Origin of the sequence: Mycobacterium scrofulaceum, assembly GCF_001667885.1 — a bacterium.
Taxonomy (GTDB): Bacteria; Actinomycetota; Actinomycetes; order Mycobacteriales; family Mycobacteriaceae; genus Mycobacterium; species Mycobacterium scrofulaceum_C.
Map to the genome: position 1 here is coordinate 1 of NZ_LZJW01000126.1, position 41104 is coordinate 41104.

At 65.6% G+C, this 41104-nt stretch carries 19 protein-coding genes; 11 read left to right on the forward strand and 8 right to left on the reverse strand.

The genetic code is table 11. The features are described 5' to 3' along the window. The 4 genes from A5681_RS18320 to A5681_RS18335 all read right to left on the reverse strand — a co-directional run. Nucleotides 1-1684: condensation domain-containing protein (locus A5681_RS18320; RefSeq protein WP_156738046.1), on the reverse strand; the 1684-nt coding region annotated here is incomplete at its 3' end. A gap of 410 nt (nt 1685-2094) precedes the next feature. Beyond that, entirely contained in the window at nt 2095-9741 is a 7647-nt protein-coding gene (locus A5681_RS18325) for an amino acid adenylation domain-containing protein (protein ID WP_067278040.1), read from the reverse strand. Next, nucleotides 9738-19982, reverse strand: coding sequence for a non-ribosomal peptide synthetase (locus A5681_RS18330; protein WP_067278044.1), 10245 nt, complete (start codon nt 19980-19982; stop codon nt 9738-9740). The genes A5681_RS18325 and A5681_RS18330 overlap by 4 nt, the downstream gene beginning before the upstream one ends. A gap of 40 nt (nt 19983-20022) precedes the next feature. Continuing rightward, the gene (locus A5681_RS18335; protein ID WP_067278047.1) at nt 20023-20253 is read right to left on the reverse strand and encodes an MbtH family protein; all 231 of its coding nucleotides are present in this window, start codon (nt 20251-20253) and stop codon (nt 20023-20025) included. A 1001-nt stretch (nt 20254-21254) separates the two neighbouring features. Between A5681_RS18335 and A5681_RS18340 the strand changes: the two genes are divergently transcribed. The 8 genes from A5681_RS18340 (at nt 21255) to A5681_RS18375 (ending at nt 33785) form a co-directional block, all read left to right on the forward strand. Next, entirely contained in the window at nt 21255-21674 is a 420-nt protein-coding gene (locus A5681_RS18340) for an MmpS family protein (RefSeq protein ID WP_067278050.1), read from the forward strand. Then, nucleotides 21671-24562 carry an RND family transporter gene (locus A5681_RS18345; protein WP_067278053.1) on the forward strand — a complete coding sequence of 964 codons (2892 nt, stop codon included), beginning with the start codon at nt 21671-21673 and terminating at the stop codon, nt 24560-24562. The genes A5681_RS18340 and A5681_RS18345 overlap by 4 nt, the downstream gene beginning before the upstream one ends. 131 nt (nt 24563-24693) lie before the next feature. Then, a complete protein-coding gene (locus A5681_RS18350; RefSeq protein ID WP_067278056.1) occupies nt 24694-27606 on the forward strand; it encodes an RND family transporter in 2913 nt (970 codons plus the stop codon). Nucleotides 27607-27816: 210 nt separating this feature from the next. Then, on the forward strand, nt 27817-28764 hold the full coding sequence (locus A5681_RS18355; protein WP_067278060.1) for a daunorubicin/doxorubicin resistance ABC transporter ATP-binding protein DrrA: 948 nt from the start codon (nt 27817-27819) through the stop codon (nt 28762-28764). Continuing rightward, nucleotides 28761-29501 carry an ABC transporter permease gene (locus A5681_RS18360; protein WP_067278064.1) on the forward strand — a complete coding sequence of 247 codons (741 nt, stop codon included), beginning with the start codon at nt 28761-28763 and terminating at the stop codon, nt 29499-29501. Before A5681_RS18355 ends, A5681_RS18360 begins: the two co-directional genes overlap by 4 nt. Beyond that, the gene (locus tag A5681_RS18365; RefSeq protein WP_197498643.1) at nt 29501-30292 is read left to right on the forward strand and encodes an ABC transporter permease; all 792 of its coding nucleotides are present in this window, start codon (nt 29501-29503) and stop codon (nt 30290-30292) included. The genes A5681_RS18360 and A5681_RS18365 overlap by 1 nt, the downstream gene beginning before the upstream one ends. Then, nucleotides 30289-31278: a glycosyltransferase family 2 protein gene (locus tag A5681_RS18370; RefSeq protein WP_067278067.1), complete on the forward strand. Its 990-nt coding sequence runs from the start codon at nt 30289-30291 to the stop codon at nt 31276-31278. Before A5681_RS18365 ends, A5681_RS18370 begins: the two co-directional genes overlap by 4 nt. A gap of 245 nt (nt 31279-31523) precedes the next feature. After that, the gene (locus tag A5681_RS18375; protein WP_082968420.1) at nt 31524-33785 is read left to right on the forward strand and encodes an acyltransferase family protein; all 2262 of its coding nucleotides are present in this window, start codon (nt 31524-31526) and stop codon (nt 33783-33785) included. A gap of 164 nt (nt 33786-33949) precedes the next feature. Here the strand turns inward: A5681_RS18375 and A5681_RS18380 are convergent, their stop codons facing one another. The 3 genes from A5681_RS18380 to A5681_RS18390 are packed head-to-tail and all read right to left on the reverse strand — an operon-like array spanning nt 33950 to nt 36533. Then, nucleotides 33950-34597, reverse strand: a complete 648-nt coding sequence (locus A5681_RS18380) for a metallophosphoesterase family protein (protein ID WP_067278074.1) — start codon at nt 34595-34597, stop codon at nt 33950-33952. Then, the gene (locus A5681_RS26675; RefSeq protein ID WP_082968421.1) at nt 34594-35547 is read right to left on the reverse strand and encodes an NAD-dependent epimerase/dehydratase family protein; all 954 of its coding nucleotides are present in this window, start codon (nt 35545-35547) and stop codon (nt 34594-34596) included. The genes A5681_RS18380 and A5681_RS26675 overlap by 4 nt, the downstream gene beginning before the upstream one ends. Beyond that, on the reverse strand, nt 35544-36533 hold the full coding sequence (locus tag A5681_RS18390; RefSeq protein ID WP_067278081.1) for an ATP-grasp domain-containing protein: 990 nt from the start codon (nt 36531-36533) through the stop codon (nt 35544-35546). Before A5681_RS18390 ends, A5681_RS26675 begins: the two co-directional genes overlap by 4 nt. 333 nt (nt 36534-36866) lie before the next feature. Here A5681_RS18390 and A5681_RS18395 point away from each other — a divergent pair, with 333 nt between their 5' ends. Together A5681_RS18395 and A5681_RS18400 are read left to right on the forward strand one after the other, a co-directional pair. After that, nucleotides 36867-38018 carry a DegT/DnrJ/EryC1/StrS family aminotransferase gene (locus A5681_RS18395; RefSeq protein ID WP_067278084.1) on the forward strand — a complete coding sequence of 384 codons (1152 nt, stop codon included), beginning with the start codon at nt 36867-36869 and terminating at the stop codon, nt 38016-38018. A 29-nt stretch (nt 38019-38047) separates the two neighbouring features. Beyond that, nucleotides 38048-38980: a glycosyltransferase gene (locus tag A5681_RS18400; RefSeq protein WP_067278088.1), complete on the forward strand. Its 933-nt coding sequence runs from the start codon at nt 38048-38050 to the stop codon at nt 38978-38980. 57 nt (nt 38981-39037) lie between these two features. On the opposite strand, the gene A5681_RS18405 is transcribed toward A5681_RS18400, so the two are convergent. Further along, nucleotides 39038-39838: a class I SAM-dependent methyltransferase gene (locus tag A5681_RS18405; RefSeq protein ID WP_197498644.1), complete on the reverse strand. Its 801-nt coding sequence runs from the start codon at nt 39836-39838 to the stop codon at nt 39038-39040. 232 nt (nt 39839-40070) lie between these two features. Between A5681_RS18405 and A5681_RS18410 the strand changes: the two genes are divergently transcribed. Continuing rightward, a partial coding sequence (locus A5681_RS18410) for a glycosyltransferase (RefSeq protein ID WP_156738047.1) occupies nt 40071-41104 on the forward strand: 1034 nt, incomplete at its 3' end.

The window sequence follows — 41104 nt, forward strand, 5'->3', positions numbered from 1 at the left end:
GTCCCTCGCCCACGACCACCACCGCCGCCCCCGAATCGGCGAGCGTGAACTCGACCCGGGCCGTCGGCACCGCCGGATCGATCGGCACATACGCCGCCCCCGCCTTCAGCACCCCCAGGAGCGCAATCACCGCCTCCGCCGAGCGCTGCATCAGCAACGCCACGCAGTCCCCCGGACCCACACCACGCCCAACAAGCCAGCGCGCCAACCGGTTTGACGCCTCGTCCAACTCCCGGTACGACCACGAGCGGCCCGCGCAGGAGATCGCGAGCGCATCGGGAGCCCGTTGCGCCCACGACCCGAACAACTCCGGAATCGACCGGCCCGGCGCGGGCCCTTTTGCGGCCGCCCAGTTGCCCCACCCGGCCAGGCACGCGCGCTCCGGGTCTTCGAGCACATCGAGCGACAACAGCCGCCGCGTGGTGTCCGCGGTCAGCGCCACCAACATCCGCTCCAAGAGGCGCGCCAACTGCGCAGCCTCGAAGCTGGAAAAGGGCTCCAACGCCCCCGCCGTGCTGAGGAAAAACTGGTCCCCGTCACCGGAGAAGATCAGCCCGAAGCCACCCACCTGGCCGCTGTTGGTGTACGACGCCGAGGCCGTGACGCCGCCGAAGGGCAACGTGAAGGCGGACGGAATGAAATTGACGCTTACCCGCTCGGGCAGTCCGGCCGGCCCGCGCGCCTTGCGCTCCAACGCTTGCACGGGAAACCGTTGGTGCTCAATGGCTTCGCGAACCCGGGTGTCGACGTGCCGGCAGAAATCGGCGACCGTGAGTTCCGGCGCGACTCGCAACACCAGCGGCACCACCCCGGCGACCATGCCGGGGAGCGTTTTCGATTCCGGCCGCACCCGCCGGTTGACCGGGAAGTCGAGGACCACCTCCTGGCCACCGCCGGTCCACCCCCGCACTAACAGCGCGCACGCCGCGGTGATGACCGACGTCGGCGACACGCCCCACACCTGCGACAGCTTGTGGACTCGGCGGAGGACGCCGGAGTCCAAGGCGAGCGGCGGGGACGGCCAGGGATCGCGCTCACCCTTGGCGCGCGGAGCCCGGCGCGGGCCCGCGTCGATCGCCGGAAGGTTCTGGACCCAATACGCCTCGTCCCTCCGGTAATCGCCGGACGTTTCGTACTGTGACTCGCAGTCGAGAAGATCCTGCAGGGAACCGAACACGGCCGGCGGGACGGGAGCGGCGGACACGATGGCGGAGTAGATGGCGGCGATGCGGTGGCCGACGAGCGCGACGCCGGTTCCGTCGACAATGATGTGGTGGCAGCACGCGAACAGGTGATACTGGTCCGCACGGGTTTGGAACAGGGCGAACCTGAACAACGGGCCGGTCAAGGGCATGGGCGTTCGTTGGATCGACAACGCCATGCGCCGGGCCTCGTCGATGGCGTCGCTCGAACCGCTCAGGTCGTGAAACGCCAGATCGATGTCGGGGTAGGCCGCCGGCCGCTGGAACACCTGACCGTCAGCCTCGGCGAAACAGACCCTGGTCGGTTCGGCTTCTTCCACCGCTTGGCGGATCGCCCACTTCAGGGCCTCGCGTTGGACCCTGCCGTCGATCCTGACGAAGAGACCGATCTGCCACTCCGTGCCGGAGTGGCCCGTCTCCTGCGCGAGCCAGATGTCTAGTTGGCCGCGCGTGAGCGGAAGGGCTTGCTCACCAAGCTGCATCCAACTTCCCAACCATGAGGTTCACTGTTCAAACCCCCGGTTGACTGCAGCCGCTCGACCGAACCCTCCGCAATGCCCGTTCGGTTCCGCGGGATAGCGCGCACGCACGCGGCACGGTCCGCGTGCGAATGCTCGTTGCCGACCGTCGCCGACTAAGACGGAGCCGCGGATGTCCTCATCGAACGGTCCGACGCACACAGTTTCTCCACCAACTTAGTCAACATAAGTGCAACAGTCCGAAAGATTAATCGAGGGCGCGAATGTGCGCTAGAGGTTTCGAAAAAGTCTCAGCCGCCTTACAGCACTCCTCTAACCGCACACAAAAGATACGCAAAGGATGTTTTCGACCGCAAAAACGGATACCCGGTTCGGGACGGCCCGCGTGGGACCGTCCCGAACCGAGTATCGAGCTAGAGCAGTCCGAGCAACTGCAGGTCGGTGACGTACTTGACGATCACCGCCGGCGAGATGTGCGGGATGTCGTTGTCCGCACCGATCTTGGCTTCCTGCACCGCGGCGCGGAAGCGGTCGGTCGGGGCGAACGACCCGCTGGCCGGTTCGGGCGCCTGCAACTGGTTGTAGCCCGGGACTTGCAGCATCTGCAGGACCGAGTGCTTGCGCTGCCGCTCGGGCAACTCGCGCAGCGCGGCCTCGAACCGCTGCAGCCACTCGCCGAAGTCGTCGATGCGCTCGATCGGGTAGCCGGCCTCGATCAGCCAGTCGACGTACTCGTCGATCCCGATCCCGTCGTCGTGGGGGTTCATCACGTGATACGTCTCGAACCCTTCGACCACCTGCGTGCCGAGGGTGGTGACCGCCTCGGCGACGAACTCGACGGGCAGCGCATCGAAGTGCGACCGCTGCCGGTTGCCCTCGGCGTCCAGCTGGTAGAACGACCGCGGAGCGATGCCGGTCGCCACCAGGCTCAGGACCATCCGGGTGAACATGTCCGACAGGTTGAACTGCCCGGCGTAGCTGGTGTCGGACAGGATCATGTCGGAACGGAACACCGAAACGGGCAGCCCGCACAGGTCGTTGGCCTCACGCAGCAGCACCTCGCCGGCCCACTTGCTGTTTCCGTAGCCGTTGGCGTAGCTGCCGTCGATCTTGCGGATCGGGCTGATGACCCGGATGTCGGCGTCTTCGGTGAACGCCGCCGGATCGATCTGGCGGCCCACATCCGAGGTCGACACGTAGGCGTACGGCTTCAGCCTGCTGGTCAGCGCCACCCGGATCAGCTCGGCGGTGCCCGCGACGTTCGGGCCGAACAGTTCGCTGTAAGGCAGGACGCCGTTGACCAGCGCGGCCGAGTCAACGATCAGGTCGACGCTGTCGGCCAGCCGCTGCCACGTCTGCTCATCGAGCCCAAGGTTCGCGGCGCCCTTGTCACCGGCGATCACCTCGAGGTGGTCGGCCGCGAGCTCCTGGAAGTACCGCAGCAGCTTCGGGTCACCGCTGTCGAACGTCTTCTCCAGCCGCTGGCGCGCCTCCTCGTCGGAGCCGGCACGGACCAAGCAGATCAGCTTGCCGTCCACCAGCTCGAGCTGCTCGAGCCACTGCAGCGCCAGGTAGCGGCCCAGGAAGCCGGTCGCCCCGGTGAGCAGGACCGTCCGCACCTCCGAGCTCGGGCCCGGCAGCGCGGGCGCGGCGCTCAGCGTCGCGGCGTCGATGAACTTGTCCAGGGTGAGATCGCTGGCGTAGACCTGGGTGGCGTCGCGACCGTGGACGGACGCAAAGCTGGGGCCGCCGGCCTCGGCGTGGCCCGCATCGCCGGCATCGTGTTCGGCCCGGTGGGCGAGGCCTCGCACCGACGGTGCCTCGAACAAGGTGCGCACCGAGAGGCTGGCGTCGAGCGCGGTGTTGATCTCGGCGATCACCCGCATCGCGGAAAGCGAGTCGCCGCCGAGGTCGAAGAACGAGTCTTCGACCGACACCCGCTCCAACCCGAGCACCCGGCCGTAGATGTCGGCCAGGGTCTCCTCCACCGGCGTGGCCGGAGCCCGGTACTCCCCGCCGGTCTTCTGGTACTCGGGGGCGGGCAGGGCGCGCTTGTCGAGCTTGCCGTTGACGGTCAGCGGCAGCGCGTCCAGCACCACCACCGCGACCGGCACCATGTAGGCGGGCAGCCGCTCGCCCAGCTGCGCCCGCACCTGGGCGGGGTCGGCAGTGCCGGTGATGTAACCGACCAGCCGCTTGTCGCCGGGGCGGTCCTCGCGGGCGATCACCGCGGCCTGCTCAACCCCGTCGAGACCGGCCAGGGCGGCCTGGATTTCGCCGAGCTCGATGCGGTAGCCGCGAACCTTGACCTGCTCGTCGACCCGGCCCAGGTACTGCAGCTGCCCGTCGGCGCCCCACCGCACCAGGTCACCGGTGCGATACATCCGGGCGCCGGGCGCCCCGAACGGGCAGGCCACGAAGCGCGAGGCCGTCAGGCCCGAGCGCCGCGCATAGCCCGACGCCACGCCGCGACCGGCGATGTAGAGCTCACCGACGACGCCTTGCGGCGCCGGCCGCAGCCATTTGTCGAGGACGAACAGCGCGGCCCCGGGAACCGGCGCGCCGATCGGCGCTCCCCCGTCCGCGCTCAGCGGCGCGCTCATCGCCGCGTACACCGTGCCCTCGGTCGGGCCGTAGGCGTTGATCATCACCCGCCCGGTGGCCCACCGCTCGACCACCTCGGGCGGGCATGCCTCGCCGGCGACCACCAGGGCCATCGAGTCCAGCCCCTCCGGCGAGAGCATTCCCACCGCCGACGGGGTCTGGCTGAGCACGGTCACCTGCTCCGCGACCAGCAGCGAGTGCAGGTCCTTCGGAGAACCGGCCACCGCCTCGGGCACCACTACCAGCCGGCCGCCGTGCAACAGGGCACCGAAGATCTCGTGGACCGAGACGTCGAACACCAGCGAATGCCACTGCGCCCAGACTCCCGGGTCCGGCAGATCGGCGTGCAGCCTCTCGAGCAACTGGGTGGCGTTGTGGTGCGTGACCGCGACGCCCTTCGGCACGCCCGTGGTGCCGGACGTGTAGATCAGGTACGCGATGTCCTCGGGCGCCGGCCCCGGCAACGCCGTGGCGGGCTGGTCGTCCACCGACGGGTCGTCGACATCGATCACCAGCAGGTCGGAGCCCTCCAGTCGCGACCGCAACTCGGCGGTCGTGACGACGGCGACCGGCGTGGCGTCGTCGAGGACGAACTCGATCCGCGCCGCCGGGACCGCCGGGTCGATCGGCAGATACGCCGCGCCGGTCTTGAGTACCGCCATGATCGACACGATCGCCTGGGCCGACCGCGGAAGCAGCAGAGCCACGCTTTCGCCCGGCCGCGCGCCGTGCTCCTCCAGCAGGCGGGCCATCCGGTTCGTGGCCTCGTCGAGCTCGCGATAGGTCATCGAGTGGCCGTCGAACGTCAGCGCCACCGCGTCCGGCGTCCGGGCCACCTGCTTGGCGAACAGCGACGGAATCGACGCCTTCAACCCGACTGGCGCGGTCAGCACCGCACGGTTGCCCCACTCGTCGAGGCGCGCGCGCTCGCCGCCGTCCAGGACGTCCATCGAGGACAGCCGCTGGCTGGAGTCGGCGGTCATGCCCGCCAGCACCCGCTGGAACCGCTCGATCAGCGACTCGATCCCGGCGGTGTCGAAGACGCTGGTGTCGAACTCGACGCGCAGGCCCAGTTCGCGGCCCGGGAGCGCCATGACCGACAGCGGGTAGTGGTTGTACTCGCGGTTGGTGACGTCGGTGATCGCCAGCTCGTGGAAGCCCAACGGCACGCTGGTGTCGATCGGGTAGTTCTCGTACAGGAACAGCGTGTCGAAGAGCTGGTCGTGACCGGTGACGCGGTGGATCTCGTTCAGCGCCAGGTGCTCGTGCTCGATCGTGTTGTTGTGGGCGGTCTGCAGTTGCTGCAGCAGCTCGACCACGGTGGTCGCCGCGGTGATGTTGGCGCGCACCGGCACGGTGTTGATCAACAAGCCCACCATCGACTCGGCGCCGGGCAAGTCGGCCGGGCGGCCGGACACCGCGGTGCCGAAGGCGACGTCGTGCTGACCGGTCAGCCACATCAGCAGCTGCGCCCAGGCACCCTGCAGCACGGTGTTGATCGTGGTGTGGCAGGACCGGGCAAGCTCGCCCAGCGCCCGCGTGGTCTCGGCGGGCAGCCGGTAGGACTCGACGCCCCGCCGGCCGAGGCCGAGCCGGGCCGGCGGGCCGACCAGGGTGGGGGCGTCGAATCCGGCCATCACCTCGGCCCAGGCCGCGCGGGCGGCCGTGCGGTCCTGGGCCGCGAGCCACGTCAGGTAGCTGCGGTAGGACGCGGGCGCGGGCAACCGCTCGCCGTAGTAGCTGGTCAGGATCTCCCGCAGCATGATCGGCAGCGACCAGCCATCCATCACGATGTGGTGGTTGGTCAGCACGAACCGGTGCCGGTTGTCGGCGGTGCGGATCAGCGCGGCGCGGAAGGCCGGCCGGTTGGCGAGGTCGCTGACCGCCGCACGCTCGGCGGCGCAGAGCTGTTCGATCTTCTCGTCGGGATCCAGGTCGTCCGCGCCGAGCTGAATGTAGCGCCACGCCATCACCGGGTCGGCCGGGAGGACCTGCACCGGCTCACCGAACTGCGGGCAGAACCGCGCCGCCAGGTTGGGGTGCCGGTCGACGACGGCGTGCACGGCCTCGCGCAGCCGGTGCGCGTCGAGGGCGCCGGTGACGGTGATACCGAGCTGCACGGCGTATACGTCGTCGCCGATGTCGTTCGCGAAGCTGGCGTGGAAGAGCAGCCCCTGCTGCAACGGGGTCAACGGCAACACGTCGGCGACCGCGTGCTGCTGGCACAGGTCGTCGAGTTGCTGCTGGGTCAACCGAGCGGGCGCGATGTCCGACGGGGTGAGCCCGCCCCCGCCGCTGCGCACGTGCGCGCAGATGCCGGCCAGCGCCTCGAACCACAACTGGCTCAACCGGCTGACCTGCTCGTGGTCCAGCGCCGAGGGCGCCCACGTCCAGTTCGCCTGCAGGTGCGGGCCGGCCTCGGTGTCCATGGTCCCGGCGTTGAGGTCGACGGTGTGCATCAACGGCATGGGCAGCGCCGCGCTGGCGGCGCCGGTGAACGACAGGCTGTCCTGGCTGATCCGCCACATCTCGCCGGGAAGGTCGGCCGCCGCGCCGAGTCGGCCCAGGTAGTTGAACCCGATGACCGGGTCCGACCCGTCCAGGTCGACGTCGGTGTTCACGTAGCGCAGCAGCCCGTAGGTCAGCGGGTCGGGCAGGGCGCGCAGTTGTTCCTTGGCCTTCTTGACCAGCGCCCCCAGGGCCCGGTCGCCGGCCATCACCTGCTGCCAGTCCAGTTCGCCGACGGTCAGCGCGACGGGGTACTTGGTGGTGAACCATCCGACGGTGCGGGACAGGTCGACGTGCGGGCCGAGCTCCTCGTGGCGGCCGTGGCCCTCGACGTCGATGCCGATCGGGGCGCCAGTGCCGACGAACCGCGCCCACGCCAGCCCGAACGCGATCAGCAGGATGTCCTGCACCCCGGCGTGGAACGCCGCGGGCACCTCGCCGAGCAGCGACCGGGTGGTCTCGACGTCCAGCGACACCGAGAGCTGCTTGGCGGTCTCGTAGGTGTCGACGTCGGGGCGCACCGCCGGCAGCAAGGCCGGGGTCGCCGCGACCTGTCGCCACGCCTCGGCCGTCTCGACGACCTCGGGCCGCTGGGCGTGCTCCTCGAGCATTGCCGACCAGCGGGCGAATGAGGTTCCGCCCGTCGGCAACGCCACGGGCTGCCCGCTGTGGTGCTGAGCCCAGGCAATGTTCAAGTCTTCCAACAGGATTCGCCACGACACGCCATCGACGGCCAGGTGGTGAATCATCAACGCCAACTGGGCCGTGGATTCCGCCCACACGGCGCGGAACATGATGCCCGCGGCCGGGTTCAGCTGCGAGCGCGCCGCCACCAGCGCCGCGTCGGACAGCGCGTCGACGGTGTGCAGGCAGGTGCCGGCCTCGACGGAGCCGACCTCGGGCACGTGCATCGACCAGCCGCCGGCGCCGTCGTCGTCGACCCGCAGCCGCAGCGTGGCGTGCCGGTCCAGCAGCGACTGCAGCACCACCTGCACGTCGTCGCGGGTGACACCCGCGGGGGCCTGCACCACCATGGTCTGGTTGAACTGGTCGGTCGGACCCTCGACCTGCTGCAGCCAGCGCATGATCGGGGTGGCGGCCACCGGGCCGATGCCTTCGTCGACTTCCTCGTCGCCGGAGGCCACGCGGGCCACGCGGGCCAGCTTGGCCACCGTCTGCTCGACGAAGACGTCGCGCGGCCGGCACACCACACCGGCGGCCCGGGCGCGGGCCACCACCTGCATGGACAGGATGCTGTCGCCGCCGAGGTCGAAGAACGAGTCGTCCACGCCCACCCGCTCGAGCCCAAGCACCTGGGCGTAGATGGCGGTCAGCGTCTCTTCGACGGCCGTGGTCGGCGCGCGGTATTCGCCGCTGGTCTTCTGGTACTCGGGGGCGGGCAGGGCGCGCTTGTCGAGCTTGCCGTTGACGGTCAAGGGCAACGCGTCCAGCACCACGACGGCCGCGGGCACCATGTAGCTGGGCAGCCGCTCGCCGAGCTGGGTCCGGATCACGGCCGGGTCGGCCGTCCCCGTCACGTAGCCCACCAGCCGCTTGTCGCCGGGCCGGTCCTCGCGGGCGATCACCGCCGCCTGCTCCACACCTTCCAGCGCGGCCAGGGCCGACTGGATTTCGCCGAGCTCGATGCGGTAACCGCGGATCTTGACCTGTTCGTCGGCGCGGCCCAGGTACTGCAGCTGGCCGTCGACGCCCCAGCGCACCAGGTCGCCGGTGCGGTACATGCGCGTCCCCGGCGCCCCGAACGGGCAGGCGATAAATCGCGAGGCCGTCAGGCCCGGCCGGCGCACATATCCCGAAGCCACGCCGCGACCGGCGATGTACAGCTCGCCGACGACGCCTTCCGGCGCGGGGCGCAACCACTTGTCGAGCACGAACAGGGCCGCCCCGGGCACGGGCGAGCCGATCGGCGGCGCCCCGGACTCCGCCTTCAGCGGGGCGCTCATCGACGCGTACACCGTGCCTTCGGTCGGGCCGTAGGCGTTGATCATCACCCGGCGCGGCGCCCAGCGATCCACCACCTCGGACGGGCAGGCCTCGCCGGCGACGATCAGCGCGGTCGAATCCAGCCCGTCGGGCGAGAGCATGCCCACCGCCGACGGGGTCTGGCACAACACGGTGACCTTCTCCGCCACCAGCAGCGCGTGCAGGTCGTCCGGCGATCCGGCCACCGACTCGGGCACCACGACCAGCCGGCCGCCGTGCAGCAGCGGGCCCCAGATCTCCCACACCGAGACGTCGAAGACCAGCGAATGCCACTGCGACCACACACCGGCCTTGGGCAGGTCGGCGGGCAGCTTGTTGAGCAACTGGGTCACGTTCTGGTGCGTGACCGCCACACCCTTCGGGGTGCCGGTCGTGCCCGACGTGTAGATCATGTACGCGATGTCCTCGGGAGCCGGCCCGGGCAACCCGGAGCTCGGCTGGTCTTCCACCGCCGGGTCCGCGACGTCGACCACCAGCAGGTCGAATCCGTCCAGCCGTGCGCGCAGTTCGCTCGTCGTGACCGCGGCGACCGGTGCAGCGTCGCCGAGCATGAACTCCATCCGGGCCGCGGGGACCGCCGGGTCGATCGGCAGGTACGCCGCCCCGGTCTTGAGGACCGCCAGGATGGACACGATCGCCTCGGCCGATCGCGACAGCAGCAGCGCCACGCACGCGCCCGGGCGGGCGCCGTGGTCGGCCAGCAGATGCGCGAGCCGGTTCGCGGCCTCGTCGAGTTCCTGGTACGTCAGTGTGCGGCCGTCGAACGTCAGCGCCGGAGCCTCGGGCACACGCGCGACCTGCTTGGCGAACAACGCCGGAATCGACACCGCCCCCGTGACCGGCGCGGTCAAGACCTCCCGGTTGCCCCACTCGTCGAGGCGGTCGTGCTCGCCGCCATCAAGCAAGTCGATCGACAACAATCGCCGCCCCGCACCGACGGTCATGACTGCTCCTCCACATCTGCGGTCATGGCTTCCAGCACGCGCCTGAACCGCTCAACCAACCTCTCGATTCTGCCCGTGTCGAAGACTTCTGTATCGAATTCGACGCGAAGACCCAATTCGTGACCTGGCACGGCCTGCACCGACAACGGGTAGTGGTTGTATTCCCGATTTGTGAAACCGCTAATAGCCAGCTCATCGACGGCAGATAACGCTGCGGTGTCGATTGGATAGTTCTCGTACACGAACATGGTGTCGAACAATTGGTCGTGTCCCGTTACACGGTGGATCTCATTGAGCGCCAGATGCTGGTGCTCGAGCGTGTCGTTGTAGGCGCCTTGTAGCTGGTTGAGCAGGTCGGCGATGGTGGTTTCGGCGCCGATGGTCGCCCGCACCGGAACCGTGTTGATCAGCAGCCCGACCATCTGGTCGGCGCCGGCCAGATCGGTCGGCCGGCCCGACACCGCTGTGCCAAATGTCACATCGTGCTGCCCGGTCAGCCACATCAGCAGCTGCGCCCACGCGGCCTGCAGCACGGTGCTCACGGTGGTGTGGCACGAACGGGCCAGTTCGCCCAGCGCCCGCGTGGTCTCCGCCGACACCTGGAAGGAGGACACGCCCCGCGGCCCGAGGCTGACCCGGCCGGGTGGACCCACCAAGGTCGGGGTGTCGAACCCGGACAGCACCCGCCGCCACGCCGCCTGGGCCGCCTCGCGGTCCTGCGCGGCCAGCCAGGCGACGAACTTGCGGTACGGCACCGGGGCGGGCAGCTGCACGCCGTAGTAGGCGGCGAAGATCTCCTGCAGCAGGATCGGCTTCGACCAGCCATCGAGCACGATGTGGTGGTTGGTCAGCACGAACCGGTGCCGGTTGTCGGCGGTGCGAATCAGCGCGGCCCGGAACGGCGGGCGCTCCGCCAGGTCGCAGACCGCGGCGCGTTCGGCGGCGCAGAGCTGCTGGATCTGCTCTTCCGGTTCGACGTCCTCGGCGTCGAGTTCGACGTAATGCCACGACAACGCGGGCTCGGCCGAGAGGACCTGCACGGGCTCACCGAAGTCCTCGATGAAGTGGGCCACCACGTTGGGATGCCGCTTGATCATCGTCTGCACGGCGTCGCGCAACCGGTGCGGGTCGAGGGCGCCGCTCACGCTGATGTCGAGCTGCACCGCGTACAGGTCGTCGCTGCCGTGCTCGCTGCCGGTGTGGAACAGCAGGCCCTGCTGCAGCGGGGTCAACGGGAGCACGTCGGCGATCGGGTAGCGCTGGCACAGTTCGTCGATGTCCCGCTGGGTCAACCGCGCGGGCGCCAGGTCCGACGGCGTCAGGCCGCCGCCACCGTTACGGACGTGGCTGCAGATGCCGCTCAGGGCGTCGAACCACAATTCGCTGAGCCGGGCCACCTGGCCCTCGTCGAGCGCCGAGCGCGCCCAGGTCCAGTTGGCCTGCAGGAGCGGACCGCCGGCGGTGTCCAGGGTGCCGGCGTTGAGCTCGACGGTGTGCGGCAACGGCATCGGCACCGCGGTCGCCGCGCCGGCCGACGCCAGGCTGTCCTGGTCGAGCCGCCACAGTTCGCTGGACAGGTCGCCGGCACCGCCGAGGCGCCCGAGGTAGTTGAACCCGATCACCGGGTCAGACACGTCTAGGTCGACATCGGGGTTCAGGTAGCGCAGCAAGCCGTAGGTCAGGCCGTCGGGCAGGGCGCGCAACTGTTCCTTGGCATCCTTGACCAGCGCCCCCAGCTCCGCCTCGCCGGCGACGACCTGTCCCCAGGACAGCCCGCCGACCTGCAACGCGACCGGGTACTTGGTGGTGAACCAGCCCACCGTGCGGGACAGGTCCACCTGCGGGCCCAGCTCCTCTTGCCGCCCGTGGCCCTCGACGTCGATCTCGATCGGGGCGCCGGTGCCCACGAATTGCGCCCACGCCAACCCGTACGCGATCAACAGGATGTCCTGCACGCCGGCGTGGAACGCCGCGGGCACCTCCCCCAGCAACAACCGAGTGGTGTCGGCGTCCAGCGAAACCGACAGCTGTCCCGCACTGACATAGGTGTCGATGTCGGGCCGCACCGACGGCAACGGGGCCGGGGTCGACGAGATCTGCCGCCACGCCTCGGCGGTGTCGGCGACCTCCGGTCGGCGCGCGTGCTCCGCCAGCAGCGAGGACCACCGCGCGAACGACATGCCGCCCACCGGCAGCGCGACCGACTGCCCGCTGTGGTGCTGGGCCCAGGCAATGTTCAAGTCTTCCAACAGGATTCGCCACGACACGCCATCGACGGCCAGGTGGTGAATGATCAGCGCCAGCTGGCCCGTGCCGGGCACCCACACCGCACGCAGCATCGCGCCGCTGGCCGGGTTCAGCTGCGAGACGGCCGTCGACAGTGCCGCGTCGGACAACGTCTCCACGGTGTGCACGCACCCGGCGGCATCCACCTCGCCAACCTCGGGGACCCGCAGCGACCACCCGCCCGCACCGTCGTCGTCGACGCGCAGCCGCAGCATCGCGTGCCGATCCAGCAAAGCCTGCAGGACCAGCACGACGTCGGCTTCGGTCACCCCCGCGGGGGCCTGCACCACCATGGTCTGGTTGAACTGCTCGACGGGGCCGTCGACGCTGTGCAGCCAGCGCATGATCGGCGTCGCGACCACCGGCCCGACGCCCTCGTCGACCACGTCGTCGTCGGTGGCCAGCGTGGCCACCCGGGCCAGCCGGGCCACCGTCTGCTCGACGAAGATGTCGCGCGGGCGGCAGACGACGCCGGCCGCCCGGGCCCGGGCGACGACCTGCATCGACAGGATGCTGTCACCGCCAAGGTCGAAGAACGAGTCGTCGACGCCGACGCGTTCCACGCCCAAAACCTGGGCGTAGATGCCGGCCAGGATCTCCTCGATGGCCGTGCCGGGGGCGCGGTAGTGATCTGCGTCGGAGTATTCCGGCGCCGGCAGCGCGCGGGTGTCGAGCTTGCCGTTGACGGTCAGCGGCAGCGCATCGAGCACCACCACCGCGGTGGGCACCATATAGGTCGGCAGCCGCTCACCCAGCTGGTTGCGGATCTCGGCCGGGTCTGCGGTTCCGGTCACGTACCCGACCAGCCGCTTGTCGCCGGGGCGGTCCTCGCGGGCGATCACCGCCGCTTCGTTGACACCGTCCAGCGCGGCCAGGGCGGCGTGCACCTCGCCGAGCTCGATGCGGTAGCCGCGGATCTTGACCTGCTCGTCGGCGCGGCCCATGTACTGCAGCTGACCGTCGGCGCCCCAGCGCACCAGGTCGCCGGTGCGGTACATGCGCGCACCGGACCCGCCGAACGGGCACGCCACGAATCGCGTGGCGGACAGCCCCGACCGGCCCACATACCCGTACGCCAGGCCCCGGCCGGCGACATACAACTCGCCGACGACGCCTTCGGGCACCGGCCGCAGCCAGCCGTCCAGCACGACGAAGGCCAGGTGCGCCAGCGGCACGCCGATCGGGCTGGCGTTGCTGTCGCCGTCCCCGTCGACGATCTCCCGGAACGAGGCGTGCACCGTGGTCTCGGTGATGCCATACATATTGATCAGGCGTGGCAACCCGGGGTGGTTGTGCAGCCACTTGCCCAACCGCTGTGGTTCGAGCGCCTCGCCCCCGAACACCACGGTCTGCAACTTCAGTTGCTGCCCCAGCTCGGGCGCCAGCGAATCCGCGGTCTGCAGTGCGTAGAACGCCGACGGCGTCTGGCTCAGCACGCTGACCTGTTCCCGAACCAGCATGGCGTGCAGCTCTTCGGGCGAGCGGACCACCGCGTCCGGCACGATCACCAGGCGGCCGCCGTACAGCAGCGACCCGTAGATCTCCCACACCGAGAAGTCGAAGGCCAGCGAGTGGGCCTGCGTCCACACCTGCCCCAGCGCCAGTTGCGCGTCCAGGGACTCGAGCAGCTGGGTGACGTTGCGGTGCGGCACGGCCACGCCCTTGGGCGTACCGGTGGTTCCGGACGTGTAGATAATGTAGGCGACGTTGTCCGGCGACGGCGGGGGCAGCCCGTCGCTGGATTGTTCGGCGACGGCGGGGTCGTCGAAGTCGATGATGTCCAGGCTCGAGCCGTCGAGCCGCGAGCGCACCTCCGCGGTGGTGACCGCGGCGATGGGCGCGGAGTCGCCGAGCACGAACTGCATGCGCGTGTCCGGCACCGTCGGGTCGACCGGCACGTAGGCCGCGCCGGTCTTGAGCACCGCCAGAATCGCGACGACGGCCTCGGCCGTGCGCGGGAACAGGACCGCGACGCGCTCCCCCGGGCCGGCGCCCCGGCTCACCAGCAGGTGGGCCAAGCGGTTCGCGGACTCCTCGACCTCGCCGTACGTCCAGGACCGGTCGCCGTCGGTGATGGCCATCGCCTCGGGCGCGCGGGCCGCCTGCGCGGCGAACAGCTCCGGGATCGACGCCAGCTCGGGCGCCGGCTCGGCCAGCACCGGCCGGTTGCCCCAGTCGTCGAGCCGGCTGTGCTCGGCGGCGTCGAGCAGGTCGATCGAGGACAGCCGCCGGGTGGGATCGGCCGTCATGGCGACCATCACCTGCTGCAGCCGATCGATGAGCGTGGCGATGGCCGCGGCGGTGAACACCTCGGTGTCGAACTCGACGCGCAGGCTCAGCTCGTGACCCGGCGAGGCCACCACGGACAGCGGGTAGTGGTTGTATTCGCGGCTGCTGAAGTCGGTGATGGCCAGCTCGTGGACGCCCAACAGGGCACCCGCGTCGATCGGGTAGTTCTCGTAGAGGAACAAGGTGTCGAACAGCTGATCGTGACCGGTGACGCGATGGATCTCGGGCAGCGCCAGGTGCTCGTAGTCGACGGTGTCGTTGTGGAGACGCTGCAGCTGGTCGAGCAGGTCGGCGACGGTGGTGGTCGCGGTGATGGTCGCCCGCACGGGCACCGTGTTGATCAGCAGGCCGACCATCGCGTCCGCGCCGGGCAGTTCGGTGGGCCGTCCCGAGACGGCGGTGCCGAACGCGATGTCGTGCTGGCCGGTCAGCCAGGTGAGCAGCTGCGTCCACGCGCCCTGCAGCACGGTGCTGATCGTGGTGCGGCAGGTGCGCGCCAGCTCGCCCAGCGCGTGCGTGGTTTCGGCGGGCACATGGAAGGCGGCGACGCCGCGCTTCCCGATCTGCCCGAGCGGGCCGACCAGGGTCGGGGTCTCGAACCCGGCCAGCGCCTGCGCCCACGCCGCCTGCGCGGCGGCGCGGTCCTGGTTGGTCAGCCAGGTGACGAAGCTGCGGTACGACGGCGGGGCGGGCAACCGCTCCCCGTAGTAGCTGGCGAACACTTCCTGCAGCAGGACGGGTAGCGACCAGCCGTCGACGACGATGTGGTGGATGGTCAGCACGAATCGATGCCGGTCGGCCGCCGTGCGGATCAACGCGGCCCGGAACGACGGCTTGTCGGCGAGGTCGCACACCGCGGCGCGCTCGTCGGCGGCCAGCTGCTCGACCTGCTCGTCGATGTTGTCGCCGTCCAGCTCGAGATACCGCCACGCCATCTGCGGGTCGGCCGGGATGACCTGGACGGGCTCGCCGAAGTCTTCGGAGAACCGGGCGACCAGGTTGGGGTGTCGCTTGACGGCGGTGTGGACCGCCTCGCGCAGGCGCGCCGCGTCGAGCGCACCGCTGACGGTAATTCCGAGCTGCACCGCGTACAGGTCGTCCATGTCCTGCGCGAAGGCGGTGTGGAACAGCAGTCCCTGCTGCACCGGGGTCAGCGGGAGCACGTCGGCGACGCCGCCCTGCCGGCACAGCGCGTCGATTTGCTGCTGGCTGAGCTGAGCGGGGGCGATGTCCGAGGGGGTCAGCCCGCCACCGCCGGCCTGAACGTGCGCGCAGATCCCGGCCAGAGCCTCAAACCACAACTGGCTCAACCGGTTTACCCGCTCCTCGTCCAGCGCCGACGGGGCCCACGTCCAGTTGGCCTGCAGGTGCGGGCCCGCCTCGGTATCCATGGTGCCGGCGTTGAGCTCGACCGTGTGCGCCAGCGGCATGGGCACCGCCGTGGCCACCGCCGCCACCGCCAGGCTGTCGTGGCTGACCCGCCACAACTCATCGGAGAGATCGGCACCCGCGCCGAGCCGTCCCAGATAGTTGAACCCGATCACCGGGTCCGCCCCGTCGAGGTCCACGTCGTCGTTCAGGTAGCGCAGCAGGCCGTAGGTCAGGCCGTCGGGCAGCGCGCGCAGCTGTTCCTTTGCGGCCTTGATCACCGGGCCCAGCGCGGAATCGCCGCCGGCCACCTGCGACCAGTTGAGTCGGCCGCCCTTCAACGCCACCGGGTATTTGGTGGTGAACCAGCCGACGGTGCGGGACAAGTCCACCCGGGGGAACAGTTCTTCCTGGCGCCCGTGGCCCTCCACGTCGATGCCGATGGGCGCCGCGCCGGTGCCAAGGAACTCCGCGAAGGCCAGCCCGAAGGCGATCAGCAAGATGTCACCCACGCCGGCGTGGAAGGCCGCCGGCACCTCACCGAGCAGGAGCCGCGTCGTGTCGACGTCCAGCGAGACCGACAGCTGACCGGCGTTCACGTAGGTGTCTGCGTCGGGTTGCACCGCCGGCAACGCGGCCGGGGTGGCGGCGACCTGCCGCCACTCGTCGGCGCGGGCCACCACGTCGGGCCGGTGCGCGTACTCCTGAAGCAGCGACGACCACCGGGCGAATGACGTCCCGGGCGCCATCAGGGCGATGGGCTGCCCGTTGTGATGTTGCGCCCACGCGATGTTGAAGTCTTCCAACAGGATTCGCCATGACACGCCGTCGACGGCCAGGTGGTGGATGATCAGCGCCAGCTGACCCGTGGACTGCGCCCACGCCGCACTGACCATGACCCCGGCGGCCGGGTTCAGCCGCGACCGGGCCTCCGCCAACGCCTCTTCGGACAGCGACTCGACGGCGTGCACGCAGCCGCGCGCGTCAACGGCGCCGACCTCGGGCACCTGCAGCGACCAGCCGCCCGCGCCGTCGTCGTCGGCGCGCAGCCGCAGCGCGGCATGGCGGTCAAGCAGCGCCTGCAGCACTGCCACCACGTCGTCCTCGTCGGCCCCGGCCGGGGCCTGCACCACCACGGTCTGGTTGAACTGCTCGATCGGCCCGTCGATGCTTTGCAGCCACCGCATGATCGGGGTGGCCACCACGGGCCCGACACCGTCGTCGCCCGCCCCGGCCGCACCGTCGGCCGCGACCTCGGCCACCCGCGCGAGCCGGGACACCGACTGCTCGACGAACACGTCCCGCGGCCGGAACAGGATGCCGGCCGCCCGGGCGCGCGCGACGACCTGCATCGACAGAATGCTGTCGCCGCCCAGGTCGAAGAACGAGGCGTCGACGCCGACGCGTTCCAGACCCAAGACCTGGGCGTAGATGTCGGCCAGGATCTCCTCGACCGGATCGCCCGGGGCGCGGTATTCGGCGGTGGCGTATTCGGGTGCGGGCAGCGCTCGCTTGTCGAGCTTGCCGTTGCCGGTCAGCGGCAGCGCCTCGAGCACCACCACCGCGGCCGGGACCATGTACGGCGGGAGGCGATCGGCCAGCGCCGCGCGGATCGCGGCCGGATCGGCGGTCCCGGTGATGTAACCCACCAGGCGCTTGTCTCCCGGGCGGTCCTCGCGGGCGATCACCGCCGCCTGGTCGACCCCGTCGAGGCCCTTGAGCACCGACTGGATCTCGCCGAGCTCGATGCGGTAGCCGCGGATCTTGACCTGCTCGTCGGAGCGGCCGAAGTACTGCAGCTGCCCGTCCGCGCCCCAGCAGACCAGGTCGCCGGTGCGGTACATCCGTGCTCCGGGACCGCCGAAGGGATTGGCCACGAACCGGGAAGCCGTCAGACCCGAGCGCCGCACGTATCCGATTCCGACGCCGCGGCCCGCCAGGTACAGCTCACCGACCACACCGGCCGGCACCGGCTGCAACCACTTGTCGAGGACGAACATCGCCGCGCCGGAAATCGGCGAACCGATCGGCACCACACCGGTTCCGGCGGTCAGCGGCTTGCTGATCGAGGCGCACACCGTGGTTTCGGTGGGCCCGTAGGCGTCGAGCATCACCCGTCCGGGCGCCGCCCAGCGATCCACCACGTCGGCCGGGCAGGCTTCGCCGGCCACCACCAATGCGGTGGACTCGAGACCCGCCTCCGGCAGCATCGCCACCGAGGACGGGGTCTGGGTGAGCACGCTGACCTTCTCCGCGACCAGCAGGTCGTGAAGCTCGTCCGGGGAGCTCGCGACGGACTCGGGCACCACCAGCAGCCGGCGGCCGCGCAGCAGCGCACCAAAGATCTCCCACACGGAGAAGTCGAAGGCCGCGGAATGGCTTTGGGTCCACACCTGCCCCTTGGGCAATCCCTCGTCGAGCGACTCGATCAGCCACGTGACGTTGAGATGAGGAATGGCAACGCCTTTGGGGGTTCCGGTGGTCCCGGAGGTGTAGATGATGTAGGCGACGTTCTCCGCGGCCGGGGCGGGCAGCGCCGTGCTGGGCTGGGTCTCGACGGCCGGGTCGTGGACGTCCACGACCAACAGGTCGTGCCCGTCCAGCCGCGAACGCAGGTCCGCCGTGGTGATCACCGCGCTCGGCGCGGCGTCGGAGAGCACGAACTCCATGCGGGCCGCGGAGTGCGCCGGGTCGATCGGCACGTACGCCGCGCCCGTCTTGAGGACGGCGAGCATCGCCACGATCGCGTCGGCGCAGCGCGGGAACATCACCGCCACGCAGTCGCCCGGGCCCACCCCGCGGTCGGCCAGCAGGTGCGCCAGCCGGTTGGAGGCCTCGTCGAGCTCGGCGTACGTCAACGACTTGGCGGCGCAGGTCACCGCCAGGGCCTCCGGCGTGCGCTGCACGTGTTCGGCAAACGCCACCGGGATCGACACGGGCTCGGGCGCCGGTTGGGTCAGGGCCGCCCGATTGCTCCACTCGTCGAGCTGGGCCGGCTCGTCGGCGGCCAGCAGGTCGATCGAGGACAGCCACCGCTCCGGGTCAGCGGTCATCTCCTCCAGCACCTGCTGCATCCGCGCCGCCAGGTCGGCCACGCCGAAGTCCGCGAACGGTTGGCCCGGCCCCGCGGTGCTGAGGAAGAGCTGGTCACCGGCGCCGAGGAAGAACAGGCTGAAGTGCCCGACGGGCCCGTGGTTGGTGTAACTCGCCGTCGCCGGCGAACCGGCGAGGTCCAGCGTCAGCCTCATCGGGAGGAAGTTGATGCCGACGCGGTTCGCCGCCTGCCGCAGGCCGTCGGTTTCCAGGGTGTGCACCGGGAATCGCTGATGGTGCAACAGTTCCCGGATGCGCGTGTCAACGTGCTTGCAGAAGTCGGCGACGGTGGCGGTGGGCGACGTGTCCAACACCAGCGGCACCACCCCGGCGAACATGCCGGGAAGCGTCTTCGACTGCTGGCTCACCCGCCGGCTCACCGGGAAGTCGAGCGCCACCTGCGAACCACTGCCCGACCACGCCCGGACCAGAAGCGCGCAGGCCGCGGTGGTGACGGAAAATCGGCGGATGCCCAGCTTCTTGGACAGCTCCTTGATCCGGGTGGTGACGGAGGGGTCCAACTGGACGGACGCGGACGGCGAGTAGTGGTCGCGACCATTTGAGTTGTTGGACGGGCGGTCCACCCATCCGCTCTCGGGCGGAAGGTTGTTGCTCCAATACGCCTGGTCTTCCAAATAGTCGGCAGACGCTTCATATTCGGATTCGATGTCCACCAAATCCTGCGCCGAACCGAAATACGCGTCAGGAATGGGCTTTCCGGCCACCATCGCCGAATAAATCGTCGAAACTCGGCGGCATACCAGCGCCATACCCAATCCGTCAATCGCGATGTGGTGGCAGCAACCGAACAAATAAAACTCGTCAGCCGCCGTTTGGAATAACACGAATTTGAACAGCTGACCGTTCAACGCCATCGGGGTGCGCTGGATCGACGACGCCATCGCCCGGGCTTCTCCGACGGGGTCGGGCAACGAAGTCAGGTCATGGAAGGCGAGCTCGACGTTGGGGTAGTCGATCGGCTTCTGGACAACCTGACCGTCGACCTCGAAGAACGACACCCGGCCGGCCTCGGCCTCCGCGACGGCCTGGCTGATCGCGCGTTCGAAGACATCACGGTCTACTTGACCCTCAATCTTCACCAAGAGGCCAAGCTGCCACTCTGTGCCGACGTAGCCCGTTTCCTGCGAAAGCCAGATGTCAAGCTGTCCGCGCGTCAGCGGAAGTGTGCGATCACCAGCTCCCATCGACTCCCCCAAAACTCCATCCGCCCCATACCCCGACTCGTTACTGGTCAAAACCCCGGCCCGTTGCGAGCTTGTCGCGCAGACTCTTTGGCCGGATGTCGGGCCAGTTCTGCTCGATGTACTCCAAACACGCAGCGCGGTCGCTCTCGCCGTACACCACTCGCCAGCCGGCTGGAACGTCGGCGAACGCCGGCCACAAGCTGTGTTGCTCCTCGTCGTTCACCAAGACGAAAAAGCTGCCGTTGTCGTCGTCGAACGGATTGATGCTCACAATTCTCCAGGACGTCTAGTTGACATGAGTGGAACGGTCCAAACCATACGTGAGCCACTAGCGTGCGTCCGAGGTTTGGACAAAGTTCCCGGGGTGACCCGTCAGGCTCTTAACGCGCCCTAAAGATTGGGCTGGTACAGGGCTGCGCAGCGGCCGCCGTTGGCTGCTGTGACCTGCAACAATGGCTCACCAATGCGGCTCGCGATTGGGCGAGGTCGGCCTTCAAGGACGATGGAATTTTGGGTGCTTGTCGTCGCCCACGATACCGGCCCTGGAGCCCCCGGGAAAATCACCACGCGGCGGCCGCGCGGCGGCCGTTGACGGAGCCCCGGACCCGCGTGTGACGACCGCCACTCCAACGCCATGACGGGTCGACCAGCCCCGCCGGAACTGCCGCTTGCGAACCCATTGACTCCGGGCGGTGTTCGTCGTTAGCTGGCTAGGGCTGCTGACCAGCAGGCCTCGGCCGCCGGACGGACGCGGGTGGGCGTACGCCGTTCGGAACCGAGTGGGCGACCCGGCGCCGGCCGGGTGACCATCCGGGGCGGGCGATCTAAAAAATGCCGTTACGCATGCGGTATGCATTACGATCCCGTATCTCAATGTCAAAGGACCGATACGGAGACCATTGGCGTGGTTTACTCATGAAGACCTGGTCGCGCTCCCCGGGGGCGGGGCTCGTATGAGGTGCCGAAGCACGACTAGTCTGCGACGTACACCGCATTCGGAGTGCCCTCACTGGCGTATCGCGACACCATGTAACAGCTTGTTCGGGCCGGCGGATAAACAAGATGACGTGAAAACGGGTAGAAGGGGGTGCGGTGACCGAACCCGATGTGCGGGCCCGTCCCGATATCGCTACGGAAGGCCGCGACATTAACCAGCCGCCTGGTCGGCGACGTGGCCTGTTGGGCTTTGGTCGCCGGTCCTCGACCGAACCGCCGACGCGACGCAATACTCGGGAAAATCGGCGCAGCCAACGGCCCGGACTTACCAGGTTTTTGCGGCACGCCTGGATCCCGCTGGTGATCATTGCGGTCGTCGCCGCCGGCGGGTTGACCGTCTCGCGCTTGCACGGGATATTCGGCTCAGAAAAGCGCCCCTCCTATGCCGACACCAGACAACAAGACACGAAGCCTTTCAACCCCAAGCACGTGAAATACGAGATATTCGGACCACCGGGGTCGATGGCCGACATCAGCTATTTCGACGTCAACGGGGAGCCGCAACACATCAACGGCATCCCTCTCCCGTGGTCATTCGACATCGCGACGACGTTGCCGTCGATCGTGGCAAACGTTGTGGCACAGGGAAATAGCGACAGCCTTGGCTGTCGTATCCTGGTCGACGGCGTGGTCAAAGCCGAGAGGATCTCACACGAGTTGAACGCGTTCACCTACTGCGTCCTCACAGCCACATGAGCGTCGAACCCGCAGTTGAGGAGCGCGCGAGGCAGCCATTCTTCGCGCGGATGATCCATCGGCTTTCCGTGCCGATCATCCTGGGTTGGCTGGCGATCGCCGTGCTCATCAGCATTGGGGTCCCCTCCCTCGAGCAGGTCGAGGCCGAGCACGCGGTCCCGCTGAATCCCGTTGGCGCGCCGTCATTTAGGGCGATGGAGCGCCTGGGAACGGATTTCAAGGAAACCAACACCGGCGCTCTGGCAATGATTTTGCTGGAAAGCCAGCAGCCGCTGGGCGACGATGCGCACAAGTACTACGACCGTCTGGTCAGTGATCTGGAAAACGATCACAGACACGTGCAGCACGTCCAGAACTTCTGGGGCGATCCCCTTACTCGCGGCGCCGCGCAAAGCCAGGACGGTAAGGCCGCTTACGTCCAGATCAACCTGAACGGAAGCCCGGGCGGCGCCTCGGGTGACGAATCTGTGGCCGCGGTCCGAAAGATCGTGCAGGCCGCTAACCCCCCCGCCGGGTTGAAGGTCTACGTGACCGGGCCAGCGCCGATCGTCGCGGACATGAACACGGCTGGCCAGAAGACGGTGCTGTTGGTGACGGCGGTCAGCCTCGCCGTCATCTTCATCACCCTGCTGCTCGTGTACCGCTCCATCGTCACGGTCGTCCTCTTGCTTCTGATCGTGGGCTTGGAGTTGCAGATCGCGCGGGGAATGGTCGCGCTGCTCGGCCATCTCGGAGTAGTCGGCCTGACAACCTTCGCCGTCAACCTGCTGGTAGCCGCGGTCATTGCCACGGGGACCGACTACGGCATCTTCTTCGTCGGGCGATATCAGGAGGCACGCTATAACGGCGAATCGAAAGAGCAGGCTTTCTACACCACCTTCAACAGCGTCGCCAAGGTGGTGCTGGCGTCCGGTTTGACGATTGCAGGCGCGGTTCTCTGCCTCAGCTTCACCCGACTGCCGTACTTCCAGCCGCTCGGTATTCCCTGTGCCGTTGGCATTTCCATCGCGGTGCTGGTGGCGATCACGCTGGGTCCGGCGCTCCTGGCGGCTGGCGCGCGCTTCAGCCTGTTCGACCCGAAACGGGCGATCACGGTTCATCGGTGGCGCCGCATTGGCACGGCGATCGTTCGGTGGCCCGCCCCCATCCTCATCGCGACGCTGGCGGTCGCGCTGATCGGGCTCTTGACCCTGCCGAATTACCGGCCCAGCTACGACGACCAGAAGTTCATTCCACAAAGCATTCCCGCAAACGTGGGATACGCAGCGGCCGAGCGGCACTTCCCCGGCTCGCGGATGTTGATGCCCGAGATCCTGCTGGTGGAAAGCGACCACGATCTGCGCAATCCGGCGGACATGATCGTTTTGAACAGACTGGCCAAGGGCGTGCTCGCCGTTCCGGGTATCGCGACGGTGCAGACTGTCACGCGGCCCGAGGGAACTCCGTTGCAGCACACCACGATTCCGTGGATCGTCAGCATGAGCCAGGCAAGCCAGATGCAGAACATGGCGTTCCAAAAAGACCGCATGGACGACATGCTCAAGCAGGCCGAAGAGCTGCAGAAGACCATCAACATCATGCACCGTATGTATGACCTGATGTCGCAGCTGGTCGCCACTACCCACCACCTGACAGGTGAGACGCATCAGATGCAGGAGATCACCGCGGAGTTGCGTGATCACGTCTCGGATTTCGAAGACTTCTTCCGGCCGCTGCGCTCCTACTTCTACTGGGAACGGCACTGTTACGACATTCCGATCTGCTTTTCGTTGAGGTCCATCTTCGATGCGATCGACGGTGTCGACGAGATCAATGACAGGCTGGCCGACCTGGTCGCGGACCTCGACAAGATGGATGTGCTGCTGCCGCAGATGCTGATGCAGATCCCGCAAATGATCGAGACCATGACAAGCATGCGCACCATGATGCTGACCATGCACAGCACCATGTCCGGTGTTATGGGCCAGATGGATTCGAACAGCAAGGATCCGAGCGCGATGGGCCAGGCGTTCGACGCGTCTCGAAATGACGACTCGTTCTACCTGCCACCGGGGATCATCAACGGCTCGGAGTCCTTCAAGCGCGTTATGAAGGTGTTCATGTCGCCGGACGGCAAGGACGTTCGTCTGCTCATTTCGCAGCGCGGCGATCCGGCTACGCCCGAGGGCCTTTCGCGAGTCGAAGCGATCAAGACGGCGGCCGAAGAAGCGCTCAAGGGCACTCCGCTGGAGAACTCGAAGATCTACCTGACCGGCACCGCGGCGATCACCAAGGACTTGGTGGACGGATCGAAATTCGACCTGTTGATCGCGGGCGTGTCCGCCCTCTGCTTGATCTTCATCATCATGCTGGTCATGACGCGGAGCTTCATCGCGGCCATGGTGATCGTCGGTACGGTGTTGTTGTCCTTGGGTGCGTCATTCGGACTCTCGGTGCTCATCTGGCAATACCTGCTTGGGATGCAGCTGCACTGGACGGTGCTTTCGACGTCCGTGATCGTTCTGCTGGCGGTGGGATCCGACTACAACCTGCTGCTGGTATCCCGGATGAAAGAGGAATTGGCCGCGGGTATCAACACCGGCATCATCCGCGCGATGGCCGGTACCGGAAAGGTCGTGACCAACGCGGGCCTGGTGTTCGCATTCACGATGGCCTCCATGGTCGTCAGCGATCTGCGCAGCATCGGCCAGGTTGGTACCACGATCGGCATCGGCTTGCTGTTCGACACGTTGATCGTGCGCGCATTCATGACGCCATCGGTTGCCGCGCTCCTGGGACGCTGGTTCTGGTGGCCACAGGCGGTGCGCCCGCGCCCCGCCAGCACGATGCTGCGGCCGACAGGCCCTCGTCCGTTGGTGCGTTCCCTGATGCTGACCCCGCCAAAGTGACTGGCGGACTTCCACTTCGGGATGGGCAGAGCGAGCGTGGGGAACACTGTGGCACACGGCGATAACGGGGGCAGCAATGTCGCGGGCATCCCGCACGGCATGGCGTCGCCCGCCTGTTTGTTGGGGGCCGCATGACGACCGAGCGCCGTCAGGCGCCCTTCGCGGCGCGGATGATCCGCCGGCTCGCGGTGCTCATCATCCTGGGGTGGGTGGCGTTCACGCTCCTGGTGTCGTTCGCGGTTCCCTGGCTAGAGACGGTCGGCCGGGAGCACTCGGTGCCGATGGCGCCGCAGGACGCCCCCGCGGTACAGGCCATGCAACGCATGGGCCGCGACTTCAAGGAATCCGACTCGGACAGCTTCGCGATGCTGGTGCTGGAAAGCCAGCAGCCGCTCGGCGACGAGGCCCACGCGTACTACGACAAGCTGGTGCGAGAGTTGCGGGCGGACCCGAAGCACGTCGAGCACGTGCAGGACCTGTGGTCGGACCGGCTCACGGCGGCGGGCGCGCAAAGCCCCGACAACAAGGCCGTATACGTGCAGATGAACCTGGCCGGCAACCAGGGCACCACCCTGGGTCAGGACTCCATCGCCGCGGTCCGTGCGATCATCGCGCGCACACCTCCGCCCCCGGGCCTCCAGGCGTATGTGACCGGCCCGTCCGCGCTGATCTCGGATATGCAGCACGCCGGTGACCACTCAATCCTGAAGATGACCGCGATCGGCGCGGTAATCATCTTCGCGGTGCTGCTCTTCGTATATCGCTCGGTGTTCACCGTTATTTCGTTGCTGCTCACCGTCGGTATCGAAGTCTTTGCCGCCCGCGGAATCATCGCGTTTCTCGGCGACCATGGCGTGGTTGCGCTGTCGACGTTCGCCATCAACCTGTTGGTGGCCCTGGCGATGGCGGCCGGGACCGACTACGGGATCTTCTTCTTCGGTCGATACCAGGAGGCCCGGCAGGTCGGCCAGGACCGGGAGACGGCCTTCTACACCACCTTCGCCGGGGTCGCTCCCGTCGTTCTGGGTTCCGGCTTGACCATCGCGGGCGCGATGCTGTGCCTTAGCTTCACCCGAATGCCGATCTTCCAGACCATCGGGGCCCCCTGTGCCGTCGGCATGTTCGCGTCCGTGATGATCGCGCTGACACTGGTTCCCGCGGTTCTGACCGTCGGAAGCGGACTCGGACTGTTCGACCCGACGCGGGCGATCGGATACGGGCGGTGGCGCCGCGTCGGCACGGCGATTGTCCGCTGGCCCGCCCCCATCCTCGGCGCGACCATAGCGGTGGCGCTGGTCGGCCTGGTGACCCTCCCGGGATACAAGACGAGTTACAACGACCGGCTCTACATACCGGCCGATATTCCCGCCAATGTCGGATATGCGGCGGCCGATCGCCACTTCACCCAGTCGAGAATGATGCCGGAAATCCTCATGATCGAATCGGATCACGACATGCGGAATTCGGCGGACTTCCTGGTCCTGCATCGCCTGGCAAAGGGCATCTTCCGGGTTCCCGGCATTTCGCGCGTGCAGGGCATCACCCGGCCAGAGGGCACACCGATTCAGCACACGTCGATTCCGTTCCTGCTGAGCATGATGTACGCGAGTCAGATGCAGGACGTCAAGTACATGCAAGACCGCACCAACGACATGGTGCAGCAGATCGCGTTGATGGACAAACAGATCGCGACGATGAAGCGCATGTACCAGTTGCAAACGGAGCTTGCCGCCATCACGCACGACTCGATCACCAAATCGAAGGAAATGTCGCTGGTCTTGAATGAACTCAGAGACCACATGTCGGACTTCGAGGACTTTTTCAGGCCAATCCGGAGTTACTTTTACTGGGAACGCCACTGCTACGACATCCCGATATGTTGGTCGCTGCGGATGATTTTCGAGACGCTCGACGGCGTCGACACCCTCAGCGACAAATTCAAAGAATTGTTGGTTGATCTCGACCATCTGGACACATTGTTACCGCAGCTCAATGCCCTGTTCCCGCCGATGATCGCCAGCACCGAGTACATGCGGACGATGATGGTAACGATGCACAGCACCATGGGCGGAATCATCGGCCAGATGAGCAGTAACAACGAGGATGCCACCACCATGGGTCAGGCGTTCGATGCCTCCAAGAACGACGACTCTTTCTATCTGCCCCCGGACATCTTCAACAACGCCGACTTCAAGAAGGCGATGAGCCAGTTCCTGTCTCCGGACGGGAAAGCCGCGCGGTTCATCATTTCTCACAGAGGCGACCCCGCGACACCGGAAGGCATCGCTCGCATCGATAAGATTCGCACCGCGGCCGAAGAGGCACTGAAGTCGACTCCGCTGGAGAATGCCAAGATTTATATTGCCGGCACCGCATCGACCTTCAAGGACTTCCACGACGGCTCGACATATGACCTTTTCATCGCGGGAGTCGGCGCGCTCTGCCTGATTTTCATCATCATGCTTATCATCACGAGAAGCTTCATCGCGTCACTCGTAATTGTGGGCACGGTGGTTCTCTCGTTGGGCGCCTCGTTCGGTCTTTCGGTGTTGATCTGGCAATACATCATGGGCTTCAAACTGCACTGGATGGTCCTTCCGATGTCCGTCATCGTGCTGTTGGCGGTGGGTTCGGACTACAACCTGTTGTTGGTGTCCCGGATGAAGGAAGAGATAGCCGGTGGGATCAAAACGGGCATCATCCGTGCGATGGGCGGAACCGGCAAGGTCGTCACGAACGCGGGTCTGGTGTTCGCGTTCACCATGGCCTCGATGGTGGCCAGCGATTTGCGGATCATCGGGCAGGTCGGTACGACGATCGGCCTCGGCCTGCTGTTCGACACCCTGATCGTGCGTTCGTTCATGACGCCCACCATCGCCGCATTGCTCGGGCGTTGGTTCTGGTGGCCGCAGGTGGTTCGTCCGAGGCCGGCCAGCTTCATGCTGCGTGCCGAGGGTCCGCGTCCGCTGGTGCGGTCTTTGTTACTGCATCGGGAGTTCAGTGAAGACACGCCAACGGCGGAGATCCCCAAGCACTCTGTCTAGGTTGGTACTCGGTCATTGGTTACTGTCCGGACGGCGGGGCGCCCGGCACCCACATGAGAACGTGGAGAGAAGATTGGCCCCCACGATGTCGTTCCGGGCGCCCGGAATTCCGCGTGGCAGCAACCTTGGAAGAAAGGACTGGGCCATTCTCCATATCGATATCTTCTTATACCGTCAACATGCCGATTCACCCCATGAAATACTCGTAGCGTGAGCCCCTTGGCGATCGAGGTTGTCGGCCTCACAAAGACATTCGGGCGAGATACGGTCGCGCTCAATGGCGTGGACTTTTCGGTGCCGGCCGGGACGGTGTGCGGGCTACTTGGCCACAATGGTGCCGGTAAGACAACGACAATCAACATTTTGTCGACGCTCATTCGCCCTAGTTCAGGCCATGCCAGCGTCGCCGGGCACGACATCGCCCGGCAGCCCGCCGAAGTACGCGCCAGCATCGGGATGGCCGGGCAGTTCGCCGGGATGGACCCCCTGCTCACGGCTCGGGAAAATTTGATCTTATTCGGTAGGCTGCGCGGGTTGAGTCGCCGCCGCGCGAAGGCTCGCGCGGACGAACTGCTCGAACAGTTCGACCTCTCTGCTGTCGCTGACCGCAGGCTCTCGACCTACTCGGGGGGGATGTTCCGGCGCGTCGACGTGGCCAGCGCGCTGGTTGTACCGCCGCAGGTGCTCTTCCTCGACGAGCCGACGACCGGACTCGACCCGCGCAGCCGCCGCGACGTATGGGCACTGGTGAGTTCGCTTACGGTGCAGGGCATCACCGTGTTGCTGACTACGCAGTATCTGGAAGAGGCCGACGTACTGAGCGACTCGATCGTCGTCATCGACCACGGGCAGGTGATCGCGAGCGGCACCTCCGAGGAGCTGAAGCGCGCCGTGGGGACCAGCTACTGCCAGGTGACTCCGGCAAATCCCGCCGACCTCCCGCAGGTCGCGGCCGCGCTGAAGGGACTCGAAGGGGTCGACATCCACGGCGAGACGGGCTCGGTGTCAGTGTTCGCACCCGACGGCGTGGCCACGCTTGTCGAGGTGTTCCGCCGGGTCGATGCACTCGGACTTGAACTCGCCGACATCTCGCTGCGCAAACCTTCACTCGACGAAGCTTTCCTGCACCTCACCGAACGGACCGCCGCCCCGTCATGAGCGCCCTTTCCGCCCTCACCGAGCGCTCGCTGATGTCGGCGGCACGCGACGGTGAAATGATCTTTGAAATCCTCTCGCCCGCAGCGTATTTGGCCGGGTTCAGCGTTGCGCTGCACGGCCTTGTCGACACTGGGCCCATCAGCTATACGCAGTACTTCCTGCCCGCGGTAGTAGCCCAATCAATGATCTTCGTCGGTCTGCTCACCGCGGACCGTGCTGCCCGCGACCACTTATCCGGGTTCGGCGAACGGATGCGTACGCTACCCGTCGCCGCGGTGGCCACCGTGACCGCTCGCACAGTCGCCACCCTGATGCGCGCCGTGCTAACTCTCTTGGTGGCGCTGATCGCCGGCTACGCCTTCGGTTTCCGCATCGACGGTGGGGTGGGCTACGCAACGGCATTCGTGCTCATCTCTTTGCTGCTGTGCCTGGCGGTGGCGCTGGGCGCCGACGCGCTGGGTTCGAGCGCGAAGAGTGTCCAGGGGGCCGCCCACTTGTTGTTCGTCCCCCAGCTGCTGCTATTCATGCTGTCCACCGGCATCGCCCCCGAAAAGACCTTCCCCGGCTGGCTGCGCCCATACGTCCGCAACCAGCCGGTGTCACAGTTCGCCGAAACCCTCCGCGGCCTTGCGTCCGGCCACGTTGTGCTCAGCAATTTGGCGGCGACCCTCGCCTGGTGTCTCGGCATGGTGCTGGTGTTCGGCGCGATTACGTTGCGGATGCAAAGGCGCGGCTAGTGACCGATCGCTCCGTGCCGGACGGCTCCCTACTCACCCAAAGTCAGACGCAAGCCGGCCGACTCCTGCTTCGTTGGCGGCGCGACCAAGCCGTGCTGATAGGGTCGCTGATGCTGCCAGCCTGCCTGCTGCTGGTCTACCAAATAGTGCTGGGCGAGCAGGTACGTCGGGTCACCGGAGTCGACAGCGTTTACGGTGTGGTCCCGATGTGCGCGGTACTGTCCGCGCTATTCGGGTCGCTGGGAAACTCGGTCGGCATCACCACCGACCGCGAGTCACGCTTGCTCAGCCGGATGTGGGTGCTGCCGATTCATCGAGCAAGCACGGTCGTTGGATGGGTGATCGCCGAAGTCGTGCGTGCCTTTATCGGCACCGTCATTATCACTGCTATCGGAGTGGCGATGGGTCTGCGGTTCCAGCAGGGTTGGCCCGCCGCAATTCTTTTCCTGGTGATTCCATCGGTCGTTGTCACTGGCTTCACCGCCCTGGTGATGGCGATGGCTATCCGCAACAACGGCCGTACTGCAATGACGTGGCTGCTCGCCGCGACCTTTTCGCTCGCGTTTGTCAATCCCGGCGCTACGCCGATCAAGCTGTTCCCGGATTGGGCTCAACCACTGATCCGCCTCCAACCCATGTCGCCCCCCATCGAGACGATGCGCGGGCTGGCCCACGGGGGCCCGATTGTCGGGCCACTTGTGGCGACTTCAGCCTGGGCGGTCGTGTTGCTCGCTGTTTTCATTCCCTTCGCCATGCGCGGCTACCGGCTGGCTGCCGAGGCGAACGCGTGACCGCAGCCGAGCGTCCCCGACCGGACCAGATTAATAACACGCAAGCGAAGCCGCTGATTTCTGTGTGCGTCCCGATGTATAACAACGGTGCCACCATCGAGCGTTGCCTGCGGAGCGTCCTGGATCAGGACGGGGCCGAGTTCGAGATTGTCATCGTCGATGACCAATCAACCGACGAAGGGCAGGCTATCGCCGCATCTTTGCTCAGATCGGGAGACCGCTTGGTAAGCAACGACTCTCGCCTCGGCCTGAATGGGAATCACAATAAGTGTTTGGAAGTTGCCCGCGGCGACTATATCCAGTTTCTACACGGAGACGACTGGTTGCTTCCGGGGGCCCTGCAGACCCTTGCCGGGTGCTTCGACGATCCTGAGGTCGGACTCGCTTTCGCGCCCCGACGGGTGCAAACCGACGACCTTCCCTGGGGCGAGCGGCGACGCGCACCGAGCAAGCTCCACGTCTACTTTGCGAAACTTCGCGAACGTAATCGCGGATCATCGTTGGTTCTACAGATAGTCGCCCTATGGGGCGCGAGCGCCAACTTGATCGGTGAACCAAGCTGTGTGATGTTTCGGCGACAGCTGGCACTGGACGCAGGGGGCTTACGCGAGGACGTCTATCAGACGGTCGATTTAGACTTCTGGTTGCGCCTCATGCTCCGGTCAGCGGTTTCCTTTGTGCCGAGGGAACTTTCGGTACGGCATCACACCGCCAGCACGGAGTCAGCGAATATCACCAAGGCTCAGCGACATTGGCTCGATCAGCTGCGCATTCTTACATGGATGATTGTGGATCCCGCGTCTACACCTCTCATCCGCGCAACCGCATCGCTGTGGTGGTCGTTGGCATGGGTTGGGCTGCTGTTCAAGGTCACCGTGATTGGGCCCCAGCGATCACCTCGTTTGAAAACGTTGATGGCTGCACCCGTTAATGAGTTCCGTCGTGCGAGGCGGTTCCGCGCCGAACTCGAATTCGCATCGCACTAACGTCGGTGCGGGAGGTCGAGGATGCCTCCACGGACCACCCTCTCTTGCGAGACTGGTCGGTGCAATGGACAACATACTGCTCGAGGCAATCGCGCTTGGCCATATAGAGTCTTCTAGCGCGCAGATCGCCAGTCACCAATTTTGCGGTTGTAGACACTTCCCGTTCCTTGGGCGCTATGGTCTATTGGCCACTCTCAAGCGGGTGAGCCGAGCACCTCAAATTTTGACATGAAGCACGATCGACGATGGGGTCACGGAGAGGGACAACCAGATTGCCGGAACCGTTGACAACAAGCGGTGAGCGGCGGATTCGAGAAAGCCTTCGATCTCGAAGCGCTCCTTTGACCGTGCCCGACAGTGAAACGAAATCTTCCGGTTCCAGGACGAGTCCAGAGCACACGGGATTTCGCCCCGACATTGAGGGGTTGCGGGGTGTCGCGGTGTTGGCCGTTGTCCTATTCCACTGCAGTGCCCCCGGAGTCGGCGGCGGGTTCGTCGGCGTGGACGTCTTTTTCGTCATCTCGGGCTTTCTGATTACCGGACTGCTCTGGCGTGAGGCGGCCACCGCCGGGACCGTCCGGCTGAGCCGCTTCTACGGCGCTAGGGCCCGCCGACTCCTGCCGGCGTCGGCTTTGGTAGGAGTCGTCACCGCCATCGCTTCAGCCATATTGTTATCTCCGTTGGAAGTCAAGCCCGTACTCATTGACGGCATCGCCAGCGCGCTCTATGTCGGCAATTATCAATTTGCTCGGCAAGGAGTCGACTACTTCCACATAAGCAAGAACACGATTTCGCCCTTCCAGCATTACTGGTCTCTGGGCGTCGAAGAGCAGTTCTACCTGGTGTGGCCGGCGTTGATCATCGCAACGGCGTGGCTAGTCCGGCGGGCACGGCGACGCGACAGCGCCGCGCGCGCCACGCCCTCGGCGAGCGCCTACCTATTCGTCCTCGCGCTTGTCGGAGCCGTGTCGTTTGCCTTCTCGCTGGTAGCCACGTCCGAGTCACCTCCCGTCGCGTTCTTTTCCCTCCACACACGAGCGTGGGAATTGGCCGTGGGTGGCATTGTGGCGCTCACGACAACGTATTGGCGGCGCCTACCGGTATTCGCAGCAGCAATGACCGGATGGGCCGGTCTGGTACTGGTCCTGCTCGCCTGCAACCACGTGGACGCAACCACACCGTATCCGGGTACCGCCGCGCTGCTGCCGGTGCTCGGCACCGCGCTTGTGATCGGCGCAGGCTGCGGCTCAACCTCTTTGGGATGCGGCCGCGTCCTGGCATCGCGGCCGATGCGAGCCGTCGGCCGAGTGTCGTACTCGTGGTATCTCTGGCACTGGCCGGTGCTGCTGCTCGCAACCCCGTTGCTGGGCCGCCCAATGGGGCCGATAGACGGACTGGCAGCCGTTGCCGTCTCTTTGGGCCTGGCAGTGCTCACACTGCACCTCGTTGAAAACCCGTTCCGATACTCCGCCTCATTTCGTCGGTCGGCGGGCCGCAGTCTTGCTCTCGGCGGTGCCGCCACCGCGCTAGCGGTCTGTGCGGGCGTAGCGCTGCTTGTGGTGGTGCCCACCCCGGTCGGTCACGGCCCCGCGGCCCAGGCGTTGCGGGTTACCGCGGATCCGCCGACGGGCTCAAACGTTGAGCTCTATGATGCGGCGGTTCAGCGTGTTTTTGCTCAGGTCCAAGCTGCGGTCGCGGCGTCTGTCGACATGAAGGCCGTCCCGTCAAACCTCGACCCACCGCTCGTCGAGGTGGCAAACGAGAAGACGCCAGCAGGCCTGGGAGGGTGCCTCCGAAACCTTCTCGAAGTCCACCAACCGGAATGCGCGACGGGCGACAAGGCCTCGGGCACCACGGTGGCCTTGGTCGGCGACTCGAATGCCTTCAGCTGGGGCCCAGCGTTCCAACAGGCCGCCGAGCAGCGGCACTGGCGGCTGGAGGTCCTGACCAAGGGCGCCTGTCCGATGCTGGACCTGCCCCTCAAAATTTTCGTTCAGCGGAAGTACACAGAGTGCGAGCAATGGCGTAGTCAGATCGTCGCCCGACTACGGGACGAGCGTCCGCGGCTAGTGGTCGTGAGCATGTTGCGCCATGACAGCGGGTCAGGTTCGCCGCCATACGGCCCCGGGTGGATCGACAGCGTGACACGCATGGTGCAGGAACTAAGGGGCACCGGTGCAGCGGTTTTGGTGCTCGGGCCGACGCCGGACCTGCACTCAATGGTGCCGGACTGCCTGTCGCTGCACCTAGAAGACGCCGCAGCCTGTTCTTCGGCGACATCGACGGCAGTGAACAAATCAGGTGTTGCGGGTGAGACCGCCGCTACGAATGCCGGCGGTGGTCGTTACGCCGACGTCACCGAGTTGTTTTGCACGGCCGAAAACTGCCCGCCAATCGTGGGCAACACCCTCGTGTACGAAGACGAATTCCATATAACGCCCGAGTACGCTCGGGTGTTGGCACCGGCTGTCGACGCGCTGGTCAGCCGCTCGCTTATCAGTGGCTAACACGCCATGGTTAAGCGCGGCAGAGCTACGGGTACTTCTGCCGTGCCCGTCGTCGTACCGTACGGCGGATATCGCAATGGATTCGCCGGTCGCCGTCCAGCATTTGACGAATCATGTGAGTCGGCGACGTGATAGGCGGATCAGCGAGTCGCAGGCTCTCCGGGTCATTGGAACCTGCGGCCCTTATTGGCATAGTACCGAATACATTGCTCCGGGTAACCGCGTCTGGCTAACTCAGCGACGAAATAGTCCACATCGTAAGGCACTGACTCGAACTGAATCTCACTGGTGATAGTGTCCAAAATCAGGAAATCAGCCGCATCAACCCATTTTCGGTTCTGGCCGACGCTGCCCGGGTTGACAATCGTAAATCCATTGCGCTCGATCCGGTATTGATGATGGGTGTGGCCAATCATGTAGTGCCGGCCGATCTCGATTGCCGTATCGGGATAGATTCGTTTGTCATCAATGGTGTGCACGCAGTGGTAAATGCCGAGGTCGACGTACTCCAGGAGCTCGGTCAGAAAGCGGTCGCGCGAAAAGTGTGGACGCGAATGGTGAAAGAAGTCCTGAACTAGGGGGATCTCTTGATTGACGGCCTCGTCGCCGCGGAACAGGCGCTCGTGATTGCCTTCGAGTACCTGGATGCCGGGCAGGGCCAAAATCAGATCGATGCACTCGTCATTCCATGGACCGTAGTTCACCACGTCGCCAAGACATAGGTAGGCATCGGCGCGTCCAGCTGTCGCCTTGACAAACTGCTGCAGCGCAACGAGATTGCCGTGCACGTCGCTGAAGACCGCAACCCTCATGCGCTCGCGCCCCGTCCAACTAAGTAATCTCGGTATTGTCGTAATCCGACCGAGAGCGGACGCGGTTCGAATCGCCAGGTCTGGCGTGCCTTTTCGATCGACACGGGCGGAAACCCTGTAAACGCTCCGGGCACAACGGGTTCGATGTTCAGCGACGCATCTCGACCGCCCTGGAGGGCTATAACGAGCTGCGCCAGCTCCAACAAACTGGTGTGCTCGCCGGACGCGATGTTGTAAATCCCGCAGGGACCGCCGGCCACCGCGTTCAGCACACTAGCGGCCACATCCGCGACGTACACATAACTGAAGCGCAGGACGCCGCCGTTGACTAAGCGTAACGGCTTGCCCTCGGCAGCCATCCGCAAGAACATAGGTATGACTTTTTTGGTCGGCTCGCCGGGGCCGTAGGGTGTTGCGACTCGTAAAACCACGGCCTCCATGCCAGTGCGTTTAGCGACATTTGAGAGATAGACTTCACCGGCGAACTTGCTGACAAGATATGCGGTCCCTAACTGCGCTGGAAATACCGGGGCGGACTCGGTGCACGGGATATCGGATGGTGCGTACATATTGGCACCAGAAACTTGAACAAACCGTCGAACCCCTCGCTCCGCAGCCTCCTCGGCGAAGTCCATCAACGCTAGGGCGTTGATTTGGTTGCACAAATTTGCCTCGTGAAGGTCGTCCATGCGCTTGGGGATGTATGCGGATAAGTGACAAACAACGTCGACCCGGTCCAGCGCCGCGTTACGAACGTGCGGTTCTCGGATATCCCCGACTGTCACTCGTTCGCAAAGCCGTACCAGGTCCGCGGGCAACGGCGTGCGATGCTGCAAGACGGCTAAACGGTAACCAGCACGGGCAAGGACTCGGAGCACGTGCCCACCGGTGAAGCCGGCGGCACCGGTTAATAGCACGAGCCCTGCAGTCTCCGCATTAATCCTCGTCACAGCTGCGTCCCGTCACCGCGTAGGAAGCCGGTCCGACGCAGTTGTTCGACGTGACTGTTGGGCACCACAAGTTCTTGCCAATACCGAAGTATGGTCACCTCGTTGACCGAGTACGTTGGCTCGACACCCTTCAGCAAATAGTCCGCGATGATTTGAGGTTCGTTGAACCCCGCGAGCGCGCGGGCGGCCGTCGTCCCCGAGCATCGTGCGTTGATCTCAAAGACGTAGGCTTGGCCATCCTTGACGCGAAGTTGGATATTGCACGCACCGAATGGCTTGAGCGCCTCCACCATCGTCCGTACCACAAGTTCGAGCGCCGGATTCGGCTCGACAAATGCCTTATACGTGTCGCCGTCACGCAGGATCCGGCGCATCACGATCGTGCCGTGGCATTTGCCATCCAAAGTTACGCTGCCACAAGTATATTCGTCGCCCTCGATGTATTCCTGCACGACGCAATTTTCTGGGTCAACGAGTTGTCGGTAGAGGCTGAACTCGTCCGCTGTCCTGGCGACATAGGTAGCACGGGAACGCGCGCCTCCACGCTGTGGCTTCAAGACAACGGGTCGTTCAAAAGCCGCGACGTCAGATAGTTGTTTGGTATCCGGCGTGGGCAGTCCCAACGAGTTGACGAACTCGGTGGTCGCAAGCTTGTCGTCGCACAAACGGATGACTTCCGGTGCGCTGACGACCGGGATGATGCCATGTGCTTTGAACCTGTCGATATTCTCCGAAATGGGAAGCAGTTCAACGTCGTGGCCAGCGAAGATCAACCCGCACTGCTCGTTTAGGCATATCTCGAGCAGACGGTCGATGAATAGCGGGTCCGATGCGTACCGGCCCTTATACGCCTTCGAGGCGGCATGAAGACCTGCCGCCAGCGGCTCGGAGTCGGTGGCGACTGAGCCGTATGAAGTTTGCGCCAACGCCTTGAGCACGCTCTGTCCGACGCCACCGCCAACGCCGGTGACCAGGATATTTCTCACTGGGTCGCCCAAAGCTGCCAACTAGACATCCCCCATACCGACATGAGCGGCATCGTACCTGTCACACTGTGCATCGATCGTCGCTTCCAAGGACCTGCGGCCGACGACGACGTAAAAGCATGGATTGGGGCATCGTGCCGAGCGTCGGCCCGGCCCACACATCGCACAAACGTCCACGCGTGTCCAGGACATGTTGCGAAAATACGAACCTTGCCCGACGCGCAACCTACTGTGTCGGTCAGCACGAATTCACGAAAGCAGGTGGATTTTCGGGATGGAAGGGACGCTCGAGCATGCGCTTGGCTCGAAACGGCACGGAGCCGCAAGCGGTCAATGCACCAGGCCGGTCACCTAATGCCCGCCGAGATACCTTTTATACGGCCAAGTTTTCCCGTGCCTGCCGAGCTCGCCGAGGACTTCGAAGTCATCGTGCAAACCAATTGGTACACGAACTTCGGACCGAAAGAGCGACAGTTCGCGCTCGCTCTGAGTGAGTACCTCGGTTCGGAACTGCACGTGGCCACCCTTGCAAACGGCACCCTTGCGCTTATCGCCGCACTCCACGTCACACTAGGCCCCGGCGGGCGCGACCGATATCTATTGATGCCGTCATTCACCTTCGTCGCCGTCGCCCAAGCCGCCGAGTGGACTGGATACCGACCATGGTTCATCGACGTCGACCCGGACACATGGCAGCCGAGCGTCTCCTCTGCCGTCGCCGTCCTGGAGAGCTCCCGCGAGGAGGTCGCCGGAATCCTTCTTCCCAACGTGTTCGGCGTCGGCAACCCCGACATCGATGCCTGGGAGCAGCTCGCGGCGCAATGGCAGCTGCCGATAGTGGTCGACTCCGCGGCGGGCTTCGGTTCGGCATACGTGGACGGGAACAAGGTCGGCGGGCGCGGCTCCTGTGAGATCTTCTCCTTCCACGCGACCAAGCCATTCGCAGTTGGCGAAGGCGGTGCGCTCGTCTCCCGCAACCCGCATCTCGTCGAGCAGACCCAGCGGTTCCAGAACTTCGGTTTTGAAGCATCCCGAGAGTGCACCCAGCTCGGGATTAACGGCAAGCTGCAGGAGATCAGCGCCGCTATCGGACTGCGCCAGCTTCTCGGGCTCGATCGCCGTCTGGAGACCCGCCGCAAAGTCTTCGACTGCTACCGCGCCGAACTAGCTGGCTTCGGATTGCAATTTCAGCCCAATGCAGAGGCCTCCTCGCTGTGCTTCGCCAGCGCGTGCTGCACCTCGGCAGATCATAAGGCTGCGGTCCTCGCCAGCCTGACTGAATACGCAATCCAAGCCCGCGACTACTACAACCCACCGCTGCACCTGCAACACTATTTCCTCGCGAACCCTGAGCTGAGGTCCACCGAACTACGCTCCACCGAAGACATCTGCTCGCGCATCGTGTCGCTGCCAGTTCACGACGACATGGCGCCTGAAGATGTCGCACGTGTCGTGGCCGCTGTTCAAAAAGGGAGCACACAGTGACCGAAACTGCTGCTCGGAGTCACCCGAAGGTGAGCGTCGTCACGATCACCTTCAACCATGAAGCCTTCATCCGCGAGACCCTCGACGGCTTTGTTGCCCAGAAGACCGACTTTCCGGTGGAAGTGATTGTGGGTGACGACGCCTCAACGGACAACACGCCAGCGATCATCAGCGAGTACGCCGAACGGCACCCGCATCTCTTCCGACCTATCCTGCGGTCGAAAAACATCGGGCCCTACGCGAACCTGACCGACACCCTGTCGGCCTCTCGCGGCGAGTACCTCGCGTTGTGCGACGGCGATGACTACTGGACCGACCCGATGAAGCTCAGCAAGCAAGTCGCATTTCTCGACCGCCACCCGGAGAAGGCGGTGTGCTTTCACCCCGTTCGCGTGATCTGGGAAGACGGCCGCCCGGGCTCGGAGTTTCCGCCGCCCGGCTGGCGGCGCGACTTGAGCGTGAACGCGCTTATCAAGCGGAACTTCATCCAGACTAACTCCGTCCTATACCGGCGACTTCCGCGCTACGATGACATCCCCGTCGACGTCATGCCCATGGACTGGTACCTGCACGTGCGGCATGCGGCGCGCGGCGGTATCGGGATGCTGCCCGAAACGATGTCGGTCTATCGCCGACATCCGCAAGGGGTTTGGTACAACGCGGATGCGGACCGAAAAAAGTTTTGGGTGTCTCATGGGGGCGGGCACGTCGCCATGTTCGAGGCAATGCTCGACGTCTTCCCGGATGACGCGGTACGGGAGGAACTCATCGCTGGCCGGCTCGACTGGATCCTGCGCGAGATCGCGCGAGTTCCCGGTCCGGAAGGCCGGGCGGCTCTGCTCGAGACCATCGCGCACCACCCGCGTTCCGCAATGCTCGCACTTCAGCATCGTTGGCGATCGCCAACACGACGCCTCAGATCTTTATGGCGCAAGCGCGCGCCATCGGCGCGAGCTCGTTGAGCATACAGAACCACTACCTATCAAACGTGTTCGCCCGCATGGCTATTACAAAATCGTTTACTCCTGTTCGGGTGAACCACCGGTGAGTTTGCGCACGACATACAGCACCGAGCCGAGGTCGATGGCATGCCGATTGAAAGTCTTGTCACCGAATGTCTGTGAGTCGAGAGCCGAGACTTCAAACCCGCTCTTGCGGATCCGCGAACACAAGGTGGAGCGATCGTAAAGCCGCACGTGGTCGCCCTGGGCGAACCGACGCCATCGCTCGCTCTCGTCGACGACCGCGGGGTCTTCATCGAAGCTGCCTTCGGGAGCCACAGGGGTCATGATGATTCCGCGACCACCCGGCGCCAGTATTCGGTACAGCTCGTCCAACGCGAGGGCGTCGTCCGACACATGCTCAAGGACGTGGGAACAGATAAAGAAATCGACCGAAGCGTCCGGATAGATCGGCATGTCGGTGATGTCAACGACATCATCGACACCACTCATCATCAAATCCGCACTGCGGTAACGGAAATCGCTGCGGCTTTTCAGGTATCCCGAAAGGGGTGCCGACGGCGCAAATTCAAGCACCCTCCGCACACCATCGGGGGGCAGAAACCTCTCGACATAGAGCTTGTAAAGGCGGTCCCGGTCGACCGAGCCGCACACCGGGCAGACGTACCTCCGGTGATTGATCGTCTCCATCTCATCGAGGGAGTAGGGAAACCCGTACATGGCAAGCTCGTCACCGAGCCTGCGAGTAACGCTTAGGAAGCGGATACGGCTGCCGCAAATATTGCATTGCCCCGGGCCGGCGAAGTAGACGCGGCGCATGAGACGACCGGCACGTCGCACGGTGTCGGAGAGCGGCATGCGTCTCATTCAATAACAGCCGAGCTCAGAATGATACCGATTGCGGTTTAGAAGTAGCAGAGGTTGGAGTGAGGCGATCGGAAATCGCGGTCGTCGCGCCGCGGTCGAGGCGGCGAGCTCATAAAGCGCGATGGCCTAGGCAATGCGCCCGCCTCAAACGATCATGAATCACGTGAGGTCGCCACATAATGACGTTGTCCGTCGTCATCCCATAACCACCGAAGGACCCGCCTTGAGATTCGCTCTGGCAAGCTACGGAACTCGCGGCGACGTTGAGCCCTGCACGGCGGTCGCCCGCGAACTCCGTCGGCGTGGGCACGAAGTCAGCATGGCCGTCCCGCCCAACCTAATGCCCCTGGTGGAATCGGCCGGCTTGACGGCAGTGCCATACGGGCCGGATCAACAAGAAGGCTTCTGGGACACCGACTTCCTCGCCAAGTTCTGGAAATTCTCTGAGGTCAGAAAGCGGTGGCGGGAAGCCCAGGGCATGCTTATCCGATCCTGGGCGGAGATGAGCGCGACGCTGACGTCGCTGTCCAAGGGCGCAGATCTGGTGTTCACCGGCCCGGGCTTCCCCGGGATCGCAGCGGATGTAGCCGAATACCTTGACCTTCCGTTGGCGACGATGCACTACTTTCCGATGCGGCCCAACGGCCAGCTCGCACCGAGCCTTCCTGCACCGCTGGTCCGTTCCGCAATGAGCGCGCTGGACTGGGTCCAGTGGCGGGTGACCAAGAAGGCCGAAGACGCGCAGCGCCGGGCATTCGGTCTGCCGAAGGCAAAAGGCCCCGCCCCGCAACGGATGGGCGCCCGCGGCGCGCTGGAGATCCAGGCCTACGACGAAGCATGCTTCCCCGGGCTGGCCGACGAATGGGCGAAGTGGCACGACCAGCGGCCCTTCGTTGGGACGCTGACCATGGAGTTGACCACGGACGCCGACGACGAGGTGTTGTCCTGGATCGCTAAGGGCACGCCGCCGATCTGCTTCGGATTCGGGAGCATGCCGGTCGCCGAGTCGCCGGCGGACACGGTCGCCCTTATCAGCGCGGCGTGCGAGGAGCTGGGGCAGCGGGCGCTGGTCTGCTCCGGCTGGAGCGATTTCAGTGGCGTGCCGCAGTCCGACCACGTCAAGGTGGTCGGCGTGGTGAATTACACGAAGATCTTCCCCGCCTGTCGGGCGGTGGTTCACCACGGCGGCTCAGGTACCACGGCCGCGGGTCTGCGCGCCGGAATACCGACGCTGATTCTATGGACCGCGGGGGACCA

What these genes read in the sequence shown, in the direction of transcription:
- A5681_RS18325 (WP_067278040.1), bottom strand. Translation starts at nt 9,741, where the DNA reads ATGACCGTCGGTGCGGGGCGGCGATTGTTGTCGATCGACTTGCTTGAT.
- A5681_RS18330 (WP_067278044.1), bottom strand. Translation starts at nt 19,982, where the DNA reads ATGGGAGCTGGTGATCGCACACTTCCGCTGACGCGCGGACAGCTTGAC.
- A5681_RS18345 (WP_067278053.1), top strand. Translation starts at nt 21,671, where the DNA reads ATGAGCGTCGAACCCGCAGTTGAGGAGCGCGCGAGGCAGCCATTCTTC.
- A5681_RS18350 (WP_067278056.1), top strand. Translation starts at nt 24,694, where the DNA reads ATGACGACCGAGCGCCGTCAGGCGCCCTTCGCGGCGCGGATGATCCGC.
- A5681_RS18360 (WP_067278064.1), top strand. Translation starts at nt 28,761, where the DNA reads ATGAGCGCCCTTTCCGCCCTCACCGAGCGCTCGCTGATGTCGGCGGCA.
- A5681_RS18375 (WP_082968420.1), top strand. Translation starts at nt 31,524, where the DNA reads ATGGGGTCACGGAGAGGGACAACCAGATTGCCGGAACCGTTGACAACA.
- A5681_RS18380 (WP_067278074.1), bottom strand. Translation starts at nt 34,597, where the DNA reads ATGAGGGTTGCGGTCTTCAGCGACGTGCACGGCAATCTCGTTGCGCTG.
- A5681_RS18395 (WP_067278084.1), top strand. Translation starts at nt 36,867, where the DNA reads ATGCACCAGGCCGGTCACCTAATGCCCGCCGAGATACCTTTTATACGG.
- A5681_RS18405 (WP_197498644.1), bottom strand. Translation starts at nt 39,838, where the DNA reads ATGCCGCTCTCCGACACCGTGCGACGTGCCGGTCGTCTCATGCGCCGC.